General features: G+C 59.6%; 48 protein-coding genes and 1 pseudogene (2 of these 49 running past the window's edge). 18 read left to right on the top strand and 31 right to left on the bottom strand.

The genetic code is table 11. The features are described 5' to 3' along the window. The 10 genes and pseudogenes from CE_RS02055 to CE_RS02030 all read right to left on the bottom strand — a co-directional run. Positions 1-450, bottom strand: partial view of an ATP-binding protein gene (locus CE_RS02055; RefSeq protein WP_011074950.1) — the 5' portion only. The gene continues 333 nt to the left of window position 1, outside the view; 450 of the gene's 783 nt are visible here — the first part of the coding sequence; the start codon lies at positions 448-450; its stop codon lies beyond the left edge, outside the window. After that, entirely contained in the window at positions 447-2,096 is a 1,650-nt protein-coding gene (gene istA / locus CE_RS02050) for an IS21 family transposase (RefSeq protein ID WP_011074949.1), read from the bottom strand. Before istA ends, CE_RS02055 begins: the two co-directional genes overlap by 4 nt. Positions 2,097-2,236: 140 nt before the next feature. Further along, positions 2,237-3,084, bottom strand: a pseudogene (locus CE_RS15495) (IS3 family transposase); the annotation flags it as partial. A 113-nt stretch (positions 3,085-3,197) separates the two neighbouring features. Next, a complete protein-coding gene (locus tag CE_RS14705; RefSeq protein WP_011074945.1) occupies positions 3,198-4,472 on the bottom strand; it encodes a glycosyltransferase family 4 protein in 1,275 nt (424 codons plus the stop codon). Between the two features lie 166 nt (positions 4,473-4,638). Further along, positions 4,639-5,583, bottom strand: a complete 945-nt coding sequence (locus tag CE_RS14700; protein WP_006770156.1) for a UDP-glucose 4-epimerase family protein — start codon at positions 5,581-5,583, stop codon at positions 4,639-4,641. Continuing rightward, positions 5,584-6,594 (bottom strand): MraY family glycosyltransferase, encoded by a 1,011-nt coding sequence (locus CE_RS14695; protein ID WP_006770157.1) that lies wholly within the window; start codon positions 6,592-6,594, stop codon positions 5,584-5,586. A 2-nt stretch (positions 6,595-6,596) separates the two neighbouring features. Next, entirely contained in the window at positions 6,597-8,408 is a 1,812-nt protein-coding gene (locus CE_RS02040; protein WP_006770158.1) for a polysaccharide biosynthesis protein, read from the bottom strand. Further along, complete coding sequence (locus CE_RS15160; protein WP_011074943.1) at positions 8,399-9,406, bottom strand: hypothetical protein; 1,008 nt, start codon at positions 9,404-9,406, stop codon at positions 8,399-8,401. The genes CE_RS02040 and CE_RS15160 overlap by 10 nt, the downstream gene beginning before the upstream one ends. After that, positions 9,406-10,011, bottom strand: coding sequence for a low molecular weight phosphatase family protein (locus CE_RS02035; RefSeq protein WP_006770159.1), 606 nt, complete (start codon positions 10,009-10,011; stop codon positions 9,406-9,408). Before CE_RS02035 ends, CE_RS15160 begins: the two co-directional genes overlap by 1 nt. Continuing rightward, entirely contained in the window at positions 10,004-11,401 is a 1,398-nt protein-coding gene (locus CE_RS02030; protein ID WP_006770160.1) for a polysaccharide biosynthesis tyrosine autokinase, read from the bottom strand. Before CE_RS02030 ends, CE_RS02035 begins: the two co-directional genes overlap by 8 nt. A gap of 566 nt (positions 11,402-11,967) precedes the next feature. Between CE_RS02030 and CE_RS02025 the strand changes: the two genes are divergently transcribed. Beyond that, entirely contained in the window at positions 11,968-13,074 is a 1,107-nt protein-coding gene (locus tag CE_RS02025; RefSeq protein ID WP_006770161.1) for an alpha/beta hydrolase, read from the top strand. Positions 13,075-13,159: 85 nt separating this feature from the next. On the opposite strand, the gene CE_RS02020 is transcribed toward CE_RS02025, so the two are convergent. Further along, the gene (locus CE_RS02020; RefSeq protein ID WP_006770162.1) at positions 13,160-13,468 is read right to left on the bottom strand and encodes a monooxygenase; all 309 of its coding nucleotides are present in this window, start codon (positions 13,466-13,468) and stop codon (positions 13,160-13,162) included. Between the two features lie 31 nt (positions 13,469-13,499). On the opposite strand from CE_RS02020, the gene CE_RS02015 reads away from it, so the two are divergent. The 3 genes from CE_RS02015 to CE_RS02005 are packed head-to-tail and all read left to right on the top strand — an operon-like array spanning position 13,500 to position 18,199. Continuing rightward, positions 13,500-15,521 carry a prolyl oligopeptidase family serine peptidase gene (locus CE_RS02015; protein ID WP_006770163.1) on the top strand — a complete coding sequence of 674 codons (2,022 nt, stop codon included), beginning with the start codon at positions 13,500-13,502 and terminating at the stop codon, positions 15,519-15,521. Positions 15,522-15,533: 12 nt separating this feature from the next. Beyond that, positions 15,534-16,934: a M1 family metallopeptidase gene (locus CE_RS02010; RefSeq protein ID WP_006770164.1), complete on the top strand. Its 1,401-nt coding sequence runs from the start codon at positions 15,534-15,536 to the stop codon at positions 16,932-16,934. Next, the gene (locus CE_RS02005; RefSeq protein WP_006770165.1) at positions 16,931-18,199 is read left to right on the top strand and encodes a hypothetical protein; all 1,269 of its coding nucleotides are present in this window, start codon (positions 16,931-16,933) and stop codon (positions 18,197-18,199) included. The genes CE_RS02010 and CE_RS02005 overlap by 4 nt, the downstream gene beginning before the upstream one ends. A 30-nt stretch (positions 18,200-18,229) precedes the next feature. Here CE_RS02005 and CE_RS02000 read toward each other — a convergent pair whose 3' ends face one another. The 4 genes from CE_RS02000 to CE_RS01985 form a co-directional block, all read right to left on the bottom strand. Further along, the gene (locus tag CE_RS02000; RefSeq protein ID WP_006770166.1) at positions 18,230-18,781 is read right to left on the bottom strand and encodes a hypothetical protein; all 552 of its coding nucleotides are present in this window, start codon (positions 18,779-18,781) and stop codon (positions 18,230-18,232) included. Between the two features lie 5 nt (positions 18,782-18,786). After that, positions 18,787-19,836 carry an AAA family ATPase gene (locus CE_RS01995; RefSeq protein WP_011074938.1) on the bottom strand — a complete coding sequence of 350 codons (1,050 nt, stop codon included), beginning with the start codon at positions 19,834-19,836 and terminating at the stop codon, positions 18,787-18,789. 87 nt (positions 19,837-19,923) lie between these two features. After that, a complete protein-coding gene (locus CE_RS01990) occupies positions 19,924-20,700 on the bottom strand; it encodes a tryptophan-rich sensory protein (RefSeq protein ID WP_006770168.1) in 777 nt (258 codons plus the stop codon). A gap of 335 nt (positions 20,701-21,035) precedes the next feature. After that, the gene (locus CE_RS01985) at positions 21,036-21,881 is read right to left on the bottom strand and encodes an NYN domain-containing protein (RefSeq protein WP_011074936.1); all 846 of its coding nucleotides are present in this window, start codon (positions 21,879-21,881) and stop codon (positions 21,036-21,038) included. Between the two features lie 364 nt (positions 21,882-22,245). Here CE_RS01985 and CE_RS01980 point away from each other — a divergent pair, with 364 nt between their 5' ends. The 9 genes from CE_RS01980 to CE_RS01940 all read left to right on the top strand — a co-directional run bounded on the left by CE_RS01980 (position 22,246) and on the right by CE_RS01940 (position 32,802). Continuing rightward, complete coding sequence (locus CE_RS01980; RefSeq protein ID WP_006770170.1) at positions 22,246-23,067, top strand: DUF6414 family protein; 822 nt, start codon at positions 22,246-22,248, stop codon at positions 23,065-23,067. 121 nt (positions 23,068-23,188) lie between these two features. Next, positions 23,189-24,598 carry an IS1380-like element ISCef6 family transposase gene (locus CE_RS01975; RefSeq protein WP_011074819.1) on the top strand — a complete coding sequence of 470 codons (1,410 nt, stop codon included), beginning with the start codon at positions 23,189-23,191 and terminating at the stop codon, positions 24,596-24,598. 409 nt (positions 24,599-25,007) lie between these two features. After that, positions 25,008-26,027 (top strand): dTDP-glucose 4,6-dehydratase, encoded by a 1,020-nt coding sequence (gene rfbB, locus CE_RS01970; protein WP_006770171.1) that lies wholly within the window; start codon positions 25,008-25,010, stop codon positions 26,025-26,027. Positions 26,028-26,030: 3 nt separating this feature from the next. Then, a complete protein-coding gene (locus CE_RS01965; protein ID WP_006770172.1) occupies positions 26,031-27,410 on the top strand; it encodes a sugar nucleotide-binding protein in 1,380 nt (459 codons plus the stop codon). A 1-nt stretch (position 27,411) separates the two neighbouring features. Beyond that, positions 27,412-28,278, top strand: coding sequence for a glucose-1-phosphate thymidylyltransferase RfbA (gene rfbA / locus CE_RS01960; RefSeq protein WP_006770173.1), 867 nt, complete (start codon positions 27,412-27,414; stop codon positions 28,276-28,278). Positions 28,279-28,293: 15 nt separating this feature from the next. Further along, a complete protein-coding gene (locus tag CE_RS01955; RefSeq protein ID WP_011074933.1) occupies positions 28,294-28,656 on the top strand; it encodes an SdpI family protein in 363 nt (120 codons plus the stop codon). Between the two features lie 343 nt (positions 28,657-28,999). Beyond that, the gene (locus tag CE_RS01950; protein WP_011074932.1) at positions 29,000-30,034 is read left to right on the top strand and encodes an IS630 family transposase; all 1,035 of its coding nucleotides are present in this window, start codon (positions 29,000-29,002) and stop codon (positions 30,032-30,034) included. Positions 30,035-30,094: 60 nt separating this feature from the next. Beyond that, complete coding sequence (locus tag CE_RS01945) at positions 30,095-31,705, top strand: FAD-dependent oxidoreductase (RefSeq protein ID WP_006770174.1); 1,611 nt, start codon at positions 30,095-30,097, stop codon at positions 31,703-31,705. Positions 31,706-31,758: 53 nt separating this feature from the next. Beyond that, positions 31,759-32,802 (top strand): NAD(P)-dependent alcohol dehydrogenase, encoded by a 1,044-nt coding sequence (locus CE_RS01940; protein ID WP_006770175.1) that lies wholly within the window; start codon positions 31,759-31,761, stop codon positions 32,800-32,802. 66 nt (positions 32,803-32,868) lie between these two features. Here the strand turns inward: CE_RS01940 and CE_RS01935 are convergent, their stop codons facing one another. Next, positions 32,869-34,923 (bottom strand): bifunctional metallophosphatase/5'-nucleotidase, encoded by a 2,055-nt coding sequence (locus CE_RS01935; protein ID WP_006770176.1) that lies wholly within the window; start codon positions 34,921-34,923, stop codon positions 32,869-32,871. A gap of 197 nt (positions 34,924-35,120) precedes the next feature. Beyond that, complete coding sequence (locus tag CE_RS01930; protein ID WP_006770177.1) at positions 35,121-36,179, bottom strand: glycosyltransferase family 2 protein; 1,059 nt, start codon at positions 36,177-36,179, stop codon at positions 35,121-35,123. A 178-nt stretch (positions 36,180-36,357) separates the two neighbouring features. Here CE_RS01930 and CE_RS01925 point away from each other — a divergent pair, with 178 nt between their 5' ends. Both CE_RS01925 and CE_RS01920 read left to right on the top strand, forming a co-directional pair. Continuing rightward, positions 36,358-37,092, top strand: a complete 735-nt coding sequence (locus CE_RS01925) for a glycosyltransferase family 2 protein (RefSeq protein WP_035109995.1) — start codon at positions 36,358-36,360, stop codon at positions 37,090-37,092. Beyond that, positions 37,089-37,457 carry a DUF2304 domain-containing protein gene (locus tag CE_RS01920; protein WP_006770179.1) on the top strand — a complete coding sequence of 123 codons (369 nt, stop codon included), beginning with the start codon at positions 37,089-37,091 and terminating at the stop codon, positions 37,455-37,457. Before CE_RS01925 ends, CE_RS01920 begins: the two co-directional genes overlap by 4 nt. 559 nt (positions 37,458-38,016) lie before the next feature. Here CE_RS01920 and CE_RS01915 read toward each other — a convergent pair. The 14 genes from CE_RS01915 to CE_RS01850 form a co-directional block, all read right to left on the bottom strand. Continuing rightward, on the bottom strand, positions 38,017-38,952 hold the full coding sequence (locus tag CE_RS01915; protein ID WP_006770181.1) for an NAD-dependent epimerase/dehydratase family protein: 936 nt from the start codon (positions 38,950-38,952) through the stop codon (positions 38,017-38,019). Between the two features lie 45 nt (positions 38,953-38,997). Then, complete coding sequence (locus CE_RS01910; RefSeq protein WP_143758397.1) at positions 38,998-40,200, bottom strand: MFS transporter; 1,203 nt, start codon at positions 40,198-40,200, stop codon at positions 38,998-39,000. Between the two features lie 112 nt (positions 40,201-40,312). Beyond that, a complete protein-coding gene (locus CE_RS01905) occupies positions 40,313-40,948 on the bottom strand; it encodes an MBL fold metallo-hydrolase (RefSeq protein ID WP_006770183.1) in 636 nt (211 codons plus the stop codon). 2 nt (positions 40,949-40,950) lie between these two features. Then, positions 40,951-42,057, bottom strand: coding sequence for an S-(hydroxymethyl)mycothiol dehydrogenase (locus CE_RS01900; protein ID WP_006770184.1), 1,107 nt, complete (start codon positions 42,055-42,057; stop codon positions 40,951-40,953). Positions 42,058-42,135: 78 nt separating this feature from the next. Further along, the gene (locus tag CE_RS01895) at positions 42,136-43,959 is read right to left on the bottom strand and encodes a glycoside hydrolase family 3 N-terminal domain-containing protein (RefSeq protein ID WP_006770185.1); all 1,824 of its coding nucleotides are present in this window, start codon (positions 43,957-43,959) and stop codon (positions 42,136-42,138) included. Positions 43,960-44,028: 69 nt separating this feature from the next. After that, the gene (locus CE_RS01890; protein ID WP_231295168.1) at positions 44,029-44,937 is read right to left on the bottom strand and encodes an RluA family pseudouridine synthase; all 909 of its coding nucleotides are present in this window, start codon (positions 44,935-44,937) and stop codon (positions 44,029-44,031) included. A 57-nt stretch (positions 44,938-44,994) separates the two neighbouring features. Continuing rightward, positions 44,995-45,819 (bottom strand): endonuclease domain-containing protein, encoded by an 825-nt coding sequence (locus CE_RS01885; protein ID WP_231295169.1) that lies wholly within the window; start codon positions 45,817-45,819, stop codon positions 44,995-44,997. A 388-nt stretch (positions 45,820-46,207) separates the two neighbouring features. Further along, entirely contained in the window at positions 46,208-47,674 is a 1,467-nt protein-coding gene (locus tag CE_RS01880) for a 3-oxoacid CoA-transferase subunit B (RefSeq protein WP_006770189.1), read from the bottom strand. Positions 47,675-47,695: 21 nt separating this feature from the next. After that, complete coding sequence (locus tag CE_RS01875) at positions 47,696-48,889, bottom strand: thiolase family protein (RefSeq protein ID WP_006770190.1); 1,194 nt, start codon at positions 48,887-48,889, stop codon at positions 47,696-47,698. Positions 48,890-48,900: 11 nt separating this feature from the next. Further along, the gene (locus tag CE_RS01870; RefSeq protein WP_006770191.1) at positions 48,901-50,127 is read right to left on the bottom strand and encodes an acyl-CoA dehydrogenase family protein; all 1,227 of its coding nucleotides are present in this window, start codon (positions 50,125-50,127) and stop codon (positions 48,901-48,903) included. A gap of 34 nt (positions 50,128-50,161) precedes the next feature. Continuing rightward, the gene (locus tag CE_RS01865) at positions 50,162-51,040 is read right to left on the bottom strand and encodes a 3-hydroxyacyl-CoA dehydrogenase family protein (RefSeq protein WP_011074927.1); all 879 of its coding nucleotides are present in this window, start codon (positions 51,038-51,040) and stop codon (positions 50,162-50,164) included. 26 nt (positions 51,041-51,066) lie between these two features. Next, complete coding sequence (locus CE_RS01860) at positions 51,067-51,855, bottom strand: enoyl-CoA hydratase/isomerase family protein (RefSeq protein WP_006770193.1); 789 nt, start codon at positions 51,853-51,855, stop codon at positions 51,067-51,069. Between the two features lie 16 nt (positions 51,856-51,871). Continuing rightward, entirely contained in the window at positions 51,872-53,902 is a 2,031-nt protein-coding gene (locus tag CE_RS01855) for a TRAP transporter fused permease subunit (protein ID WP_006770194.1), read from the bottom strand. 15 nt (positions 53,903-53,917) lie between these two features. Beyond that, complete coding sequence (locus CE_RS01850) at positions 53,918-55,081, bottom strand: TAXI family TRAP transporter solute-binding subunit (protein WP_011074926.1); 1,164 nt, start codon at positions 55,079-55,081, stop codon at positions 53,918-53,920. 467 nt (positions 55,082-55,548) lie between these two features. Between CE_RS01850 and CE_RS01845 the strand changes: the two genes are divergently transcribed. The 3 genes in view from CE_RS01845 to CE_RS01835 are tightly spaced (at most 55 nt apart) and all read left to right on the top strand, a layout consistent with a single transcriptional unit that may run on beyond the window. After that, a complete protein-coding gene (locus tag CE_RS01845) occupies positions 55,549-56,943 on the top strand; it encodes an MBL fold metallo-hydrolase (protein WP_035109997.1) in 1,395 nt (464 codons plus the stop codon). 48 nt (positions 56,944-56,991) lie between these two features. Continuing rightward, positions 56,992-57,600: a rhodanese-like domain-containing protein gene (locus CE_RS01840; RefSeq protein ID WP_006770197.1), complete on the top strand. Its 609-nt coding sequence runs from the start codon at positions 56,992-56,994 to the stop codon at positions 57,598-57,600. A gap of 55 nt (positions 57,601-57,655) precedes the next feature. Next, positions 57,656-57,671, top strand: partial view of a sulfite exporter TauE/SafE family protein gene (locus tag CE_RS01835; protein WP_006770198.1) — the 5' portion only. 839 nt of this gene lie beyond the right edge of the window; the window shows 16 of its 855 coding nt (coding positions 1-16); its start codon is at positions 57,656-57,658; its stop codon lies off the right edge, out of view.

Genomic DNA, 57,671 nt, shown 5'->3' with positions numbered 1-57,671 from the left:
CGCCAAACGCCTAGCCAGATCATCCATGCGCCAATACGCCACCGAATAGCCGTTATGGCACGCAGAAATCCCCACCGCACAGGTCAGATACGTCTTCCCGGACCCCGTCGGCGACAAGATCAACAAGTTGGTCGGATCTGCACCCCAATCATGATTACCCAGACGCTTCATCGTCATCGGATTAAGATTTCGACCCTGTTCATAGCGAATTTCCGCGATCGAGGCATCCATAATAGGAAACCTCGCTTTCCTAATCGCCTCGGAAATACGTTTAGCCTCTCGATCCCTGGCCACCTGCTGGCCAGCCAACCGAAACGCCTCCTCCGGGGTTAGCACATCAGGATTATCGTCATCGATGTTGGCGGTGACGATCTCTTCAAAGGCCCTAGCCAAGCTACTGGCCCGCAGACTGCGAAACAACGCGTGATCATCATCATTAAACAGTGTCACTGGTTGCCCTCCTGCTCATCATCAAAAGACAAAGACGGAATATCATCGACCTCATAGGCGCTGGATGAGCGCAGAAACACACCCGTATCCAGATCCTGGACTGGTTGTGGTTTCACCAGATCAGGAGCCGGCGTCGGCGCAGATCCAGCAACGCTGCGTTTGTGGGTATCGCGGTTGGTGATAATCGATGACTGCAGCTTTTTGATCACCGAATACGTCGGGTACAGATCAGCATCAAGAAGCTCTTGGCAGGCCTGTTCCAACCCGCTGCGGCTTTTCCCGCCCAGCGTTTTCAGGATGTTTTGGCAGTCCAACCAGCCATGGGCATGATGGGCGTGCCGATTGATCATCATCTCGATCACCGTGGTGGTCGCGGGACCAACCAGGCGTGCCTGGTTGATAAACCACTGGTCACTCCACAACTCTGCAGTATCCAGGTGTGCTGGTGGGACATGATCGGCGTGGGTGGAATATTGCCCGAAGCGCCCATGGAGTCGACGGTGCGTAGCCACAACCTGATCTCCGGCAAAGACCGTGATGTCGGTGTTGGATAACCGGGCTTTGACGGTGGATCCCACAAGTTTCCAGGGCACCGAGTAGTACTGCTTATCGCAGGAAATATGGTAGTTGCGCTGGACTTTTAGCTCCTTCCACTCATAGGAGGTGTAGTCCTGATCCGGCAGTGGGATCAGCAGGTGGCGTTCTTCAGCCTGGAATTGCTCGTTCCTGCGTGTCCCATCTACCCGGACGATGTCGTAGTTGATCTCATGGACCTGATCAGCAACGATGTCCTCAATCTGGTCGATGCTGTGGAAGGGGCCTTCCATTTCCAGCACCCCCAGGATGCGGCTGTAGGCGATTTGAACGGATCGTTCCACCCCGGCCTTTTGTTTCGGGGCTCGGACATCAGTCGGCATCACGGCAGTGTTGTAGAACTTGGCCAATGCTTCATACTCAGCACTCACGGCACGGGCGGGGTCGTTTTTCTTCGGCCGGTAGATCGCTGCGGTGTCATTGTCAGGGACCAGGACAAACGGGGCCCCGCCGAAGTAGCGCAGTGCAGCGATATGGCAATTCAGCCAGGCCTTGATATCCATGGTGAAACTGGGGTGGACATACATCATCGATGAGTACGGCAAAACCGCGGTGAAGAAATGCACCTTGCGTGCCTGGCCGGTGATCCGGTCGGTGATCTTGATGGTATCGCCTGCCCAATCAACCTGCATCGTGCGTCCTGGCTGGTGATGCAGCGTGCGGTAGAGGTCATGGGCGTCGACATAGGCATGGAAACGCTGGCAGTAATGCGAGTAGGAATAGGGCTGTTTAGCTGCACTGCCTGCTTCGACGAGGTAGTAGCGCCAGTCCAGCAGGAGGGTGTGATGCGGATTGGTTTTCAGCCGGTGCAAGGTGGTGGCAAAGTCTGGTGCCAGGTACTTCGATTCTTGCGGCAGCCCACGGAGGGGATTTTTCCACTCCTCGAGTTCCTCATCGGTGATCTGGCTCAGTGAGTGCAGCGTGATCTGATGGGCGTCGATGAGCTTATGCGCTGCGGAGATGTCTCTGCGCGAGCATTTCAGCCTGGTGCTGATGGTGGTATAGGAATCACCGAATAGGACTGCGGTGATGATGTCCCGGGTAGAAGCCATGGTTCCTCCATGGAAGTAAGGGGGCGTGTCACGGCTATCAGCGGATGTGCTGTAGCCGCCACCTTTATTTCTACCTGCGGTACCACTGGATCAGAATGGGGTACCACGATCCCCGGAATCCCGGTACCCCAAAACCCCATTTGGCACATCAACAGTGCGTCCTGGACCAGGCTGGTCCGCATGTGATCGGCGATCGCAAAGCCCACCAACCTGCGGGAATAGCAGTCGATGACGGTGGCCAGGTACATATTCGACCCATCCGCGATCGGCAGGTAAGTGATGTCCCCGACGTACACCTGATTCGGCTTGTCGGCGGTGAATTTCCGGCCCACCAGGTCAGGGAACACTGGTTTCTTCTGATCGGAGATTGTGGTGGTGACCTTGCGTTTCTTTGTATAGCCGAATAGTTTCAGCGACCGCATGATTCGGGCGACCCGCTTATGATTCACCGGTTCATGACCTGCCTGGTCTTTGAGTTGAAGCGGTAATGCGCTTGGCACCGTAACAGCCGCGTTCTTTCGTGAATACGGTTGTGACCCGGGCACCGAGGAGAGCGTCGGATATGAGGCGTTTTCTACGGGCTGAACAGCTGTTTTTCCATTTATAGTAGAAGGACCTATTGAGGCCCAGGACCTCACATAACCGCTTAACCGAATGGTTTTTCTGGGCGTCATCAACGAACCTTCAAGCGGATCACCAGTTCGTCTCTTCCGCGAAATATTTGGCCGCCTTTCGCAGAATATCGCGTTCCTCCCGGAGCTTGCGGACTTCCCGTTCCAGCTGTCTGATCCGCTCGGCTTCGTTCACCCAGGTTGGCGAGGGTTTTTCAGTGGGAGCTGCGGTGCCGTATTTTTTCACCCAGTTCGCCAATGTGGCGCGGTTGACCCCGAGATCAGTGGCGATGGTCTGGATCGAGGTGCCCGGGGAGTTCTCATACAAGGCGACTTCCGTCGCGCTTGAACTCCTCTGAATAGGTCTTGATCGGCATGGTGTGGAGATTACCTTTCAGTCCCAGAATGTTGGGATGTTAGGTGTCCACCAAACGGGGGTCAGGTCCAATGAACTCAACACTTGTGCTCTGATCGGGGTGGTTATTCATCTTCACATTCGGCTTTCTTTAAGACAGCGTTTTGCAAATCGGGGGCAATCTTGTCCGGTTAAGATTTCATTTAACCCGTTCCAGATTGATTCAGGATTGAAATCAGCTAATACTCGTTCGCGAGCTGCCTGGCCCATTTCCTTCGCGGCCGCGGGATTACTAGCAAAGGTATTAAGAGCATCAACTATCTCTGTTACATCACCAAACTTTACGAGCGCCCCTGTCTGTCCAGGAATAACCGAGTCTATCGCACCCGTGACCTCAGTAGTGAGGGTTGGAATGCCAGCTGCGCCTGCTTCCAAAACTACATTGGGAAAACCCTCTCTTCTCGTCGGAAGACAAAGCACATCCATCGCAGGGAAATAACTCCAAGCGTCGTCTTTCCAACCAACATTCACGATTCTATCGTCGAAAGATCTAATCTTTTCAGCTAACGAATCATCCTCAATGTCACCGAGCATTAAAACACGAATATTCGCTGCTAACTTGGGGTCTTCTAGAGCCTGAAGAATCATATTTACCCCTTTATCGGTATTAATCCTCCCAACAAACCCAACGACGAAATCTTGCGAAGAAAATCCGATTTCCGATCGGAAATTGTCCCGATCAACTTTCTCCACTACTTCCTGAATCCCGATTGCATCCACTCCATTACTACTTCCTTCTCCGATGAGCCAGGATTTAGCAGGAAAATATAGCTTACGCCTTTTACACTCAGACGCGAGGGACTTACTGACATAGAAAACATCCGTTGCAAGCAACATAGTCACCCACTCCATTAACCACAGAATGTAACTTAATGGCTTCTTTGCTCCCTCCAGCCTTAGGCCTCGAACGATATAAAGCCGACGAGGAACGCCAACTATATAAGCTGCCAGAATCCCCAGAAACGATGCTTTCGGAGTTCCGACGCTGAGAGCTCCTGGGCGTTCCCTCGCTAAATACTTCACCCATCGAATTAAAGAAACCATGTCTCTTATCGGGCTAATACCACGGTCCATCGGAATTCCAACCAAAGGTACGCCCTCACGCTCGGCTGCAGCACGGGCTTTCCTGTCGGGAGAAGACACAAGGACGACATCCCAGTTGTGTTCAACGAACCATTTCAGCTGCCCCCTTAGAAAAGAAAAAGCGCTACTTCCTATAGTTACGCCTGCAACTAATTTTGGTTTATTAGGAGGACCAGAAGAAGTGCTAGAAGTCTGGAGAGAACATTTCTTCTTCATGTCTTGTAATTCCCGTTCTTCAAAATAACCTTTGCGAGTACGTTTTAGCAATGGTTTTTCACTTCTTTAAGCCTATATTTCTTCATTGCATCTAAGTACTAACCGGGTTGTGGTTCTTAATTGGTGTCAACAACATTTATCCGGAATTTACCTAGCGCAGTGCGTTAACCACTTCCAGATCATGGTCCCTGCCTCTTTCTTAATTAGTATTTGCCAACTAATTCCTCAAACCGAAAGCTGCACCAGCTTCTTGGATGGATTGATTCTCAGGAGCAAGCTCCGATTCAATGCCTTGAAATGCTTGAAAACTGGGACGTACTTCAAGATCTGAGAAGAGTCTTTGCGTTATTTGCTCTTTCCCAATCAACCGAGCAACTCTCTCCATTAAGGAAACAGGAATTGGCAGGAGAATTGCTCGCTTGCCCATCCCTAGGGCCAATTCTTCTACTAGAACCCTTGTCGAAACTGGAGAGGGATCCCCCATCAATACAGCCCTCTCTGGAGGTGATGCTTCGGAAATCGCCCTACCAACCCATACCCCGAGGTTCTGTAATGACAACATTGTTCGCCGATTATTCACGGCTCCAAATGGAAGAGGAAGTCCAAGCCTTACCAGCTGAGACAGCCTTTTTATGTTTCCTCTGACACCAGGCCCATAAACAACTGGAGCCCGAAGAATCACAATTTCCATTCCGGTTTCATTCCCAACGCTGGTAACCAGTTGTTCTGCCTCCCATTTGGAAACACCATATGGATCAACCGGCGCCGGAACATCAGTATCTGAGTAAGGCGCATGCGAATTGCCTTCCCCATTTGCCTTGATCGAACTCATAAATACGAATCGTTTTACACCTTGCTCAGCAGCAGCCCCTGCAAGTTTGCTAGTTCCTAAAGCGTTCACTTCACGAAACTCCGAAAGGGGATCTTCCGCCGACTCGTTCATCACATGAACCCTAGCTGCTAGGTGCACGACAACGTCTATATCGCTTAATAATCCCACCCAGTCAGACTGCGAGTCTATACTAGGAATAACTCGCACCTCTACCCCCTGTGGAAAAACAGTATCTGTTCTCACGGCGGCAATCACCTCATGAGTCGAGGCAAGCTTGTCGACCAAGTATCTGCCTATAAAACCATTTGCTCCGGTAATCAACACTCGCATTTAACTAAGTGCCTTTCTGCTTTTTAATATAACGGGTAGAGCTATATATGCTCCCCAGATGAAAACCAAAGCTGCAAGAATGGCAATTGTTTCTACATAGCCACTTGATGATAACGATATTAAACCAACAGCTGCTGCAACAGCTGAATAGAGAGCGGCAATCGCAGCCACAGTTAGATGAGAAAGCCTTTTATCAGTGAGCTGTTGGTAAATATGGGACCGGTGCGGTTCGAGAAGAGGTTGACGCGTCAAAGCCCGTCTGAAAAGAGTACTAACCGTATCAACCCAGTAAATGCTAACGGGAGCAAGCATCGCAATTGGATTGATTCCCATTCCAATGCCAGCTATCACGATTGCTGCCGTTAACCCACCTAACAAATAGCTTCCTACGTCACCGAGAAACATTCCCGGAGGGGTTAAATTCCAACCGAGGAAAGGCGCAAAAAGGGCCACTATCAATAAACCGCAAAATATTAACCAATGCTCTTCTTCAGCCCATCCGATAATCCCGTAAACAACTCCTACTACTACAGCGAACATGCCAGATATTCCATTAACGCCATCCATAAAATTAACGAAATTTACGTTAGCAGCGTAGAACAAAGCGATTAATGGAATCCATACCCATCCATTGCTAGCTTGACTTAAAATCGAAATTCCAAGGGCTAACCCAAATGCAAGTTGTAAAAAGGCTCTGATCTTAGTAGGGATGCCCCTTATATCTTCTATCAAACCAACCCAACAAATTAACAGGCTGAAACTAATCACTACGAATGCGGTATAGAGGTCCCTGCCTGAACTAAATATAAGCGGTATGGCAATACCCGCAGTTATCATACCCGTCATAGGAGCAAGCCCACCACCTCTCAAAGTGGGCTTGTTGTGAGACGACCGATGATTAGGCACGTCAAAAATCCCAGCTTTTTTAAGAAGCAACCTCCAACCCAACGGTGAAATTAATGACACGATTGTCGCAGTGAGCAGAACTGCGGACATCAGCTCGACATTCATCTTTAGAGAATCTTTTCCTGTTTTTCCGCTTTTCCGGCTCGCTCCATGAAACGATCCCTATCTAGTTTTTCTGGCGCAAGACTTTCAGCTTGAGCATGAGAAATCTTAGAGTGGAAGGGACGGTCCTCCGATTCACCATCACCAACAAGCTCCTCATGCATCTTTTCGCCTTCACGCAAACCAGTGAACACAATGTCGATGTCTTTGCCGGACATAGCAATCATTCGCTGAGCAATCTCAAGAATGCTCACCGGTTCGCCCATATCCAAAATCAGAACCTCGCCGGTGCGTCCAATGCCACCAGCCTGAAGCACCAGCTGGCATGCTTCCGGGATCGTCATGAAAAACCTGGTCACATCCGGATGCGTCACAGTTAATGGCTTATCTTCCATGATGAGCCTAGTGAAGGTGGGAAGCATAGATCCGCGGCTACCGATCACATTGCCAAAACGAACCGAAAGATACCTTTTGCCGGTGTGTTGCCCATACCAAGCAGTTAATTTTTCTGCCACGCGTTTGGAATGACCAAGCACGCTTGTTGGATTCGCTGCTTTATCTGTGGAGATGTTCACAAAGGTTTCCACGTCGACAGCATCAGCTGCCGCCAGCACATTTAAAGTTCCTAGAACATTCGTCTTCCATCCTTCATCTGGATACTGCTCCAGCATGGGAAGGTGCTTGAGGGCTGCTGCATGGAAAACAACCTCTGGTCGGCGCTCCTGGAATAGTTTCTTCAGCGCATCAGCCTCGCGGATATCGGCAAGCACCACTGCGTCAGTGTCCAGAAGACCGTTGCCCGCAACATTGATCAGAACCTGTTGGAGGCCTGTCTCATCACGGTCAAGCATGATCAGCTCCGCAGGACCATACTTAGAGATCTCGGTACACAGCTGAGAACCAATAGATCCACCGGCGCCAGTAACTAAAACACGCTTGCCGGTCACATAACCAGCAATCTCAGACACGTTTGTGTCTACAGGCTGTCGGCCCAGAAGATCCTCGATGGAAAGGTCTCGCAGATCGTCTCCTCGAACACCTTTGGATACCACTCGATCGATTGCAGGCATCACTTTGACCGCAAGCCCACTTTTATTAGCTACATCTTGGACCCGCCGGAGCAAGGTTGCATCTGCGTCGTTGATGGCTACGATTACCATTTCAGCACCGGTATCGGATGCAACTTTTTCAATGTCCTCGAAGGTCCCTAGTACCTGAACACCACGAATCTTCTGCCATGCTAGGTCCGGATTATCATCAATAACCCCTACCGGACGGAAGGGAGACCTCGGATCAGACATCATCCACTGGATGAGGTTTGTTCCGATGTACCCGCCGCCGAGAATAAGCGCTGGCGTGGAATCAGCAGCAGGCCTCCGCAGCCTCTCCACTCTCATGCGGGCTGCGTAACGGATACCTAGAATCATCACCAGTGCTAGAGGCGTAGCAATCAGCATGACACCGCGCGATACCCCCCACGTATCTCCAAACACCAGGGAGACAATCCAGAGGATAATACCCACGCCGCCTACAGAAATGGAGACATTCAAGGTGTCTTCAAAACTGCCGAACGGGTGGCGTAATCCCTTACGGTAGAGGTGAAGGAAAATACCAAATAATAACTGCAGTAATACTGCGGCCACTGCGAACCCCACAAAGGCATTCCAGTGCACGTTAGTCATATTGAATTCATAGCGGAAGAGCTTCGCCAGAAAAACCGCCATTATCCAAGCAAATGCATCAAGGATAAAAAGGGTCTTTCCAACCGGCACGCCTGGCGTGGTTTTAGTGACGCCCCCATTGTTTTTTACAGCCATGTTTGTCCCCCATTCATCGAAATATATTGATTCTCGCCAGCCCACAAGATGAGGCTGCTATTTGATTCTGCTAATGCCACTTCCCCGGCGGTCACTGTTCCGGGATCTATCTCAACACAGGATATTTCTTCTACACCAGTATCTGTCCCCAGCTTCACAAGCTTCAATCCGGAACAGATTTCATCCCCATTCGCAACACCCAGTAGGTTCTGCTTTGAATAAGCTAACGCCGCAATGCCGTTTACAGACACTGGATCAGACCAGGTTGTGCCACCATCAATGGTGATAAGGACGGAACCATCAGAGCACAAGACTCCTACGTCGCGATCTGTCACCGGAGAAATCCCCAGCGCCTCACATGCAATTGTTTTGGCTCCACCCGGTGCACCTAAGAAGGAGGGCGTCTCGGGATCTAAAAACCAGGTTCCCACTGCAGAAAGGGGCCCATTCCAGGTGCTTCCATTATCTGGGGTGGAGTAAATCTGTGGTGTGCACGCCTCATTTAACGCCACTATAAAGGTGGCTCCACCGTTTCCAGGCAAGATACGCAGGATCTGGGTTGCGTTGGTTTCTTCAAATGCCGTTGATGGAATCCAGGTTTGCCCAGCATCCGTGGAAAATTCAATGTTCCCCGGGTCGGTGCATTCTCCTACTTCTGCGCGCACACCTAAGGATCCATCCAGGGCCATGAGACGAGACTGCGCAACCAACTCGATTTGTTCTACGGTGCTTTGGTTTTCCTGAGCTTCCTGAGTCTCTTCACCCACAGATGTACTGGGAACTTCTTCTTGTTCCACGGAGTCGGTTGGCTGCGTGACGGTAGAGGATTCGGATGTATCGCTGTTCCTCGTCGCAAAGCCCTGGGGGTTTGGATCATTTAAGTTCTGAAAAGCGAGGTAGGACAGAGCAACAGCACCAAGTGCAAGAACCACGATAATGGCTATGTTTGCCCCCAGGGACAATCCCTGTCTCTGTGCTTTTCGCTGTCTTTTCGCCATTACCCAATCTCCATTGCACGCCTGAGGTATGAGGCCACTACCTCCACCACAGGGATCAACTGCTGTGCAGAAGCGTCATACACGGCTTCAAACTTTCCATAAGGATCAATAACATCATCATCATCCGGGTTGTCCAGTGGGCTTAAGTCACTTCGGCCCAACCGCGCGGCCTCAACAGCTGCTCGAAGCTTCCCAACGGGTGTGCCATCGGAGGCTATGACCTCAGCCCGGAGATCCTCATCCCTGGTTACATCAATCAGCCTTTTGAACTCCCGGATGGTAAAGACCTTACGTGTAGCACGCGGGCTGAGTTCTACAATTTGTCTGCGGTGCCCCCGATCCATGGCCAGAATCAGATCAGCTGCATCAAGGTGTGCCTCCGTCAATTGCTTTCCACGATGCAGTTCAGAGTCAAGAATCTCAAGGCCACGTGCGATTCTTAAGGAGTGCTCAGGCATAGGATCATCGACCATCGCCTGGGTTCCGGCTGAATCAAACTCAATTTGATCAACCCCCTGAAACCTGGACTTCAGCAACTGCTCAGCCAGCGGTGACCTACAGATATTGCCGGTACAGACGGTAAGAATCCGAAAGCTATCACTCATGGGAGCTTCCCAGGGAGGCTTCGATCTTTTTTGGATTACCATAACCGTAATTGCCGTAGCCATAACCGGCAGCAGCCTTGGCCGGCAGCATGGTTACAACAACACCGAGCATATTGGAACCCGCATGATCAAGAGTCTGAATCGCAGCTTCCAGTTCAGGCCTCTTGGTTGCTCCTGAGGCAACAGCCACCAGAACTCCAGCTTTACCATGTCCGATCACGGCAGCATCAGTGACAGCAAGGATCGGAGGCGCGTCAATGATCACATAGTCAAAGCCTTCATCCACTTCATCAATAATCTGAGTCATGGCACTAGAACCCAGGAGTTCACTGGGGTTCGGGGGGATACGGCCTGCGGGAAGAACATAGAGTTGGGTCCTGCCCCATCGCTGGAGAACATCATTCAGCTCCGCTTTGCCAATGAGCACGTCGGTGAGGCCGGCACCTCCCTCCATATTCAGGTACTTGCTTATCTTCGGTAGGCGGAGGTCCGCTTCTATCAGAGCCACGCGGGAACCTGATTCAGCCAGCGCAAGAGCAAGATTGATAGAGGTGGTGGACTTTCCCTCACCCGGGTTGGGGGAGGTGATCACAAATATGGAAGAGCTTTCATCAACGTTGAGGAACTGCAGGTTGGTGCGGAATGCTCGATACGCCTCTGCATTTGGGCTATGCGGTTTGGTCTGCATCACCAGAGGGTTCTTCTTTACCTCTGGATCCTCCAGGACACCGCCAAGCAACGGCTTGTCAGTGATAGCTTCAACATCCTTTAGTGAATGAATGCGCGTATCCAGAACCGTACGCAGAACTGCGATACCCACACCAATAGCCAAGCCCACTAACAGTCCGAGGACAATATTCATGGGAATGTTAGGACTCACAGGAGAAGAGGGTGGGAGCGCATTTTGCGTGGTGGTGAGGTTGATGAGACTATTTTCAGCATCCGCGTCTGGCTCGAGTTGGGTTTGAACCACATTCTTGAAGCTTTCACCCACCGCGTTGGCAATCTCAGCGGCCTGCTCCGGCGAGGGACTGCTAGCAGTGATGTTGATTAGCGCCGTATCGGTTGGCGACGCAACCGTGAGATGGGAGGCGAGTTGATTCGCCGACATCTCGAGACCGAGCTCATCAATTACCGGTTCTAGCACCAGACCAGTTTTGGCTACATCAACATAAGAGTTGACGATCTGCCGGGAGAAGTTTGCACCCTGGACCAAATCACCGGTGGTTCCAGCCGCAGATCGGACCGAAACATAGATTTGCGTCCGCGATTGATATTCGGGGGTTGCAAGGAGGGAAAATCCGGCTCCCGCAGCAACTCCGAGAATGGATGTTATGACAATCAACACCCAGTTCTTCATCAAGATTGTCGCGTACTCGCGTAATTCCATGTTTGCGGAGCCTTCTTACTTGGGGATTTATTAGTTAGGACGGTAGCAATACCTAACCATTCACGCTATCTCCAGGGAAAATCCAGCTATACTTCACATTTGCCTAAGCCATCAAACTGTGAATCACCACCACCGGAGTCCTCGGAGACTCGAATTAATAAATGTAGCCTGTCAGCACCGTCAAGGCAGGACATTTACAAGAAGCACCTCCCCCGTTCTCCCCCTCTATGGGGAGAGAGGACTGCTCAACCATCAAGAAATGCCATTTCAGACGGGAAATGAGCACACTTAGCCCAAGCTCCCACGCAAAACTGCTCCGAGGAATTTAAATACACCATTCCAGATTTCCCAGGCCTCTGTTAACGTCCATTGTCCCATTCCCGATGTAACCAAAAGATGCTCTCCTCACCGGAAGCTCAACTGGCCTTTAGAGGTCTCGTAAATGAGCCCTGTGCTCACTTTTGGTTTATATTATGGATCAGTGGGTTTAATCGCCCGGACGTCCCGATCGGGTTGCTCTTAAGCTTTTGGGAGCAATCCACCACAATTTCACGAGGGAAAGACTTATGAAGCTTCTTCGCCGCATTGCCGCGCCTGTCGCCGCGCTGGGCATTGCCCTGTCCACTGTGGTGGCTCCCACCGCCGTCTCCGCAGCCGAGCTGACCCCAGCAGCAGTCGCTGGTGACACCCCGCAATCCACCATCACCGTCGGGGCGAAGTACCCAGAGCAGCCGGCTCCGCGTTGGCGCGCACGCGTCAATGCCTCCGGCGAGCGTGTGAAGGAGATGTGGGCCTACTCGCCATCCATGGATCGCGATGTCCCCCTCGTGGTTATCACCGCCGATGAGTCCGCCGGCCCACGCCCCGTGATCTACCTGCTCAACGGTGGTGACGGTGGCGAGGGCAATGCCAACTGGATCATGCAGACCGACGTGATCGACTTCTACCTGGAGAAGAACGTCAACGTGGTCATCCCTATGGAGGGCAAGTTCTCCTACTACACCGACTGGGTGCAGGAGAACGCAGCACTCGGCGGTAAGCAGATGTGGGAGACCTTCCTGGTCAAGGAACTCCCCGGCCCGCTCGAGGAGGAGCTCAACGCTGACGGTCAGCGTGCCATTGCCGGCATGTCCATGTCCGCCACCACCTCTCTGCTATTCCCCCAGCACTACCCCGGTTTCTACGACGCAGCAGCATCCTTCTCCGGTTGTGCCTCCACCTCCCAGCCACTGCCCTGGGAGTACATCCGTCTGACCCTGGACCGCGGCAACGCCACCCCCGAGCAGATGTGGGGCCCACGCGGTGGAGAAGTCAACATCTACAACGATGCCCTGATCAACTCCGACAAGCTGCGCGGCACTGACCTCTACATCTCCAACGCCTCCGGCCTGGCCGGTCACTGGGAGTCAGCCAACAGCCCACGCTTCAACGGCCTGGACCAGGCATACCTGTCCCTGGCCATGACCGAGACCATCGTCACCGGTGGCCTCATCGAGGCAGCCACTAACAAGTGCACCCATGATCTCAAGGCCAAGCTCGACCACGCCGGCATCCCAGCCGACTGGAACCTGCGCCCTACCGGAACCCACTCCTGGGGCTGGTGGCAGGATGACCTCCGCGGCTCCTGGGACACCTTTGCCCGCTCCTTCGGACTGGAGAACGAGAACGCCTAAAGGCTTTTCTCTCTAATCCTCAACAGCACCCCGCCTGTCATCAGGTGGGGTGCTGTTTTTGGCTTTCAACCCTGCCCGCAGAAACTCAACGCCCCAACACCGCGTGATCGATACGCGATAGTACCTCATTGACCTCATAGGACGTTGCAGTGATATCGGTGATGCCGAAACCAGCCAGCCGGGCGGTGTGTTTCTCCACATAGGCCTGCGTGCTCGCCTCATCGGCAAAGAGATAGACACCGCCAGCAACCTCACGCTGCGGGTCTTCCGTCCAAACCTTCCAGATCAGGCCGGCCTCACCGGCGATGTCGTGGGCCAGGTCGGCGTAGGCGGTCTCGGCGTCTGCGCCGAAGGGGCCGGTGGAGGGGAATTCGAAAACCAGGAGTGTAGTCATGGTCCCCAGGATACGCAGCTACCCTTGTCCCATGACCGACAATTACTCCTTCCTCGAACCCATCGATTCCCCCGAGGCCCTCAAATGGGCTGAAAAGTGGTCAGAGGTGACCGTCGACAAGCTCCCCGAGGCGCCACGCACCGCACTACGGGACCGCCTCCTGGAGGCGCTGAACACCGACGACCGGATCCCGTATGTGAGCAGGCGCGGGGAGACACTGTACAACTTCTGGCGCGACGCCGCCCATCCGCGGGGGTTGTGGCGCACGACCACGCTGGAGTCCTACCTCACCGGCGAGCCGACCTGGAAGGTGCTCATTGATGTTGATGCCCTGGCCGAGGCCGAGGATGAGAACTGGGTGTGGAAGGGTGCGCATGTCCGCGCCCCGGAATATGACCGCGCGCTGGTGAAGCTGTCGCGTGGGGGTGCCGATGCCACTGTCATCCGGGAATTCGACCTCGCCACCGCCACGTTCGTGGACACCGATCCCTTCATCGTCGAAGAGGCCAAGACCGATGTGTCCTGGCTGGACCGGGATACGCTGCTGATCGGCACGGACACCGGCGAGGGCTCGCTGACCACCTCCGGCTACCCGGCGCGCGTGCGCACCTGGAAGCGCGGGACGGAGCTTGTCGACGCCCCACTGTTCTTCACCGGCGAGCGCGAGGATGTCGCCGTCGGCGCATGGGTGGATCCGACCCCCGGCTGGGAGCGCACCTTCGTCTCCCGCGCGGTGGATTTCTACAACTCCCGCGAGTTCGTGGAGGTCGACGGCGAGCTCACCTTCATCGACGTCCCCGATGACTGTGATGTGGTGGTGCGCAGGCAGTGGATCTTCATCAATCCCCGCACCGAGTTCGCCGGCATCCCCGCCGGTGGGCTGGGCGTGATGGAATTCGAGGCCTTCCTCGCCGGCCAGCGTGAGTTCCAGCCCGTGTTCACCCCCACCGCCTCGACCTCCCTGCAGGGCCTATCCACCACGGAAAACCACCTGCTGCTGACGCTGCTGGATGATGTGTCCACCTCGATCGTGGTGGTGGATATCCATGATCCAACCGGCCCACAGCGCACCCTGGCCGTACCGGAGCACACCACCGCGCACATCGTGGCCACTGCTGCACTGGATGGGGATGAGATCTGGGTGCAGGCCGCCACCTTCACCCAGCCGGGCACACTGCTGCGCGGGGATCTCTCCGACTCCCTCGAGCTGACCGAGGTGCGCCGCTCGCCCCTGCAGTGGAACAACGCCGGCCTGGACACGCGCCAGCACTGGGCCACCTCCGCCGATGGCACGAAGATCCCGTATTTCATCTCCGGGCGTTTCGGCGAGGAGCCCAAGCCAACGCTGGTGCATGCCTATGGAGGTTTCGAGGTCTCACTCACCCCGGGCCACTCCCCCACCCGCGGTATCGCCTGGTTGGAGAAGGGCTACCTGTTCGTGGAGGCCAACCTGCGCGGCGGCGGCGAGTTCGGGCCGCAGTGGCATTCCCAGGCGGTGAAGAAGAACCGCCGCAAGGTGTGGGAGGACCACCAGGCGGTGCTCGAGGACATTGTGGCGCGCGGGTATGCCACCCCGGAGCTCATCGCCATCCGCGGTGGGTCCAACGGCGGGCTGCTCACCAGTGGTGCGCTCACCCAGTACCCCGAGGCCTTCGGCGCCGCGGTGGTGCAGGTGCCACTGACCGACATGCTGCGCTATCACACCTGGTCAGCGGGTGCGTCCTGGATGGCGGAGTACGGAAACCCGGAGGATCCGGAGGAACGGGCGGTCATTGAAACGTATTCACCGTTGCATAATGTGGAAAGCGCAAACAAGCGCCCCTACCCACCGGCGCTGGTGACCACCTCGACGCGGGACGACCGCGTGCACCCCGCGCACGCCCGCCTGTTTGCGCAGGCGCTTCTCGACGCCGGACAGCCCGTGGATTATTACGAGAACACCGAAGGCGGTCACGCCGGAGCCGCCGATAATGAGCAGGTGGCACATATGGAATCCCTGATCTACACGTGGATCGAGAAGTCCCTTGGGCTGATTTCCACTGATGAGGGGTAATATCTCCTAGCGATGACTATGCGACGGATGCGATCCACCCCAGTTCCCGGTACCCGTGATTCCTACACCGGTATTGATTTCAACCTCGGTTTCCATATCCGGAACTACGAGCTCGACCTCACCTACCGCGTGGCGCCGAATCTGCTGATGGGTACCGCGACCCTGCACATGGATAACTACCATCCGCTCAAGTCGCTGACCCTGGATTTGAGCAACAACCTCCGGGTGGAGAAGGTCACCGCCCAGGGCACCGCCGGCACCCAGGTGCAGGTGGCGCGCTTCCGGCATAGCAACAAGAAGCTGCACATCACCTTCCGCGAGGAGATCCCGGTGGACCAGGAGTTCTCCCTGACCATCCGCTACCGCGGCAACCCACGCCCCACCCGCACGCCCTGGGGTGGGATCGGCTGGGAGGAGCTGGACAACGGCGCGCTGGTGGCCTCGCAGCCGTGTGGCGCGCCGAGCTGGCTGCCCAGCGATGACACGCCCGATGAGAAGGCGCGTTTCGACATCAAGATCACCGCCGACAATGGCTACATGGTGATCTCCAACGGCGACCTGGTCGGCCGCATCACGCGCGGCAGCGCCACCACCTGGCACTACCGCACCCGCGAACCCATGGCCACCTACCTGGCCACCATCCAGGTGGGTTCGTATGAGGAGGTCTCGCTGGGGTCGTCTAAATCCGGCGTGCCCGTGCTGGCGTATATCCCCACCGGCGATGCGAAGCTGCGTGAACGGGTACTGCAGGACTTCCGCGCGCAGGCGCAGATGGTGGACGTGTACGAGGAGCTGTTCGGCCCCTACCCCTTCGCCAACTACCGCGTGGTGATCGTCGAGGATGACCTGGAGATCCCCATCGAGGCCCAGGGCCTGTCCACCTTCGGCTCCAACTTCGCCACCGGCGACGGCGAATGGGAACGACTCATCGCCCACGAACTCTCCCACCAGTGGTTCGGCAACTCGCTCGGCCTGGCGCAGTGGAATGACATCTGGCTCAACGAGGGCTTCGCCTGCTACGCGGAGTGGTTGTGGTTTGAGAAGTCCGCCGGGGTGCCCGCCGCGGAGAGCGCCCGCCGACACTACGCCAAGATCGCTGAGCTGGACCAGGACATCGTGTTGGCCGACCCCGGGCCTAAGGACATGTTCGACGACCGCGTGTACAAGCGCGGTGCGCTCACCGTCCACGCCTTCCGCGTGCTGCTTGGCGACGACCACTTCTTCCCCGCCATTCGCGCCTACGTAGCCGAGGGCAAGCACGGACTGGTCGAACCGCGGGATCTGTGGCGGCACCTTGCTGCTGCGTGTGCGTCCGCGGGTGTGGCGGAGTCCGAGCTGGCTGCGGTGTGGAATGCGTGGTTGAAGAACCCGGCGCTGCCGGCATTTCCTGAGGTTGTTACCGGTCAGGCATGAGATACCTGACCCTGGCCACCATCATCGCCGGCATCTCCGGTTTTGTGGTCATCATCATCGCCGCCTGGGCGCTCGGCTCCTCCGGCACACTGACCGAGGAGTTCACCGCCTACTGGGGGCTGTTCTTCGCGGGCACCGGTGTGCTGACGGGGCTGACCCAGGAGACGACGAGGGCGGTGTCGGCGGCGCGGGGTGCTGGTTCTGGTTCTGGTGTTGCTGTCCGGCCGATTGTGTTTTCGCTGGGGGCCGCCGCGGTGACCGCGGTGGTGCTCGGGCTGACCGCTCCCTTATGGATCGGACGGCTGCTGAGCGAGCACCAGGGCATCGGCGTCGGCATGCTTGCCGTGGGCTTAGGCAGCTACGCGGTGCAGGCGACCGTGGCCGGTATCCTGTCCGGGTGCCAGCTGTGGAAGCAGTACGCCGCACTGATCTCCCTGGACACCGGCGTACGCATGATTCTGGCCGTGGTGGCGTGGCTGCTGGGATTCCAGCTGCTGGCGTTCCTGTTCATCACCGTGGTGGGTGCGGTGTCGTGGATGGTGATCGTGGGGCTGTCACGCTCGGCGCGTTCGGCGTTAGGGGCCGTGACGGATGTGTCGGGGCGGGTGTTTCTGCGCCAGGCACTCACCGCGATGGCGGCATCCGGCTCGACGGCCGTGCTGATCACAGGCTTTCCGACGCTCGTGAAACTCACCAACCCGGATACTACCGGGCAAGCTGTGACGGCTGCGGCCGTGATCTATGCAGTGACGCTGACGCGCGCTCCACTGTTGGTGCCGCTGCAGCAGTTCCAGTCGGCGATCATTGTGCGGTTTGTGCGCTTTGTTCAGGAGGGTCGCTCGCCGTGGGCAGCGCTTGCGGGACCGCTGGCGATCGTGTGGGCTGTGGGTCTGGTCGGCTCCGGGCTGGCGCGGCTGATCGGGCCGTGGCTGTTTGAGTTGATCCTGCGCCAGGAGATCTTCGCCGTGCCGGGCAGTCTGCTGGCGGCGCTGACGCTGGGCGCGACCACGACCGCGACCCTGATGGTGACCGGCTGCGCGACGATCGCCTACGATCGGCACGGCCTGTACCTGGCCGGCTGGGTCGTGGCGACGGTCGTTGCCGTGGGCATTCTCATGGGGCCGTGGGAGCTGGCGACGGCCGCTGCGCTGGCGTTGATTGTTGGCCCGCTGGTGGGCCTGGTTGTGCACTTGGTGGCGCTGTTCGGGAAGAACGCGCCGGTGGTGGGGGTGGGGGGTTTGAGCGCCCCAGAATCGTTAATTTGAGCGTCGGTTGAGGCTCTTCATCGGATCTGATTAACGTCGATCTGAATGGAGACCTCGCGTTTGTGGGTCTCTACGGGCATCCCATGGGATGTTCGAGGAAGATACAGCACTGGAGGAAATCAGGGATTTAGCCAAACCCAGGCTCCTGCCCACGCTGCTCAGCTTGTTCTTGAAGGGAGCGAGAAGAGTGGGAACGTGTTCTTTCCGTCCGCCGTCTTTAACCTCGATATGAAGAACGAGGTTGATTCGTGTTGTCTGGGAGCATGCCCTGGCAAATTCAACCGCGTGGCTCTCGGCTTCCCGGCGTTCAAGAGCATACAACAGCGCCATTGTTCCGGCCGCTTTCTGCCCCACAATCTGAGTCAGGTCTTTCGGAATCGATGCATCAAGGTAGGTGTAGTCCTTGACTTCAATCAGCCACAAGGTCTCGCCATCAAAAGCAACGATGTCACATCCTTTGAGATGCAGCTCGCTTGCTGGTCTCTTGAATTGCTCCCACTCGTCGAATATCGAAACACGCCAGTGTTTCGGGAATTCAAAAATGGTACCGTCCACGTTCAGGATATTTTTCGGTTGAGACATTAGATCTACCACCCCAGGTACCGATTGGCCTGCTCAACCTCAGCCTCCAAAGCAGCGACGTAATCCAAATCGTCGAGATCGTCGCTCGTCTGGGCCACCACTTGCGCTGCAGCCATCGGTTGTTCGCTATCCTGCTGCCGGTTCAAGCCGATGAACCGTGGGCTGATCTTCTCACTGCTCATCTGAATCTCACGAAGTAGGAACATACTGTGGGTCGCCACCACAATCTGTGTTCCATGGTTGGCAAGATGCACCAGGGCGTGCGCTATGGCTCGCTGGGATGCAGGATTCAAATTGGCCTCCGGTTCGTCCCAGAATAGGTAGCCCCCCTCAAGGAGGACGCCATTGGAGATGAGGCGCACAAGCATCGCCAGTTTTCGGTGCCCCTCGGCAAGAAGCGGGGCTTCGATAGTGCCGACTCCTGGTTGTTTCAAGTAGAACTCCCCCCCTTCCTCAACCACGGTTCCCCCTTGGAGGAGATTGGAGAAAGGCTCAAGCATCGCATTCGCCTGATTTCCACGTGGCCCGAGAAGCGCGGGACGCAGTAAGAGCTCCGTGGTGTCCTTCCAGGTTTCTTCAAATCCGGTGTCGTAGGTGCTGTACAAACCCAGGAAACTACTGGCGAGGGTCAGAAGCTCGTGGGTGGGAAGCAGAACCGGCTCATCCGTCAGAGGACGGTCTGGCATTTTTCCGATCGTCACTTCACGGGAAGATGGGGATGAGAAGGAAAACTCAAGAGGATCAGCAATACCCGCATACTTGAGGGATACTTCTGCCTTTGCTCTTCCTTGGGTACGACGGGTAAGACGGCCCAAACGTTGGGGACGAAAGACACCAATAAGTTTCGACGCTATACCCCCGCTTAGATCACGCTTAGTGAGGGTCTCCGAATCCTTTACGGCCTTTGTGCAGGAATACATCAACTTGAGAAGTTGGGATTTCCCTGTTGCATTATCACCGACAATTACATTGAGGCCATCAGTCAACTCAACGTCTATGTCTTTGAACGGGCCAAAAGACTTCGCTCGGATCCGCGAGATTGGATAGGTAGGCATGGTGTCATCCTACGGATAGTGAGAAAACGAAACAGGGTATACCACCCGCTAACCGAAGGGATCCTTCCACTCCGCTGAGCACGGCACTCACTGCGTCATCACCGCGGGTGTGCTCGCAGAGCGCCTAAGTGACCAGGCGATAATGGCGGTCAGCAGGACAACTGCAGAGGCTGCGGCAGCCGTGATCACAAGTGCCTGGGATTCATAGGCACCGGTGGTGCGCGCCACCGCAATCCAGGCCAGGCCCCAGGAGGTGGCGAGGGCCGGGGCGATGCGGCCGCCGTCGATAATGGCTGCGACAACGCCGATCAGTCCGGCCAGGACGATTCCGCCAACGCCGACCGGGATGGTGGTAAAAGCGTCGAGTCCCTCGGCGGAGAAATAAGCGAAGAGGTTGGCGAAAGTAGCCACCAACACCCAACCGAAGTACAAGCCGAAAGTTGCCTCGGTGAAAATCAGGTCAGGCCAGCCCCCCGTGCGCGGCCCACCCAGGATGTACATGATGCGGATGAGGACCACGAGCAAGGCTGTGATCACCAGCACGGACGCCCAGACTTGGTCGAATTGCACGGTCCAGATCCAGACAGAGTTGAGCACGACAGAAACAATCGCCCAGGGGCGTAGGTGTTTCTGCCTGGGCGAACGCCGGGCTGCGGGGAATAGTTGCCAGATGGCATAACCTGCAAGACCTGCGTAGATCACACTCCAAATGCTGAAGGCGGTGCTGGCTGGTGCCAATGGTGTGGCATCTGCTGACAGTGCCCCGCCGGCAGCCTCTGCGATCGGAGTGCCACCGATCGCGCCACTGCCGAAGAATGCGGTGAAGATGGCGAAAGCGGTGACGATGACCGTAAGAATAGGCATCGCCCAGCCAACATCGGTGGTGTCAGCTGGGCGGGTGTGATCAGCGCGGTCATCCTGGGTGTCTGTGGAATTCGCTCCACCATGGCGGTTTTGATTCGCGGTCTGATGAGTCGTGCCAGCCGCGGTGGAACCTGAGTTTGGTGTGGTTTCGCTCGGTTGCATGTTCATTGTGGACCTCCTTGGCCCCACAATATGGACGGGGCCAGGTAAGGACAATGTATTTCATGCTAGAGGGTGGAATCGACATGGAATTGTGATTCATAGACTGACAACTCCCCCACGGCATACGGAGCATCCAGCTCTTATACTTCTACTCGCTAGGGTATGAATTTTCATTAAAGCTCTTCGTCATCCTCAGGGCGGGGTTGATTGGAAGGTGCCTCTGACAACCGGTTTATATGCAGGGGATCCTTTTCATTCTCGGGCTTCTTGAATACACACTGCCGAATGCCGTCAACATGTTCGCTCAGACTTTTGGCAATGGGTGCCCACATCGGGTCAAGAATGAAATCTATGCCCTCGCGACGCGCATGTTTAGCGGCGGGCACGAAATCGCTGTCACCTGTGATCATCACGATCTGGTTCACCGTTTGCCTCTCGGCTAGGGAAGCAATATCTAACCCAATCCGCATGTCCACACCCTTTTGAGTGATCTCAAGTTGGAAATCCCTCTCGGTTAATTCATCCAGGGTGAGAGTATTGTTGAGAAGCTTCTTTAATGGATCCGGCTTCAAGATGTAGCCCTGCTGGGTTTCGAGCTCCTCACCTCTACGCAATGCAACTTTTCGCTTATGGGTCAGCGCTTCGAAGAAAGCATTCGTCCATTCGAATTGCTCTGATTTGGCGAGGTTGACTTGTGTCCGTGTCAGGGGATGAAAAAGAACTTTTTCCGAGGGCGGACAATCGTAATAGAAAATTCGATAGAGACTGCTGCGAGACTGAGCGATGTGACGCCTGGCGTATTTGACCAGCTCGGTAGCCCTGTCCTCCGGCCCCTTTTTTCCGAACAGTGTGTTGGCCCGCCTACGATAAAAACCGCCATCAACCAGAATCGCGGTGACTACAGGGCGTAACTGCACTTGACGTTCTGATTCCGAACCACGCACCCGTTGCTGAGACGAGCGAGATCCATGAGAGTTCTTCTTTGCGCGCGATTTATCTACGCTTTTACCCGACATCATTTACCCCTAAATGATAGAACCCCTTGTCATCGGCAGCTCTCCTGATAGGTGGAGGGTCAACGGCAAGGGGTGATGAAATTATTCTACATAGTCTCCCACGAAAAGCAATTTGCGCAGACAATTTTGCCCTTCTTCATTTCACCCCAGAAATTCTGAGAATAGCTACAGCTTAAGACGGTAATACAGGAAGGTAGCGAACTGCATTTCCGTACCGAATGCAGACAAAAGTTTTTCAATAGCACCGTCTTCCTGCTGACGGTAACCATCGGCTATCAGCTTCTTTAATAGAGAAAAGGCCTATTTTCCGCTCCTTCTCTCTCGTCTCAGACCGGCTTCCCTACGAATTCGCCTCTAGAATGAGAGCGTGACAATCTATCGAGATCCCGTTTACATCGATAAAGCTATCCTCACCCCCATTGCTAATCGGTGGGGAATAGAAGTTGATACAGAAGTAGAAGTCACTGCCCGTGACTTCACCGATAAAAAGGGCGGACTTGAAGGCAGGGCATCAATCGCCGGAATCGGTTCCGCAGGGATAAACATCGGAGGCGGTGCTGAAGCCGAGATTTTCCAGAAGCGAACAATCAAGGCGCACCCAGGATCAGCCCTCAATGAACTAATCGACCGTCTTTACCAAGAGAATGAGCTTACTAATCTAGGGGATGGAGCAATACGGAAATCATCTTTGGTGGAGATCGAAGGTGATTGGGAGATCTCACCGGTAACTGAGATTGGTTCCACGGTGGGATCCCTCATCCAGCTGATGGTTAAGGATCCCAACATCATGCACGCCTCAGAAATGCCTCCTCAAGTGATCGCCAGTTTCATTTCCCCAGATTCGACTTCAAACCGGAAGATCGTTTTGTCAAAGCTGGAGGAACCGGGTGATGAGTACAAAATAATTGCCCTCTTAGATTCTGACCTACTTGTGAGAAATTACTCTGAAGATGACCTGGAAGATGATAAAACGATTCTCGGTCTGATTGAGACTTTTAAACCCGAGGGTGGAAGCTATTCTCTTGAACGATTCTTTTCGGGCGGAATGACTCGTGCAATGAGGCGACAAATGAAACCTGAGAAGTTATATGGGTCGCTGGGTGCCCTATACGGGGGCGATTTCTCTGAGGAAGATTTCAAAATTCCAGGTCCTCTCGTAGTGGTTAGGGTCGTAGCCGTTTATCCCTAAGCCTGGATACACCGATGTGATTTAGGGGTAGCGGCGTGGGAAAAAGAGAAACGCCCTTCTGAACTGGGATAATACGACTTGTCGAAGGTCTGTATTCCCCATCCAGGAGGGCATCTCTCAGGTGCAACTATCTCACACCCCCGCAGCCATATCCATTTCCTTTGATGACCCCACCCTCGTGTCGTCTGCAGGCCTGGTCCCGACCATGCGCCTGGCTGATGCCGCAGGGCTGTCAGCCCTGGCGCAGCACCGGATGACTGTGCCAGGCGACAAGGGCGCCAATGCCGGGGCGAAGATCACCTCCCTGATCGCCGGGATGGTCGCCGGTGCCGACTCGATTGACGACATGGATCTGCTGCGCCACGGCGGCATGAACCGACTGTTTAGCCGGATCTACGCACCCTCGACCCTGGGTTCCTTCCTCCGGGCCTTCACCTTCGGGCATGTCCGCCAACTCGACGCCGTCGCCTCCCGGTTCCTGATCAACCTGGCGGACCAGGCACCTACCCTGGTACCCGACCCGGCTACCACCAGCGGGTACGTCTTCGTCGATGTCGACGACACCATCATCGAAGTCCACGGACACCAGAAACAAGGCGCCGGCTTCGGCTACTCCGGTATCCGCGGACTCAACGCCCTGCTGGCGACTGTCACCACAAGGGAGTCCGCCCCGGTGATCGTGGCCCAACGCCTGCGCCGCGGGGCCTGTGGCTCCCCGCGTGGTGCCGGCCGGTTGATCGCCGATGCCATCACCACCACCCGACGCCTACCGGCCATGGCAGGGCAGAAGATCCTGATGCGCGCTGACTCCGCGTTCTACAGCCGTTCCAGCATCCACGCAGCACGCACCGCAGGTGCGGATGTGTCGGTCACCGCGCGGATGACGCGCAACATCCGCCAGGCGATCACCACGATCCCGGACACCTCCTGGGAAACAATTGAGTACACCGACGCACTCTTCGACGAGGACACCCAGGCCTGGATCTCCTCAGCAGAAGTCGCAGAAATCCCCTTCGTTGCTTTTGCATCGAAGCCGGAGGCAGATCAGGTCCCCGGACGTCTGGTGGTCCGCCGGATACCGGAGTTGAACAAGAAGGACGTGGATCAGCCCGGCCTGTTTGATCTGCACCGTTTCCACGCGGTGTTCACCACCGCCGACCCAGACATCCTCGATACCGTGGCCGCGGATAAAACCCACCGGCAGCACGCGATCATTGAGCAGGTCAACGCCGATCTGAAGAATAGCGCCCTGGCGCATATGCCATCAGGGAAATTCACCGCGAATGCGGCGTGGTTGGTATGCGCGGTCATGGCCTTCAACCTCACCCGCGCGGCCGGGGTCATTGCTGGTACCAGCCTGGCCAGGGCCACGACTGCGACGATCCGGCGTCGGATCGTCATCGTGGCGGCCCGGGTGGCGCGTCGGTCCCGGCGATTGGTGCTGCACCTGCCGGAGGGCTGGAAATGGGAAGCCCAGTGGCGGAAGCTGTTCACCCACGGTCACTCGCCTCCGGTGGCTGTCCCCGCCTGACCACCTGCGCCGAAGTCCTTCGGCCCGAGCTGACCTACCAATTCGTGGAACAACCAGACGACGACGTGATCTGGGGATCACTCCTGCCCGAAAATCTTGGTGGTTCCCTCAGCTGAGATCAACCGATCACCGAAGGACCATCGGCGGATCCAGGCTAAGAATCCTCGGGGTAAGTCGCAGAAGCCTCTCTCGTTATTCCTGTCTACTGGACGTGGTCAGTGGGCCGACTCGAGAATTCACAAGAAACCTACTTTTGAAAATCTCGTCTAAGCCCTCTCCCGGCAACCACGTTCCTCCTGCTAACGTCCGACCCCTTGGCAAATCAGGCAACCCGATGAACAAGGCATTTGTTTCGTCTTGTACACATTCTCGCGTGTACAAACGCGAACTGCTCCGTACTATTACACCCATGACTTCTTTGCTTGTGACCGGTGGTGCCGGGTTTATCGGTGCGAATTTCGTCCGTCAGACAGTTGAGCAGCACCCGGAGTATGACAAGATCACGGTGCTGGACAAACTGACCTACGCCGGCAATGCCGATAACCTCGCAGGTCTCCCGGAAGACCGAGTCACCCTGGTCGTGGGTGATATCTGCGAGGGGGAGCTCGTCGACAAGCTCGTGGCCGACCACGATATCACGGTGCACTTCGCCGCCGAGTCGCACAATGACAACTCCCTCAATGACCCTTCCCCGTTCGTGCAGACCAACGTGGTGGGCACGTTCACCATCCTGGAGGCGATCCGCAGGCACGGCAAGCGTCTGCACCATGTCTCCACCGATGAGGTCTTCGGCGATCTGGCCCTCGATGATCCCAACCGTTTCACCGAGACCACCGCGTACAAGCCGTCCTCGCCGTATTCGGCCACCAAGGCCGGCTCCGATCACCTGGTGCACGCGTGGATCCGTTCCTTCGGCATCGAGGCGACCATCTCCAACTGCTCGAATAACTATGGGCCGTATCAGCACATCGAGAAGTTCATCCCGCGCCAGATCACCAATATCCTCTCCGGGCTCACCCCGAAGCTGTACGGCACCGGCGAGCAGGTGCGCGACTGGATCCACGTCGATGACCACAACGATGCCGTGCACCTCATCCTCAAGGAGGGCACGCTCGGCGACACCTACATCATCGGCGCCGATAATGACCACGTGAACAACAAACAGGTCATCTCCATGATCTGCGAGCTCATGGGCCTGGGCCCTGATGCCTATGAACATGTCGCCGACCGCCCCGGCCACGACCTGCGCTACGCCATGGATTCCACCAAGCTGCGCACGGAGCTCGGCTGGGCGCCGAAGTACACCGACACTGACACCGGTATGCGCGCCGGCCTCGAGCAGACCATCAAGTGGTACACCGAGAATCAGGACTGGTGGAAGCCCGCCAAGGACCAGGTCGAAGCCACCTACGCCAAGCAGGGACAGTAACCCATGACCTCATTCAATAAGGAGTTAACCGTCCGCGACACCGCGATCGACGGCCTGCTCATTGTCGATTTCCCCGTCCACGGCGACAACCGCGGCTGGTTCAAGGAGAACTGGCAGCGGCAGAAAATGCTAGCTGTGGGCCTGCCCGATTTCGGCCCCGTGCAGAACAACATGAGTTTCAACGCCACCGCTGGCACCACCCGTGGCCTGCATGCCGAGCCGTGGGACAAGTTCGTCTCCGTCGGCACCGGCCGCGTGTTCGGTGCGTGGTGCGATCTGCGGGAGGGGTCTGCCACCTACGGCGCGGTGGTCACGCAGGAGATTACCCCGGATATCGGCGTCTACGTCCCGCGCGGGGTGGCCAACGGTTTCCAGGCGCTGGAGGATGAGACCCTCTACACCTACCTGGTCAACGATCACTGGTCGCCCGACGCGCAGTACTCCAACGTCAACCTCGCCGACCCGGCGCTCGGCATCGAGTGGCCGCTCCCCCTGACTGAGATGTCCGAGAAGGACAAAAACCACCCCATGCTTGTCGACGCTACCGGCGTCCCAGCCCGCAAGGTTCTGGTGACGGGCGCGGGTGGCCAGTTGGGCACCGCCCTGCGGGCGGTGTTCCCGGATGCGGAGTTCGTCAGCCGGCAGGATCTGGACATCACCTCCGACCTGAGTTCGGCGCGCCCGTGGAAGCAGTACTCCGCGATCATCAACGCTGCCGCCTACACCGCGGTGGACAAGGCCGAGGGTGAGGGCCGCGCGGATGCCTGGGCCGTCAACGCCACCGCCGTGGCGAACCTCGCTGCGGTGGCACGGGAGAACAACCTCACCCTGGTGCATGTGTCCTCGGATTATGTCTTCGACGGCACCGCACCTGGTGAGTACACCGAAGATGCACCGTTGTCCCCACTCGGGGTCTACGGCCAGACCAAAGCAGCCGGTGACCTGGCTGCCACCGGCGCACCGCAGCACTATGTGGTGCGCACCTCCTGGGTGATCGGCGATGGTGGCAACTTCGTGCGCACCATGAAATCCCTGGATGCCCGCGGTATCACCCCATCTGTGGTGGATGATCAGATCGGTCGCCTGAGCTTCACCCAGGACATCGCCGCCGGCATCAAGCACCTGCTGGACACCCGTGCCGCGTATGGCACATACAACCTCACCAACTCCGGGGAGCCGGCATCGTGGGCGGATGTGGCGCGGATGATCTTCCGTGACCCTGCTGCGGTGACGGGAGTGAGTACGGCGGAGTATTTCGTCGATAAGCAGGGCGCCGCCCCGCGCCCGCTGAACTCGCGGCTGGACCTTGGCAAACTGACCGCGACGGGGTTCACCGCGCCGGATTGGCGCGCACGGCTGGCCGACTACCTGGAGGAGTTATAACGTGAAGGGCATTATTCTCGCCGGTGGATCCGGCACGCGGCTGTATCCGATCACCAAGGGCATCTCGAAGCAGCTGATGCCGATCTATGACAAACCGATGGTCTACTACCCCCTGACCACGCTCATCCAGGCCGGCATCCGCGAGATCCTCATCATCACCACACCCGAGGACCGCAGCGCGTTCGAGCGACTGCTCGGTGATGGTTCCGGCTGGGGTATCTCGCTGTCCTACGCCGTCCAGCCGTCGCCGGATGGCCTGGCGCAGGCGTTCATCATCGGCGAGGATTTCATCGGCGATGACGATGTGGCGCTGGTGCTTGGCGACAACATCTTCGACGGCGCCCAGCTCGGCCGCGCACTCAAGGCCTGCTCCGATCCCGATGGCGGCATCGTCTTCGCCTATGAGGTCTCCGACCCGGAGCGCTACGGCGTGGTGGAATTCGACGCCAATAACCGTGCTGTGTCCATCGAGGAGAAACCCGCGCAGCCGAAGTCGAATTTCGCGGTGGTGGGACTGTACTTCTATGACAACCGGGTGGTGGAGATCGCCAAGTCGATTGAGCCCTCCGAGCGTGGCGAGCTGGAGATCACCTCCGTCAACGAGGCCTACCTGCAGGCCGGTGCCCTGACCGTGCAGCGACTAGACCGTGGTGATGTGTGGCTGGATACCGGCACCATCGACTCCATGAGTGAGGCATCTGCCTATGTGGAGGTGCTGCAGAAACGTACCGGCCTCATCATCGGCTCGCCTGAGGTCGCAGCGCACCGGGCCGGGTTCATCAGCACCGAGCAGCTGGTGGAACTGGGTGGGAGCCTGAAGAAATCCGGGTACGGCAACTACCTACTGCGCGCCGCGGGCGAGCGGTAGGGCAAGTTCGGGCTCATGAGCGAGGAGGCCGTCGGACTGGCGGCGCTGCTGTTCTCCGTGGTGCTGCTCACCGGGCTGTGCGTGTGGATCACCCGCGCCGCGGCGGAGGGCCGCCTCCCGGTGGACGGCTCGGTGGGGATCCGGACGCGCCGGACCATGCGCTCGGCTGCCGCCTGGGAGGCGGGGCATGCGGCGGCGTTACCCATTCTGAGCCGGTTATGGTGGGTGGCTGGCGTGACCGTGGTGGGGGCCGTGGTGCTGCAGTGGCAGCTCGGCGGCGCCTGGGGCATCGTGGCTGGTCTGACAGGTCTCGCGGTGGAGGTAGTGATCCTGATGTATGCCACCTACCTGGCGGGTAGGGCTGCCGACAGGACTTGAGCTACCGGCGTAAAGTGGGTGACTGCATGTGGGTGAATCTACTCACAACAGCTTGGACGAACATACCCCAGGGGGTATACTGAAGGGCAAAATAATCCTTCCCCCTGCTTTAAGGAGACCCCCATGTGTTACCCCGTTAAATGTCCCACCTGCGGAAAGACCACCTGGGATGGCTGCGGCCAGCATATTGATCAGGTCAAGGCCAGTGTGGCACCGAACCAGTGGTGCACCTGCGCGCATAATCAACCTGCAGCCAGAAAATATAGCTCTCTCAAAACAAAAGCTTCCGGATAAGCGTGTTTGAGCGCTGATCTGCTTCACCGGGGTTGTTGACTTTTGAACCATGGTCGCCTCCCCGAAGATTGCCCTCACCGACGAGGAAATCACCATCCTCAAAAGCTACAAACGCTCCCGATTTAGCCTTGTCCAACACAAAGCCGAAGCACTTCTACTTCTCGATGACGGTGTCGCCCCAGACATCATCGCCAGGTTCGTGGAGCGACGACCCTCAACGGTCACCACCTGGATCCTAGAGTTCAACCGACTACGGATCGCCAGCCTCTACACCGGCCACGCAGCTAACACCAACGCATCCAAACTCACCCCCGCACAACGCGCAGAGATAGCCACAGTCCTATCCACACCGCCGTCTGCACATGACATCCCAGCCCAGTTCTGGACCGTGCCACAGTTAAAAGACTGGATAGCCAGTAACTTCGAGGTCGTCTACGACTCTGACACCACCTACCACCTGCTGTTACGCCACGCGGGCCTGAGCTTTAAATACCCACAGGTCTTTGATAAACGCCGCGGCAGTGACGCCGAGATTGCTGCCCGGATGGCTACGATCCGCAACGAGATCGCTGGCGCACTTAATGACCCCGAGCAGGTGGTTTTTGCCGCTGACGAAGTCCGTGTTGAGCATGAATCAGAGGTGCGTAAAGCCTGGATCCATAAAGGTCATCCCACAACGTTGAGTGTCGATCGTGTCCGTCAGGCCCAGTCCTACATCGGTTTCCTGTCCCAGAGCAGCGGTGAGGTGGATCTGTTGCGGTTGGCGTGGCAAAACACTGACACCATCATCGAGGCACTGACCACGCTGATGGACAGGCATCCAGGTAAAAAGATCACCGTGGTGTGGGATAACGCGAGGTGGCACAGGTCCAAGAAGCTTCGCGAGCACCTTGGCCAAGGCAACGTCTTGGCTAATGTGCGCCTGGTATGGTTGCCACCTTATGCCCCGGACCATAATCCGATTGAAAAGGTATGGAACGAGGCGAAAGCAGCGATCAGTAACCGTCAGCGACTAGTCTTCGAGGACACCTGTATCGGGTTTGAGACGTTTGTCGGTTCATCGACTTTTTCCTATCGAATCTGACCTTGTGGGTGTAGCTTTTGTTTTGGGAGAGCTATAACAACCAGCAAAGGAAACCACCCCATGACCACCACTGTGATCGTCGGCGGCGTCGCCGGCGGAATGTCCACCGCTGCCCGCCTCCGTCGTCGTGACGAGGAGATGGAGATCATCGTCCTCGAGGCCTCGGGTTATGTTTCCTTCGCCAACTGCGGCCTGCCGTACCACGTCTCCGGGGTCATCCCGGAGCGTGACTCCCTGCTGCTGCAGACCCCGGAATCACTCGCCCAGCGGTTCAACCTGGATGTGCGCGTGAATACCCGCGCCACCTCCATCGACCGGGAAAACAAGACCGTGACCACCGAAAACGGTGAGGTCATCTCCTATGACTACCTGGTCCTCTCCCCCGGCGCGGCCCCGATCATGCCGCCCATCCCCGGCATCGAGCGCGCCCTCACCCTGCGCACCGTGGAGGATGTGGACACCGTCATTGCGGCCCTGAGCGAGGATGTGAAGACCGCCGCCATCATCGGTGGTGGTTTCATCGGCCTGGAGATGGCGGAGAACCTGCGCCACCGTGGGTTGGAGGTCACCGTTATTGAGCGGGCGCCGCAGATCATGACGCCGCTGGATGAGGAGATGGCGTTGATCGTCGAGAAGCATCTCGTCGACAACGGCGTCACCGTGATCACCGGTGGCGACACCACCGACATCGCCGCCGACCACCTCACCCTGTCTGATGGCCGCACGGTGCCGGCGGATGTGGTCATCGCGTCCATCGGCGTGAAGCCGGCCAGCGATCTGGCCGCCGATGCCGGGCTCGAGGTGGGTGAGCGCGGCGGCATCAAGGTGGATGATCAGCAGCGCACCAGCGACCCGTCGATCTTCGCGCTTGGCGACGCCGCCGAGAAACTCGATGCGGTCTCCGGCGAGGACACCCTCGTCCCCCTCGCCCAGACGGCCAACCGCCACGGCCGCCTGGTCGCCGACATCATCACCGGCCGCGACGTGCGCCGCACCCCGACCCTGGGCACCGCGATCGTCGGGCTCTTCGATATGGCCGCCGGTTCCGTTGGCTGGAATGAGCGCCGCGCGCGTGCCGCCGGCAAGAACATCCGCGTCATCCACACCCACCCCTCCGACCACGCCGGTTACTACCCCGGCGCGGAGATGCTCCACCTCAAGCTGGTCGTGGATGCCGACACCGACGCGATCCTCGGCGCGCAGGCCGTCGGTGGTGCGGGCGTGGATAAGCGTATCGACGTCATCGCCACCGCCATGCGCGGCGGCCTCACCGCCACCGACCTCGCCGATCTGGAACTGGCCTACGCCCCGCAGTTCGGCTCCGCCAAGGACCCCGTCAACCTGCTCGGGTACGTCAATGACAACATGGTCAGCGGCGAGAAGACCGTGCAGTGGCACGAGCTCAACGACGCGCTGTCCGACGGCTGGACGCTTGTCGACGTCCGCACCCCCGGCGAATTCAACGCCGGCACCATCCCCGGTGCGGTGAACATCCCCGTCGACGACATCCGCGACCGCATCGATGAACTCGAAGGCCGCAAGGCCTTGGCCTTCTGCCGCGTCGGCCAGCGTGGCCATGTCGCCGCCAGCCTGCTCACCCACCTCGGTGTGGAATCCGCCAACCTCGACGGAGGCTTCATCACCTGGGAGCTGTCCCCGGCGAATAAGTAGGCGGTGGAATGTGCGCGTGGCCTACACTGCGCCGCGCCACTATCCTGGCTCGCATGACAATTCCAGTGAAGGCACTGCAGAAGACCGGGCCGGACGCACCATTCCAGATCACGACGATCCAGCGCCGCAGCCCGCGGGCGGATGACGTGGTGATCGACATCAAGGCCGCCGGTATCTGCCACAGCGATATCCACACTGTCCGCAACGAATGGGGCGAGGCGAATTTCCCACTGACCGTCGGCCATGAGATCGCCGGTGTGGTCTCCGCCGTGGGTTCCGAGGTCACCGACTGGAAGGTCGGTGACCGCGTCGGCGTGGGCTGCCTGGTGGATTCCTGTGGCACCTGCGAGATGTGCCAGCAGGGCTTTGAGAACCACTGCCTCAACGGCGCGGTGGGCACCTACAACTCGGTGGACGTGGACGGCACCATAACCCAGGGCGGTTATGCCGAGAAGATCGTCGTGTCCGAGCGGTTTGTCTGCCGGATCCCCGACGCACTGGATTTCGATGTCGCCGCTCCCCTGCTGTGCGCCGGCATCACCACCTTCTCCCCCATCGTCCAGTGGAATGTGAAGGAAGGCGACAAGGTCGCGGTCATGGGCCTGGGCGGCCTGGGGCACATGGGCGTGCAGATCGCTGCCGCCAAGGGCGCTGAGGTGACCGTGCTGTCGCGCTCGCTGAAGAAGGCGGAGGTGGCGAAGTCCCTCGGCGCCGTGCGGACCCTGGCGACCTCCGATGAGAGCTTCTTCAACGACTACCGCGGGGAATTCGACTTCATCCTCAACACCATCAGCGCCAACATCAACCTCGGCGCCTACCTGGGCCTGCTCAAGCCCCGCGGGGTGATGGCCGTGGTGGGTCTGCCACCGGAGAAGCAGCCCCTGAGCTTCGGTTCCCTCATCGGCGGCAGCAAGGTGCTCACCGGCTCCAATATCGGCGGCATCCCGGAGACCCAGGAGATGCTGGATTTCTGCGCCGAGCACGGCCTGGGGGCGCGGATCGAGAAGATCAGTGTTCATGAGGTGGATGAGGCCTATGACCGCGTGGTGGCCGGTGATGTGCAGTTCCGTTTTGTGATTGACACCAGCACGTTCTAGCGCCGTTCAGCAAAAAATCCCTATCTCCGGCGGTGGAGATAGGGACTTTCTTGGTTGGGGGGAGAATTACATGAACTGACCTGCGAGTGCCTGGATCTGAGCCAGGGTGGCCGGGAGGGCGCCACCCATCACAGCGTTGAAGATGAACCCGGCGATACCGGCGACAGCAGCGATGATGCCTGCGATACCGACGAGCTCCAGGGTGGAGGAGCCGGTGCTGGGCTGGTCGTCGACAAGCTCTCCGGCAACGGTGACCGGCAGGGTGAAGGTGGTGCCGGCGTCGGTGGCCAGGGAGATCTCGGTTGCGCCGGCGGGGACGGTGAGGGTGACCGTGGCGGTGCCGGTGTTGTCGTACTGCGGGAGCAGGGTGTTGTCGACATCAGCGTCTGCCTCCTGGTCGCCGAGGGTGACGGTGACGGTGGTGGGCTTGGCCTCGCCACCGGTGTAGGACAGGGAGGACAGGTTGATGGTGAGGTCCTCACCGGCGATGAGGGAGCCATCCTCGGCGACGGCCCCACCCTCGAGGGAGATGCCCACGGAGGAGTGGTTGTTGCGGATCTCCGCGCCCGGGTGTGCCGCGAGGTAACGGTTGAACAGGTCGATGTCGACCATGCCGGAATCAAGCATGTCGCTGCCGGCAGCCAGGGCGGTGAAGCCGTCGCCACCGGAGAGCAGGAAGCTGGCGCCGGCGACACGGTAGGTGGCGCTCAGGTCGATCGGCTCGCCGTTGACGGTGATGTGGGTGACGCGGTCACCGGCCGGGCGGGTCTCATCGTAGGAGTACTGGACATTGTTGGACAGGCCCAGGGCCAGGCGTGGGCGCTCGCCGGTGGGCTGCTTCCACTGCTGCTCGAGGGCCTCCTTGAACTGGGCACCGGTGATGTCGACGACGCCGTAGGTGTTGCCGAAAGGCTGGACCGCGTACGCATCAGCGAAGGTGACCGGGCCAGCTGCGAGATCGGCGCGGACGCCACCGGCGTTCATGACACCGATGTCCGCGGACAGGGCGGTGAGCTCATTCATGCCCCACAGTCCGGCCTCGGCCAGCAGGTTGTTGAGGGAGGATTCCACACCACGGTTGCCACCGTAGCCGCCCTCTTCGTTCGCGCCGCGGTAGAAGCTGTTCTCGATGGTGGTGACGACCTCGTTGCCGGCCTCGGCGGACGCGTCGACCGCTGCAGTGACGATGTTCTGAACAGCGGCCACGACGGCGTTGCCGGGCACGGAATCGCAGGCGGCCAGGATCTCATCCGCCAGGACGTTGCGTGCCTCGATGTTGGTGATCTCACCGGCTGCACGGTCGAAGGTGATCTCCACATCGGAGACAGCCTTGCCGTACTCCCAGCCCTGGATGACCACGAGGGGCTGCTTGCCCTCGCGGGCCGGGCCGGTCTCGACGCGGTTCTGGTGGGTGTGGCCAGCGAACACGACATCGATGTCGTTGGAGAAGGCGTCATTCGCGGAGGCACCGGAGTGGACCAGGGCGATGACGACATCGACGTCACCGGCGATGCGGGCTGCCTCTGCGTTGAGGGAGGCGATGTCATCGGTGAAGGTGATGCCCGGGATGCCCGCCGGGGAGACCAGGGTGGCGGTCTCCTCGGTGACAGCGCCGACGTAACCGACCTTGACCCCATCGAGGTCCATGATCTCACTGCCGGCGGGTGCCGGGACACCACCGACGACGTTGGCGCCCAGGTACGGGAACTGGGCCTCGCCGGTGCCGTCCACGGAGACACGACCGGTCAGATCGCTGTAGCCCCGGTCAAATTCGTGGTTACCCAGTGCAGAGGCATCCACACCGATGGCGTTCAGCGCGCTCAGGGTGGGGGTGTCCTTGAGGATCGAAGACACGAAGGGGGAACCACCGATATTGTCACCGACGGTGACGAAGCTGGTCAGCGGGTTCTCCGCGCGCTCGGCTTCCGCGTAGCAGGCGATCCCGGCGATGCCCGCCTCCTGATCACGATCATTCTGCGCAAGGTGACCGTGGAAATCGGTGATGCCGAGGATGTTCAGCTCAACGGTGTTCTCCTGCGCGTAGGCGGGAACGGTGAGCGCACCCAGTCCGAGTCCGGTGGCGGTGACGACAGCAAGTGCCGTGCGGGAAAGCCTCTTCATTTTTTAAGTTCTCCTGTGGGAAGGCATGCGTTCTTTAACAAGAGCATTCAAACCCATGGGAAAATGCATGAGCAGGGACTTTAGGTTCCATAAAAGTGTTATTAAGGATAAATTCATTCCCGCTGCCCCGCAGGTTCACCCACCCCGCCCCGTTCAGGGGTGGCTGGGGCGTGCGGGAGGAGATGCGCGGGGCGTCGTCAAGCAACAAGGTGCAGGATCGCGCGGCATACCTGATAGTAGGCTCCATACACCCTGTTGACGGCCTTATTACTGCCCAGCGCGCCGAGGTTGGGGTTGTCGAAACGCCACTCCATCTTCTCCAGGTATTCCGCGCCACTGAGCTGCGCCAGCTGCTGGGTCTTCCGGCGCAGGGCGATGATCTTCGGCAGATCACGGATGAGCAGGCGCAGGGACTTCACCTTCAGACCCAGGCGGTTCTCCTTCGCGGCGATCGCCCACAGGCCCAGATTCGCGCCCAGAATCTGCGGGATGAGCACCACCAGCGTGGACAGCGGCAACACACTGAGCAGCAGCACATGGCGGTTGCGCTCGATGTAGATCCACTTGTAATCACCCTTGGCGTAGTCATAGTGGTGGGTGACATACCCGGAATGAACCAGACCAATACGGCCACCGGTGAGCAGCAGACGCGCCGAGAAATCCGTGTCCTCGTGGTACATGAAGTACAACTCCTCCATGCCGCCAAGCTTCTGCCACCACTCGGTGCGCACCACCAGACACGCACCCGACGCGATGGAGATATCCGTAACCTCCGGGGTGTGATCGGCACTGTCCGGATGCAGACCGACAGGCCTCTCATCCAGCCCCGTCACCCACGACAGCCCCGAGATGTGCAGCGCGTTGCCCGCGGAGTTGATGGTGCCGTCCGGGAGCAGGAGGTACGGCATGAACGCCGCCCACTGCTTGTCGACGCGTCGCAGAGTATCAAACAACGTAGGATCCTCAATCACCGTGTCCGGGTTGAGGAAGAACAGCAGATCCACCTCATCCTGGATGCGCGCGGCCCCCACATTGCAGCCCGCGGCGAAACCACCGTTGTCGTGGTTGATGATCATGACGCCGTGTTGCTGGAGCCGCTCCCCCACCACCGACTCCAACAACCACGGCTTGCGGTTATCCACCACCACCACACGGTCATCGGGGCGCAGCTGCCCGGCAAACGAATCCACCAGATCGGCCACATCCTGCTCGTGCCCATAGGAAACAATGACCACACCGATGCTGTTGCTACCCATCGATATCCTGGCTCCTTCATGCTGATGTCAAGCTGCTGCGGTATCCGGCGGGGTCTGTGCGCTGCCCCCTGATCCCGGTTAGCTTACCCGCCCGGGGTGTGGGTGCGGGGTGCAGGAGGTGTGGATAGGCCGGGCCTACCGGCACACGCCGGAAAATGCACTAGGCTATTTCAACATCATGGATGCGACACAGACAAGCGACACCGGCGCGCACGCATCGCCGGATTTCAGCGACACATGGCTGGTCGTGCCCTGCTACAACGAGGGCACCATCATCAGAGACGTTCTGATCAACGCCCGTCAGACCTTCCCCAACATCGTGGCAGTCAACGACGGCTCGCCCGACAACTCCGCCGAGGAAATCCACGCCAGCGGAGCCCACCTGGTCAACCACCCCGTCAACCTCGGCCAGGGCGCCGCGATCCAGACCGGTGTGGAATACGCCCGGGCACAACCCGGTGCCAGGTACTTTGTGACATTCGACGCCGACGGCCAACACCAGGTCAAAGACGTCATCCGCATGGTCGAACGCCTCCGCCGGGAAAACCTCGACATCATCGTGGGCACCCGCTTCGGACGCCCCCGCGAAGAGGACGACCAGGTGCCCTGGATCAAACGCCTGGTACTGCGCACCGTGGTGCTGCTCTCCCCGAAAACCCGCAAACTGGGGCTCACCGACGCCCACAACGGCCTCCGCGTGTTCAACCAGAAAGTGGCCCAGGAACTCAACATCCGAATGAACGGCATGTCGCATGCCTCCGAATTCATCGACCAGATCGTCGACCGCGGCTGGCGCATCGCCGAGGAACCCGTGGATATCCTCTACACCGAATACTCAATGAGCAAGGGCCAGTCCCTGCTCAACGGCGTAAACATCCTCGCCGACGGATTCCTTGCCAGGAGGCTGCCATGACCGATTCCACCACCCAGATCATCATCCAGGTGCTTCTCCTGCTCGCCACCGCGGGCCTGGCCCTGTACTTCCTGAGCAACCGCCGCAAAGCCCGCGCCAAGGCATGGGTGAAGATCGGCTTCCTCATGTTCATCGTGGCCGCCGTGTGGGCCGTGCTCCGCCCGGAGGACCTCACCGCTGTGGCCAACCTCGTCGGCGTGGGCCGCGGCACCGATCTGCTGCTCTATGTGCTGGTGGTGGCCTTCATCTTCACCACCCTGTCCAGTTATGTGCGTTTCCGTGAGCTGGAACTGCGTTATGCCAAGCTTGCGCGCGCCGTGGCGCTGCAGAATCCGGTGCTGCCGGAGGAGTCAGTGCAGAAATAGCTGATAGAGGCCGTTTTAAGGCGTTGATGCTGGCTGGATGCACTCAGGGGTGGGTGCGCGGTTGTTGGGCGCTTAAACGGCGTTGTGGAGAGGCCGGTTTTCGGGGACCTGGTGGGTGGAAGTTGACGATTTCGACACATGGGCTGGCCAGCGGGGTGGTTGTGTCGAAAAAATCGAAACCGAATGGGCTGTGGGGTTGAAAAAATCGACACACCCCGGGCTGCCGGCGCAGGGTGTGTCGAAAAAATCGAAGGGTGCTGGGTGACTTGGCAGCGGATGATTGTCGGCTGCTGGATGGTGCCGTTTTAAGGGGTTGACGCTGGCTGGATGCACTCAGGGGTGGGTGCGCGGTTGTTGGGCGCTTAAACGGCGTTGTGGAGAGGCCGGTTTTCGGGGACCTGGTGGGTGGAAGTTGACGATTTCGACACATGGGCTGGTTAACGGGGCTGCTGTGTCGAAAAAATCGAAACCGAATGGCCTCCGGGGTTGAAAAAATCGACACACCCCGGGCTGCTGGCGCAGGGTGTGTCGAAAAAATCGAAGGGTGCGGCGGGGCGCGCTAATTGTGGCGGAAGTACTCCACGGTGTTGGCCACGCCCTGCTTGATGTCCACCTCAGGTTCCCAGCCCAGGACCTCCTTGGCGCGGGCGAAGGACAGGGCGCTGCGGGGCACATCGCCGAGGCGGGCCGGCGCGTATTCCGGATCGTCCTGTGCGCCGGCGGCTTCCGCGACCAGGGTGTGCAGCTGGCGGTCGGAGGTCTCCACGGAGGTGCCGATGTTGAAACGCATGCCGCCGCCGATCTCGCCGGAAGCCAGGTAGAAGGCGCGGACCACATCGCCGACGTAGACATAGTCGCGGGTGTTGCCGCCGTCGCCAAACACGCGGGTGGGTTCACCGGCCAGCAGACGCTGGGAGAAGATGGCCACCACACCGGCCTCGCCGTGGGGATCCTGGCGTGGGCCGTAGACATTGGCCGGGGCGATGTGGGAGCAGTCCAGGCCGTAGAGGTGGCGGTAGGTGTTGAGGTAGATCTCACCGGAGACCTTGGAGGCGGCATACGGGGAATGGGGATCGACGGGGACATCCTCGCTGACGGGGAACTCGGAGGGCTCGCCGTAGATGGAGCCGCCGGAGGAGGTGAACACCACCTTGCGCACACCATGGCTTCGGGCTGCGTCAGCGATGCGGATGGTGGAGAGGATGTTGGTTTCGGCGTCGTGAAGCGGGTCGGCGACGGAGGCGCGGACGTCGATCTGCGCGGCGAGGTGGAAGATGACCTCGGGGGTGTGCTCGGCGAGGAACTCATTGAAGTCCACGTCCAGCAGATCCGCCTCGACGAAGGTGAGTTTTCCGGTGGCCTCGGCGTCACGGAGGTTCTCCACGCGACCGCGGGAGAGGTTGTCGATCACCACCACCTCATGACCATGGGCGATCAGGAGGTCGACGAGATGGGATCCGATGAAGCCGGCGCCGCCGGTAACTACAGTACGCATGGGGAATACTCTAACCCCACTCCCGGCTGGGTGTCAGAGTTACCGTCAGAGTTTGCGGGAGGTGACACCCACAATGATCAGGCAGAGGACCGCCACGACAGTGCCGAAGCCCAGCATCTGCGGGTAGGTGAAGAATTCGCTGAGGCGGGTGAGCACCGCGGGGAAGATCATGCCGGTATACGTCAGGGCGTAGAAGATGCCGGTCAGGCCCGCGAGGTCGGTGGGGGTGGCGATGCGTTGGGTGTCGGCAAGCCCCATGAACATGCCCAGACCGTAGGCCAGACCCAGGATCACGCAAACAACCAACGCCCACCACGGATGCGGATTCATCGCGACCCACACCGAACCGGCCATGCCCAGCACCGTCACCGACATCGCCAGGATCGGGCCCCGGGTTCTGCTCTCCCCCATGATCTGCGGGCCGAACTGCTGGATGGTGAAACCGGATCCCAGGGTGACCAGTGCGATCAGGGCGGAATAGGCCACCGAGTACTCCACCATGTCGCGCAGCAGCGTGGGCAGGATGGCATAGGAGACGAAGGCCGCGCCGAACACCCACGGCGCCATGGGCACCACCACCAGCAAGAAGCGTTTATTCCTCACCGAGGGCACCAGGATGTCCGCCCAGAAGGACCCCTTGACCTTCAGGTGCGCGGACTGCCGGGTCTCCGGGGCGGTGAGAATCAGGGGCAGCAGAACCAGCGACAACACGATGTGCAGCAGGTAGGGCAACTGACCGGGCAGGGGCAGCCACTGTGCCATGACACCGGCCACGGCGGGGCCCAGCGCGAAACCACCGGTCAGGGACATTGATGCCCGGCGGGCGCCCTCGCTGGGTTTCACGCCGGGCTCGAAACGCGGGTGGGCCAGTTCCTTGATCCAGGACCCACCCACCGTCATGGCCATGCCCACCGAAATACCCGAGAGGGTGCGGCCGATCGCCATGAGTACACCCAGTTCCTCACCGGAGGCGATGAATGCCGAGCCCAGGGCTGCGATCAGCGGTGCGGGCAGCATGAGGGCACGCCGGCCGAAACGGTCGGACAGCGGCCCCGCGCCCAGCAGACCCACGGCCACGCCGATGGCGTAGCAGACCAGCATCATGTCGATGAACAGATCACTGAAGATGCCCTGTTCCCGGTAGAGCACCAGCAGCGGGGTGAACTCGTTTCCACCCCAGGCCACGGTGAACACCGACAATGCCACCGCCAGCCAGACCTGCCGTTGCCCACGCTTGTTCGCATTCATGATCGCTATGTTATGGATCACACCGCGTTTGTGAACAGGAAAGGCGGAACAACCGACAAACAGTACGGTCGTTCCGCCCTAAATAGGGGGTAATTTACTTAATCACCTGGCGTCAGTAGCCCCTCTTGATCCACTCCTCCAGGTGTGGAGCCTCGGCACCGACCGTGGTGTGGTCACCGTGGCCGGTGCGCACCGTGGTCTCGGCGGGAAGGTCCAGGATGGAGGTCTTCAGGGATTCGATGATGGTGTCGAAGGAGCTGTACTTGCGCCCCGTCGCACCGGGTCCGCCCTGGAAGAGGGTGTCTCCGGAGAACAGTTCAGCGGCCTCGGGGACGTAGAAGCTGCAGGAGCCCGGGGAGTGGCCGGGGGTGTTGAGCACGATGAGTTCGGTGCCGGCGATGTCGAAGCGTTGGCCGTCGACAAGCTCCTCGTGCTTGAGGTCCCCGTGGGTCTCCTCCCACAGCATCCGGTCGCCCGGGTGGACGAAGATGGGTGCGTCGAATTCGCGCGACAGCTCCGGGGCGACGGTGATGTGGTCATTGTGTGCGTGGGTGCACAGAATGCCCTTCACCTTGCGGCCACCCACCGCGTTCATGATGGGGGTGGCGTTGTGGGCGGCGTCGATGATGTACACCTCCTCGTTGTTGCCCACGATCCAGATGTTGTTGTCAACCTCCCACTCCCCGCCGTCGAGGGCGAAGATTCCGGAGGTAACGATGTTCTCTACTTTCAGACCGTCATGTGCCATGTCTACAACTCCACCACCGATCGCAGGACGTCGCCGGCCTTCATGGTGTTGAAGGCCTCCTCGACGTCATCGAGACCGATGCGCTCAGAAACGAACTTGTCCAATGGGAAACGGCCCTGCAGATGCAGTTCCACATAGGCCGGGAAATCACGTTCCGGCAGGCAGTCGCCGTACCAGGCCGGACGTAGGGAACCGCCACGACCGTAGAAGTCGATTGCGGGGATATCGATGTGGGAGGTCAGGTTCGGGACACCGACCATGACCATTCGACCGGCGTGGTCGCGGGAGTAGAAGGCCTGCTGCCAGGTCGGCATGATGCCCACGGCGTCGATGGTGACATCGGTGCCGAAACCGCCGGTCAACTCGCGGATCTTGGCCACCACCTCCGATTCCTCGCCCTCACCGGAGAGCCCGGAGGAGTTGATGACATCGGTGGCGCCGAATTCCCTGGCCCACTCGAGCTTGCGCTCGTCGATGTCCACGGCGATGATCTTCGACGCACCGGCCAGCTTCGCGCCGGCCACCGCAGCCATGCCCACGCCACCCAGGCCGAACACAGCCACGGACTCGCCGAGCTGGATGTCAGCGGTGTTGACGGCCGCGCCGAGACCGGCCATGATGCCACAGCCCAGCAGGCCGGCGGCGGCCGGATCCTCATCCGGGTTGACCTTGGTGCACTGGCCCTCATGCACCAGGGTCTTCTCAATAAACGCACCGATGCCCAGGGCCGGGCTCAGTTCGGTGCCATCCTCCAGGGTCATCTTCTTGGAGGCGTTGTGGGTGTTGAAGCAGTACTTCGGCTCACCCTTCTTACACGCACGACACTCGCCGCACACCGCACGCCAGTTGAGCACCACGAAATCACCGACCTCCACGTGGGTGACATTCTCACCCACCACGGAGACCACACCCGCGGCCTCATGGCCGAGCAGGTAGGGGAACTCGTCGGAGATATCACCGTCGCGGTAGGCCAGGTCGGTGTGGCAGACACCGCACGCCTGGATATCCACGATGACATCGTTGGCGCCGGGATCAGGAACAACAACGTTGACCTTCTCCACCGGCGCGCCCTTGGACCGGGCGATGATGCCGGGAACAGTAAAACTCATAGTCACTCCTCTGTAGTTTGCAGATGCTGTCACCACGAGGTTACCGATTCCCGGCGGCCGGGTCGCGGGCGAGAGCTGCTAGAAGGTCAGCCCATGCCCATAGGCGTACGCGACCCCGGTGGAATCGACATACACATAATCATCGCCCAGGAACTTACCCGGCACATCCCGCGGCGACTGGGCGATCACCTCAGCAGAGACCGGCACGGTCAGTGGCAGTTTGCCCTTCGGCCCGCCGCCCTCACCGGCAAGCGACGCCAGCATTAGCTCGGGCTTGATCTCGAAGGTGCCCACCACGGCAGCAGCCCCCGGTTCCAGTTCGGACAGGATCCACGGGTTGGTGAAGTTGACCGCCAGGATGGTCGGGGTGGCGGTCTGGATCTCGCGGACGTGGTCCACATCCACACCGTTGTCGCGGGGATCCACCGACAGGGACACACCCTCCAGGTCATCCTCGAACAGGGCGATCTCCGGGCGGGCCCAGACAAACGCCAGATCGGCCTCGGCCTCGTCAGCTACCAGCTCCACCTGCGGGAACACCTCCCCGAAGGCCTCCTCCAGCTGACGCTGCACCTGGTCGATCTTGGTGCGACCAGTCACCCAGGCGTACACCTTCAGGGCCTTGTCGCGGTCGAGGGGGAGCAGGGATGCGTCGTTACGCAAAAGGGTGACCGACTCGAGCTGCGCCTTACGGCCCATCGCCGCCACCTCCTCCGCGCCGATCGCGGCACCGTCGGTGACGTACGGGTTCTCGAACAGGCCGAGCTGGAAGATCTCGGTGACGGCCTCCAGCAGGCGCGCCGGGTTGGCCATGTCGGAGAAGATGGCGGTGCCGGCCCGCACGGCCGCCGCGAAGCGCTCGGGTTCAGAGAGCTTCTCGACGCCCCACATCATCGCATCAATCACCCCCGAATCGGAGTTGATGTAGCCCTCAAAGCCCATCTTCTCCCGCAGCAGATCCTGGAGGAAGGTGCGGTTGTAGGCGAACGCGACCTCCTCGAACTGCGTGGTCGGGTTGATCCACAGCTGCTCCTCCAGCTGCGGCGCGGAGTTGTTCATCGGGCGCGCGTAGTACGGCATGATCGAGGAACAACCCGCATCCACCGCAGCCTGGAATGGGGGCAGATGGTACTGGTAGAGCGCGTTTTCAGTGGGGTATTCATTGGTCTGACCCCAGGCGAAGTGCGGATCATGGCCATCCAGGCGCACGCCACCGCCGGGGAAGTGCTTGATGGTGGTGGCCACGGAGGTGCTGCTCAGCTCGGGACCCTGCATGCCGCGGACCACGGCGCCGATGTAGTCGGCGATGAGCTCCGGATCCCGCAGTGCCGCCAGCCCCAGCTCGCCCGGCCATTCGGAAAACACACCCGCGGATTCATTGACACCGAACTGCGCCACCAGTGCCACATGGTTGCGCGGGTTGGAGGTGAATACCACCGGGATACCCAGGCGGGAACGCTCAGCGACCTCCTGCACGGCATTGGTCCAGGTGGTCAGATCCTCAGGGCTGAGGTTGTCGCGGACGATGAGGTAACGCTGGTGTCGCTGGTTGATGGCCGCATCGGTGGCGGAGGTGACCAGCACCGGCTCGAGGAAGGGCACGCCCGTGATGGGGTTCTCGGTACGCCAGACATCCTCGTCATTAAGCAGCTGGCCCTCCTTCGGGTTGGGCAGGAACTTCGAATAGCCCGGGTGGTGGGAGCCGATGATCATCAGGCCCGCCTTCTCCTCCACGGTCATCCGGCCGACCAGATCGCGGGCGCGCTCTGAGGGGGTGAGTCGCCAATCTTCATAGGGTGAGAGCTGGCCGTCGCCGTCGAGGTCCTTGAATTTAAGGCCATCCACCTCGATGATTGTGGCGGCGCGGGTGCCCAGCTGGGACTGTGTGACATGCCGCGACATAATGGTAATCCCTTTCGACGTCTTCTCTCGAGGTTAACCGATTTTCCAACCCCCGGTAGGTGGGAAGTGTCACAAATGCTGCAGGTCCCAGTTGGTGGGCAGCGGTGCCGAGAATTCCCTGGTCATGCCATCCGGCATGGGCACCGTGAGCTCGGCGGCATGCAGGAACAGGTGGGTGGCGCGGGCGCGTGGATCCCCATATTTCCGATCGCCGATGATCGGATGGCCGGCGTGCCGGGCATGCACCCGGATCTGATGTTTACGCCCGGTGGTCAACCGCGCCTTCACCAACGTGGCCCGGTTGCCGAACCTCCGCTCCACCTCAAAGAAAGTCAGCGCGGACTGCCCGTCGGGATGGACCCGCACGGTGGTGTCGGTACGCTGCAGCGGGGCGTCGACCGCGGTGAGGTGGTCAGGCCAGCGCCCGCGCACCAACAGCGCGTATCGACGCGATAACGCCCGGTCATCCTCCCGTAGGAGCTGCTGGATATGCCGCAGCATGGCCGGGGTCTTGGCCACCATGAGCAACCCCGAGGTCTCATGGTCCAGACGGTGGGCCAGCTCCAGATCGGCTTCGCCCGGCCGGAGCTGTCTCAGTGCCTCGATGACTCCCCCGGCAACCCCCGTGCCGGTGTGCACCGCGATATCCGCAGGTTTATTCAGAACGATCAGGTCCGCATCCTCATGGATGATGCCGTTGTCGATCTGGTTCAGCAATTTTGTGGGCAGGGATGCCGGCGGTGGCAGGTTCTCCGGCAGGTCCATCTGCAGCATCTTCAACATATCCCCAGGCTGCGTGCGGTAATCAGGCTTGGCCTTGCGGCCATTCACCTTGATCTTCCCCGTGCGCAGCTGCCGGAAAATCAGGGAAGCGGGCACCCCCTTCAGGTGTGCCCGCAGATACTTATCCAGCCGTCGTCCCGCATGCGCCTCCGGGATCTCCACCTCCACGAAGGTGGGCTTAAGTTTCGTCTCCATGGCCATAGCACCTTACCAGGAATAAAATCCCAGCTGAAAAAGGAAAAATTCAGATGACTACGCAATGCGGCTGGTGCGCTGTTGACGAGCGAGGCTCACCTCCTCCCCCACCCTTGCCAGGACTTTCCGCCACTCCGCCTCACTGTTCAGGATGGTTGACGTGACCTCCAGAATGCTCCACCCCGCCCAACGCAGATCATTGGCCCGTTGCGCATCCCTGGCGCGTGCCTCCCGGTCGAAATGGTGCGCGCCCTGATATTCGATCCCCACCTTCAGGATCGGATCACCCAGATCCACAAAATAGAACCCCTCCCTCCCCCGCACCCTGATCTGGGGTTTCCACTCCTTGAAACCAGCGCGGTGGAGCCTCACCCTGACTATCGATTCCGGCCTCGACTCCGCCAACGGATTCACCAGGGCGGATATCCCCGCCGTGCGCGGATCCTTCCGAAGCCTGCCGAAGAGATCCAACTTCTGTCGCACCAGATGATCCAGGACTGCCACCTGCTCCTCGATTCTGGCCCCGTCACGGTAGCGACCCCAACTGTCGGGCCTGGCGAGGATATCCACCACCGCCTGAACCGCCGTTACGGTGCGCCTTCCGTTGATCATGTGGACATCTTCTTCCACCAGCCGCAGGATGGCGCCCCGATGGGCACGGATTGCCGGGGACGTCCGCGGAATCGAGATGATCGGCCTCCACCCGTCCAGGTTGAGGGTGAAGCCCATGTTGCTCAGAGCCGCAAAACCACGGAGCATCCCGTGGGGACACCGCATCAGGAGCGCCTCGGCGACCAGATCGGGATCATCGGCCTGGTCCCGGTGCAGGTAGATGGTGCCCGCCACCTTCCGGTAATACTTGGCGAAAGTCGGCCTGGACATCAATCCCGCGACCTCGCTGTATCGGACCGGACGGTGAATCACTGCTTTTTCCATACTCTGTAGGACTGCTCAAACCCCGCGCGGGTTCCCGGCGTTTTAAGGCGTTGAGGGTGGCCAGATGGCCTGGGACCTGGGTAGATGCCGTTCGATCGCTTACACGGCGATCTGGAGGCGCGACTTTTCCGGCGCCTGATTGCCGGGATTGCACAATTTCGACACACCGGGCCGCCGGCGCGGGGTCGGTGTCGAAAAAGTCGAACCGGCCACCCGCCAGAACACGAAAAATTCGACACAGCCGGCCCCGATTCGGCCAGCTGTGTCGAAAAAATCAAACTTTGCAGACGCCCACGCCGCGATTCTCCCTGGCTCCCGCGGGGATAGGTGTCCGTCAGACTGTCTGGAGCGCCATCCGGAAGTGGACGGGGGTTCTTTCCTCAATCATCTCCAGCGTGACGCCGGGAGCAGTTTCGATGAGAACCAAGCCCTCATCATCAACGTCGAAGACACCCAGATTGGTGATGATGCGGTCGACAACACCCCGTCCGGTCAGGGGGTAGGTGCATTCAGGTAGCACGCGGGGTGCTCCTTCGGGATCAAGATGCTCCATGAGGACGATCACCGTCTTGGCGCCCTCGACAAGGTCCATCGCCCCGCCCATGCCCCGGATCTTCTTACCCGGGATCGCCCAGTTCGCCAGATCACCGTTCTCACTGACCTGCAGGGACCCCAGAATCGCCTTGTCGATATGGCCACCACGGATCATGGCGAAACTCGCGGAGGAACCGAAGGTGGATCCGCCGGGCAGGATGGTGACGGAGTCTTTACCTGCGTTGATGATGTCCGGGTCAAGCTCATAGTAGTTCGGTGCCGGGCCCATCTTCATGATTCCGTTTTCACTCTGGAGGGTGACCCTGGTTCCAGCGGGGACGAAATCCGCGACCCGGGTGGGAAGACCGATGCCGAGGTTGACGTATTCACCGTCGTTAAGCTCCTGCGCGGCACGCACCGCCATCTCGTCTCGGTTCCACCCCATCTGGTTATGCGGATGTGTGGGTTGCACGACCTGCTCCCCGGATGCAGGTGGCAGGGCGCCGAACGGCTTGAAACTGCGCTGCTCAGGGGTCAGGGGCAGGACCCTGTCCACGTAGATTCCAGGCAGGTGGATCTCATCGTTTTTGAGTGATCCGGTGGGGACGATGTATTCGGCCTCCACGACAGTGACCGTGCCGCACATGGCTGCATCGGGATTGAAGTTCTGTCCGGAAGCCCGGAACACCAGGTTCCCCTCTGGATCAGCCTTGTACGCATGGATGAGGGAGAAATCCGCGGTGATGGCCTCTTCCAGAACATAATCCCTGGTGTCCCCGTTGCGGGTGAAGGTGCGGGTTTCTTTAGGGGATGACACCACGGTCACGTTGCCGTTCTCATCGTATTTGATGGGGATCCCACCCTGTGCCACCAGGGAGTTTGCCCCGGTTGGAGTGTAGAACGCGGGGATGCCCGCTCCCCCGGCGCGCATCCGTTCCGAGAGGCTGCCCTGGGGGATCAGCTCCAGTTCGATCTCCCCGGACAGGTACTGTGCCTCGAAGTTCTTGTTGTATCCGATGTGGGAACCGGCGAAACGGCGGATCCGTCGGCCCTGGATGAGTTTGGCGAGCCCGGAGATGCTGCCGTCGTCCCCTGTGCCACCCGGGTTGTTTGAGTACACGCTGAGGTTATGGGTACCGGAGTGATAGACGCCGTCGATAAGCGTAAAGGGAACACCGGCCGGGCCAAACCCGCCGACAGCGAGCACCATGCCGTCTTCGATGCCGGCGATGGCCTCGTCAACACTCTCAACAATTTTATTGACCATTGTCTGTTCAGAACCTTTCTTCTAGACCGTCTCGATGGCCAGGGCCATACCCTGGCCATAACCGACACACATGGTGGCGATACCGCGCCGCGCGGAGGATTTCTCCAGGCGGTTGAGCAGGGTGATGGAGATTCGCGCGCCACTGGACCCCAGGGGATGACCCAACGCGATCGCACCACCCCAGGAATTCACCTTGGCACTGTCCAGATCCAGCTCACGGATGCAGGCCAGGGACTGGGTGGCAAAGGCCTCGTTGAGTTCGATGGCATCCACGTCATCGAGCTTCCAGCCGGTCCGGTCCAGGAGTTTGTGGGTGGCCGGCACCGGGCCCATACCCATGATCTCCGGGGCCAGGCCGACAACAGTGGCTCCGGCAACCCGGGCACGGGGAGTGAGATTATGTTCCCTGATGGCCCATTCACTGGCGATGATGACAGCGGAGGCCCCGTCATTGAGTGAGGAGGAGTTACCGGCTGTGACCACCGAACCACCCTGGACAATTGGTTTGAGCCTCGCGAGCCCCTCCCGGGTGACCCCAGCGCGTGGCCCCTCATCGGTATCAACGATGGTGACCTTGCCTTTTCTATCAGTCACCTCGACGGCAGTGATCTCGGAGTTGAAGCATCCCGCCTGTAGGGCGGTCTGTGCACGCGACTGGGATTCGACGGCGAAGGCATCCGCATCCTCACGCGAGACATTCTTGACGCGCGCAACCTCCTCCGCGGTTTCCAGCATGGAGTAATTGACCCTCGGTGGGAACGCGGGGTTGACGAAGCGTGGGCCGATGGCGGTGTCCCAGATCGCGGTGGGTTTGGCGAAGGCACTTTCCGGTTTGGGCATGACCCAGGGGGCACGTGACATTGATTCCACACCACCGGCCACGATCAGATCCGCTTGGCCGGAGGCCACCAGGGCGGTGGCCATGGAAATGGAGGTCATGCCCGAGGCACACAGTCGGTTGACGGTCACACCGGCGACGGTATCCGGGTACCCTGCCCGCAACCACGCCAGGCGGGCGACATTACGACTGTCCTCACCTGCGCCGTTGGCGTTGCCAATGACTACATCATCGAAGGCTGCCGGATCAATTCCGGATCCCTCCACCACCGAACGGATGGTGTGCGCCATCAGATCATCGGGGCGGATGGAGGATAGTGCCCCACCATATCGGCCAACGGGGGTGCGGAGCGCGGAGATGATAAATGCATCAGACATTGAGGGTATTCCTACTTTCGTGAATGGGTGAACGCGGAGATGCCGGTGATGTCACGGCCGACGATGAGTGCCTGGATGGAGTCGGTTCCCTCGTAGGTGTACGAGACCTCCATGTCGGTCATGTGGCGCGCGATGTGGTTATTCAGGAGGAGACCGTTGCCGCCCATCATGTCGCGCGCCTCCCGGCAGATGGACAACGCATTCTTGGCGGTGGTCATCTTGGTCAGTGATGCCATCGGGGTGGAGAACTCACCACGTTCCTGTAGTTCCGCCATGCGGACGCACAGCAGTTGGTTCTCCACCACGTCGGCGAGCATGTGCGCCAATTTGGTCTGGACAAGCTGGTAGCTGGCGATGGGGGAACCGAACTGGTGACGCTGCAGGGCGTATTGAGCTGCCAGTTCGAAACCGGCCATGGCGTGCCCGGTTGATTCCCAGGCCACGCCCCCGCGGGTGGCGGCGAGGACGCGGTTGACGTCCTTGAATGAGTGGCAGTTGGTGAGCCTGTTCTCCTCCGGGATTCTCAGGTTGTCGATGACGATGTCGCCCTGCAGAATCGCCCGTTTGCCGGTCTTGCCGGTGATGACCTCGGCGCGGTACCCGGGTGGGTACTCGCCGTTACGCTGCTTTTCGACGACGAATGCCTTCACCTGCTGATCCGCCTCATCGCGTGCATACACAACGATGATGTCACCTGCATGCCCATTGCCGATCCACCGCTTGTGACCATTGAGCACCCAGGAATCGCCCTCTCGGCGCGCGGAGGTCTCCAAGGAGACCGAGTCGGAGCCATGGTTGGGTTCGGTGAGGGCGAAGGCACCGGTTTTCCTGAATTTCGCCATGTCCGGCAGCCACCGCCGGCGTTGTTCCTCGGAGCCGAGGATGTTGATCGAGCCCATGCTGAGCCCTGAGTGGACGCCGAAGAAGGTGCAGATGGAACCGTCGATACGCCCCAGTTCCCGACTGACGATTCCGTTTTCCAGGCGGCTCAACCCCGGGCAGCCGTATCCCTTGATCACGGTGCCGGCCAGTCCGAGACCGGCAAGCGGTTCGAGGATCTCATAGGGGAATTCCGCGCGCTCCCAGTAATCGTTGATGATCGGGAGGATATGTTCCTTTCCGAACGCCCGGACCTGGTCGCGGAGGACACGCTCCCCCTGCGTGAAATCGGCATCGAGCAGCAGGTAGTCGGCGTGTTCGACAACATCGGCGCTGAGTTGGCCAGTAGGCATGGGCATCTCCGTGTGGATGGTGGTTGAGGAGGGAAGAGATCTAGGTTGCGGAGGCGTAGGTGTACCAACCCTGGCCACTTTTACGGCCGAACCTTCCGGCGTCGTAGAGCTTTTTCAGCTCCGGGTTGGGCAGTGACTCCGGGTCCCCGGTCTGCTCGTACTCGGCCAGGCGGATCATGTAGGCGACGTCGATGCCGACCAGATCCATCAGCTCGAAGGGCCCCATTGGATGGCCGAGAGCTGATTTCGCCGCGATATCAATGTCCTCGAAGGAGACCACCCCGTCGGAGTAGAGCTGCAGGGCCTCCTTACGCAGTGCCGCCAGAAGACGGTTGGCCACGAAACCCGGTATTTCCTTGTGCACGTGGATGACCTGCTTACCCATGGCCTCGGCCAGTGCCGCGGTGATAGCCACGGTGTCCTGGGACGTGCCTGGATGAGCCACGACCTCCACGGCCTTCATGACCAGCACTGGATTGAAGAAGTGCATGTTGCACACCTTCTCCGGGCGGGAAGTGGCATCGGCGATCCTGGAGGAGACGATATTCGAGGAGTTCGTCGCCAGGATCGCATGGGGCGGGGCGATCTGATCGAGCGCTGCGAACAGTTTTCTTTTGATGCTCAGATCCTCCACGGCCGCCTCGATCACGAAATCGGTCCCGGCGACGACAGCATCCCGGTCGGTGGAGAAATCGAGGCGAGTGAAGGCTTCATCCACCTCGGACTGGGTGCGACGACCCTTCTCAACATCGCGCGCCATCCGCGATTCAAGCTGTTCCCGGGCCCGCTGCAGGGCATCCTCGGCGATGTCGATGATGGTGGTTTCGAACCCCGACAAGGCTGCCACCATACCGATCTGGGACCCCATGGTTCCCGAACCGATAACGGTGATGTGGTTGACAGATGTGAGTGCTGACATGGGTTGTCCTCTTTTCTGGTGGTGTGTTAACGGTCGTGGCGAACAGACTGGAAATCAGCAGGGCGCTTTTCGACGAAAGCCTCAGTCCCCTCCTGTTTCTCCGGGGAGGCAAAGAGCACCGACTGGGCCAGGCGCTCAAGCAGGATGCCCGTCTCGTGGTCGACCCGGCCGCCACGGATGAGCAGCTGGCGGATGAGTGACACTGCTAGCGGCCCTTTACGGCGGATACGCTGAGCGACCTTGTGCGCCGTGGGGAGCAGATCCTCCGGTTCGACGAGGTAGGTAATGAGGTTGGAGGCACGGGCTTCCTCCGCCTCGATACGCCGGCCGGTGATGATCATGTCGGCGGCCAGGCCCCGCCCGACGATGTTCGGGAGCCGCTGGGTTCCCCCTGCTGAGGGAAGAATCCCGAGGCCCGCCTCAGGCAGTGCAAACTGGGCATTGGTTGACCCCACCCGGATATCACATGCGAGGGCGAGTTCATTGCCGCCGCCGAAGGCGTAACCGTTGACCGCGGCGACCAGCGGTTTGGAGAAGGAACCCAGACGGTCATAGGTGCGCTGCATATAGGCCTCAAGCCCATCCAGGGGACCCCGCTTCGCCAGCTCCTTGATGTCGGCACCGGCCACGAAGGCCTTATCCCCTGCGCCGGTGATGATGACAACATCAATGGACTCATCGATGTCAATGACGTCGAGGTGCTCGTTGAGACGATCGATCACCGAGCGGTTCATGGCATTCATCGCCTCTGGACGGTTGATCGTCAACTGCGCCACGCCATCGGTATCGTCGCGGATAATCAGGTCAGTGGTCATGGTGGTGGTTCCTTTCCTAGACTGTCTGGGGTTGTGGTTGTAGCTGGGTATCAGCGGGGGCTTTCGCGGTGGCCGGTGCTTTCCTGCCGGCGATGAACTTCTCCACGACCATGACCGCCACGACAATGCTGACACCCGCGAGGGTGATGGGAAGCTGCGGGAGGAAGATCATGGAACCACCGACCGCGAGCAGGGCCCGCGAGATGAGGGTTGGTTTGACCTCCACGAACTGGATCCATCCGGAGAAGGCTGCCGCGATGGCAAACACCGCGACGATGGAGAATGCACCGGCAATCAGGACTTCGGTGAGCGGTGCCTGGGCGACCAACGCCGGGTTGAGTGCAAAGCCGAAGGGGACAATGTATTTCACTGCCCCCAGCCTCATGGCCTCCACCGATGTCCCCATCGGTGAGGCCTTTGAGATGCCGGCGGCGGCGAATGCCGCCAGGCCGACCGGCGGGGTGATGTAGGAGACGGATGCCCAGTAGATGATGAACAGGTGGGCCGCATATACATTGACATCCAGGGCGATCAGCGCGGGGACCATGACGATGGCCAGGAAGACATAGGCCGCCGAGATGGTCAGCCCCATACCCAGGATGAAGCAGGCGATCGCGCCGGTGATGAGGATCAGGATGACGTTGTCTCCGACCAGGGCGATCAGGTCGCGGGAGATCGACAATGCCACGCCGGTGGCGGTCAGGCCGCCGAGGATGAGGCCGACGCCGGCGATCGTGGCGAAGAGCTTGCCCAGCGTGACACCCAGGTCGACCATGACCTCGTAGATCTCCTGGATGCCGAACTTCTGTCGGGGGCTCACCACACCGATGAGGATGAGGGCGAGGACAACCCAGAATGGGACCTGGGCCTCAGAGGGGGTGGTCAGAAGCAACACGGTGAGCAGGCCGAATGCCAGGATGTACGGCCATCCGTTGATCAGGGTGGTGACGAAACGAGGCAGCTCTGATCGGGGGGTGCCGGCCAGACCCTTCAGTGCGGCGTAACCATCGATCTGGAGGAAGATGCCGAGGAAGTAGAGGATGGCGGGAATCGTCGCCGCGATGATGACCTGGGTGTAGGGAACGCCCGCGAAGGACACCATGAGGAAGGCTGCAGCACCCATGATCGGCGGGGTGATGGAACCGCCGGAGGAGGCGGTGGCCTCCACTGCACCTGCGGTTTTGGGGGTGAAACCGTTCTTGATCATGGCGGGAATCGTCATGGGCCCGGTGGTCAGGACATTCGACACCGCAGAACCGGACATCATGCCCATGGCCGCGGAACTGCCGATAGAGACCTTGGCTGTGCCACCGCGGTAGCGGCCGAAGATCGACATCGATAGATCATTGAAGAACGTCGCCCCGCCCGTGTGTTGGAGGACAACACCAAAGGCCAGGAAACCGACGAGAATGGTCGCTGCGGTCTGGAGCGGGAGCCCGAGGATGGAATCCGATCCCATGGCGTGCATCTGGGCGAGCGTGTTCAGGTCATAGTTGATCCCCTGCAGCACGGTAACCGGGATATCACCCGCAACCAATGGGTAGAGGGAAACAAGGAGTGCCAGGCCAGCGACAATGAGACCAGCTGCACGGCGGAGCGCTTCTAGAATCAGAATCCAGTAGAAGTAGCTCATGATGGTTGCGTAGCCGGGTGCCACCATCGCCCATCCGAAGACGGTGATGTCATGGGAGTGTAGGGCAAACCAGATTGAGACACCGATGAAGGCGGCCACTAGGGCGACGTCGTAGAGCGGGATACCCTCTTTCTGGTTGGTGATCCGCTTGGAGATCGGGACGGTGACGAAGACGACGGGAACGAAGCAGGCCGCGATCAGATACAGAAACGCGTTTGTCTGCAGAGCAATACCAAATGCATTCAGGTAGAAGACCTGGTTGATCGTTCCCCCGATCCCGATGGCGGCGAGAATGGCAACCATCGCCCGCCAGAAGGGCGTGAGGCGTGGGTTCTTCTCAACGGGAATGGGGGGCGCTCCGGGCAGTATCTTTTCACAAGACTTCTGGTCGTGGTCAACGATGGTGGATGACATATGTTCACTCGTTTCCTATCCTGTGGTGCTCATGGCGGGCAGCTGGGGAAGGTTCTCCTGTTTCCAGTTCCGCCAGGCGGTGGAGGGGTCCTCGGATTTCTTATTCTGAGCCCAGAAATTGGGCCATTCATTCTGCATGCGGGATTCCCGTTCAATCAGCGCGTTCTGACGACGATCAAGAGCCGGGGTCCACAGGTTGTTCTCCTCGAGAAGTCGAACCACTCCGGGATGGAAGGGGACCATCAGTGGTTCCAGGATGATCTTGTCCATGGCGAAGTACTGGGCATCCGGGGTGGCGTCCTTGTAATCGTCGAAATGTTTATGCATCAGGCTGGTGATCGCATAGACCTCCTCCGGTGGGACATCGGATCGGGTCAGCATCGCCAGGGACAGTTCCATGACATCGACCGACTCCCCCGGTTCCAGACCAACCGCCCCTGTTGTCGATCCGACGCGGGCGAGAGGAACCAGCTCGTCCCAGGTGCGTTGCTGCTCGGGTGTGTCGATGGACAATTCCAGCCACCGGATCGGGTCGCGGGTCTGTAACTCCTCGATGCTGGCACCGACGGTGTTGGAGTAGATCCCGTCGAGGTGCCCGGTTTTCAATGCCTCCGTCTGCTCGGAGTAGGCGATGGGAACCAGGGTGACATCATCGAGTGTCAGGTCGCCCATCTGCACAATGGCATCGATCTTCCGGTTGGTGGGTTCCATACCCAGGAGATAGGGAAGACGCTTGCCTCGCAGGTCCTTGACGGTGTTGATGCCGGAGTCCTTAAGCACGGCCATGCCATAGCTTCCCGGTGGGGTCCACAGCTGTCGGACCGGTTGTGGTCCCCATGCCTCGGAGGTGAACTCGTAATCCCCCTCGAAGGAGTAATAGGACTCGTCGCCGACGCGCGCATAGTTGGCGATACCGGAGACCAGCGGGGCCATGCGACCGATGCCCGTGTCACCGGTCATCAGTCGAACCTGGGCCCCAGAGCGGGTGGTGATTGTCGAGGCCAGCGCAGCGACGTCATTATAGGTACCGGTACCAACCGGATAGGTGGTCCACACCATGCGATGAGGGAGGCCGGGGACGCGGGACTGCGCTGGCTGTCCGCATGCTGCGAGAACACCGGCCGCGCCCGCCAGGGTTAATCCCTGCAAGAATTGACGCCGGTTGATAGTAAAAGCCATATCGCTTCCTTCAATTGTGAGGTTCAGTCGACCAAAAGGTGATGCGGCTTATTGTGGGCCAAAAGTGTGGCGCAGGACATATTCAGGGACAATTATTACTGAACGGGGATCAATAAAAATCGGGCCGAGCATAAATTCACCAAACACCCAGTTCGGCATGTTGATTACTTTCACCGCCACTACCGGAATGGGGGTGCACGACGCTGCCCAGACGGGAAATTAGGAAGAAATTCCCCACCTGAAGCCAACGTGGTCCGACCAGGAACCCCTAACGTCCCCCCCCAGGCACGGAATCCCCCACTTCGCCCATGGGGTAAAACTCCAAGCCCGCCACACCCCAAAAGTCAACACCGCCTCCCACCAGCACTTTTACATACCCCCAACCGTATAACTTGATACCCCGGGGGGTATATGTCATGATGGTTCTCACACACCCCACCAACAAGAAATTCTGGAGTGATCCCCTCATGCTGCTGCACCGTTTCTATGACGAAGACCTCGCCCAGGCCAGCTACTTCATCGGCTGCCAGGCACAGAACACCGCTGTTGTCGTCGACCCCCGTCGCGATATCACCGACTACCTCGAACTGGCCGAGCATCACGGCATGACCATCACCGGTATCACCGAGACCCACATCCACGCCGACTACCTCTCCGGCACCCGGGAACTGGCCGCCGCCACCGGCGCTGACATCTACGTTTCCGGCGAGGGCGATGAGGACTGGCAGTACGGTTTCGATGGCACCCGCCTCTACGACGGTGACACCATCAAGATCGGCAACATCACCATCGAGGCCAAGCACACCCCGGGCCATACCCCTGAGCACCTGTCCTTCCTCATCACCGACGGCGCCTTCGCCCATACCCCGGGTTACCTGCTCTCCGGCGATTTCGTGTTCTCCGGTGACCTCGGTCGCCCGGATCTGCTGGATGAGGCGGCCGGTGGCGTCGATACGCGCTTCGGTGGCGCCAAGCAGCTGTTCGCCAGCCTGAAGAACGTCTTCCTGACGCTGCCGGACCATGTCCAGGTCTACCCCGCCCACGGTGCAGGATCCGCCTGCGGCAAGGCACTCGGCGCACTGCCGTCGACCACCGTCGGGTACGAGCGCACCTACGCCTGGTGGGCCCCCTACCTGGAGAACGACGATGAGCAGGGCTTCATCGACGAGTTGCTCGCCGGTCAGCCCGATGCCCATGCCTACTTCGCCCGGATGAAGCGTCAGAACAAGTCCGGCCCGGCCATCCTCGGCTACCCGCTGGCACCACTGCCGGAGTTCACCGGCTCAGCTATCGCCACTGAGGTTGAGGCCGGCGAGAAGATTGTCGTCGACACGCGTCACCACAGTGAGGTCCACGAGGGCACCGTCAACGGCGCCGTCAACGTCCCCGGCCTCAACAAGGCCGCCACCTACTCGGCGTGGGTCTTCGACCCGGAGACCGACACCGGTCGCCTGGTTGTGCTCGCCGCCGATGAGGAGGAGGCCGCGGCCTACCGCGATCACTTCATGCGCGTCGGCATCGATGAGGTCGATGGGTTCATCACCTCCCTCGACGGCCTGCCGATGAGCACCCCGGAGGTCCTGCCGCAGGACAAGCTCGAGGGCTTCGACCGCGCCATGCTGCTGGATCTGCGCAACAAGACCGAGCACGCCGACGGCCACATCCCCGGATCCACCCAGCTCTCCGGTGGCCGCGTCCTGTGGAACCTGGACCAGCTGCCCGCCAAGGACGACACGATCGTCACCTACTGCCAGTCAGGTGTCCGTAACTCCGTCGCGGCCTCCGCCCTCCGACGCAAGGGTTACACCATCGTCGAGCTCGAGGGGTCCTACCTCGGCTGGCTGGCCCACAACAACAAGTAACCACCCTCGAACCCGGAAACCCCCACACAGATAGGAATCCCCACACCCATGACGGCTCCAACGACCACCATCACCTCTCTCGAAGCAGAGGACCTCAAGGCACGACTCGCCCGCAATGAACAGCTGATCATCATCGATGTACGCACCCCGGCGGAGTTCGAATCACTGCATATCCGCGGCGCCTACAATGTCCCGCTGTCCATGCTCGCCGAGCACACCGCGGAGTTCGCCTCCCGTTTCCAGGACGGTGTGGTCCTGGTCTGCCAGTCCGGCATCCGTGCGGAGGAGGCCCGCGAGCGGCTCGCATCCGCAGGTCTGGAATCCGCCAGTGTGCTCGCCGGTGGTACCGCAGCCTTCGCCGATGCCGGTGGTGATGTCGTGCGTGGGAAGAAGCGGTGGGCGATGGACCGTCAGGTCCGCATGGTCGCAGGGTCCCTGGTCCTGGCCGGGTTCGTCGGTTCCCGCACGCTTGCCCGGCCGGTTGGTTTCCTCTCCGCCGCCGTCGGTGCCGGCCTGACCTATTCCGCGCTGAGCGATTCCTGCATGATGGCCAACGCCCTGTCGAAGATGCCGTGGAACAAGACATCGGTCACCCCGACTCTCGAAACCACCGTCAACAACATTCCGGTGGCCACCGGCGCGGTCACCCGTTCCTAGATCCATATCCGTGGGCTGAGACCCGGCCCCCGTCCCCCAAGAAAGGGCAGGAAGAATGAGTATCCTCCTCG

The sequence above is a fragment of the Corynebacterium efficiens YS-314 genome, from assembly GCF_000011305.1.
Classification (GTDB): domain Bacteria; phylum Actinomycetota; class Actinomycetes; order Mycobacteriales; family Mycobacteriaceae; genus Corynebacterium; species Corynebacterium efficiens.
The sequence above is the reverse complement of the archived record's forward strand: the minus strand, read 5'-3'. Positions and strand labels throughout refer to the sequence as shown.

What these genes read in the sequence shown, in the direction of transcription:
- istA (WP_011074949.1), bottom strand. Translation starts at nt 2,096, where the DNA reads ATGGCTTCTACCCGGGACATCATCACCGCAGTCCTATTCGGTGATTCC.
- CE_RS14700 (WP_006770156.1), bottom strand. Translation starts at nt 5,583, where the DNA reads ATGCGAGTGTTGATTACCGGAGCAAATGGTTTTATAGGCAGATACTTG.
- CE_RS14695 (WP_006770157.1), bottom strand. Translation starts at nt 6,594, where the DNA reads ATGAATGTCGAGCTGATGTCCGCAGTTCTGCTCACTGCGACAATCGTG.
- CE_RS02040 (WP_006770158.1), bottom strand. Translation starts at nt 8,408, where the DNA reads ATGGCTGTAAAAAACAATGGGGGCGTCACTAAAACCACGCCAGGCGTG.
- CE_RS15160 (WP_011074943.1), bottom strand. Translation starts at nt 9,406, where the DNA reads ATGGCGAAAAGACAGCGAAAAGCACAGAGACAGGGATTGTCCCTGGGG.
- CE_RS02035 (WP_006770159.1), bottom strand. Translation starts at nt 10,011, where the DNA reads ATGAGTGATAGCTTTCGGATTCTTACCGTCTGTACCGGCAATATCTGT.
- CE_RS02030 (WP_006770160.1), bottom strand. Translation starts at nt 11,401, where the DNA reads ATGGAATTACGCGAGTACGCGACAATCTTGATGAAGAACTGGGTGTTG.
- CE_RS02025 (WP_006770161.1), top strand. Translation starts at nt 11,968, where the DNA reads ATGAAGCTTCTTCGCCGCATTGCCGCGCCTGTCGCCGCGCTGGGCATT.
- CE_RS02020 (WP_006770162.1), bottom strand. Translation starts at nt 13,468, where the DNA reads ATGACTACACTCCTGGTTTTCGAATTCCCCTCCACCGGCCCCTTCGGC.
- CE_RS02015 (WP_006770163.1), top strand. Translation starts at nt 13,500, where the DNA reads ATGACCGACAATTACTCCTTCCTCGAACCCATCGATTCCCCCGAGGCC.
- CE_RS02010 (WP_006770164.1), top strand. Translation starts at nt 15,534, where the DNA reads ATGACTATGCGACGGATGCGATCCACCCCAGTTCCCGGTACCCGTGAT.
- CE_RS02005 (WP_006770165.1), top strand. Translation starts at nt 16,931, where the DNA reads ATGAGATACCTGACCCTGGCCACCATCATCGCCGGCATCTCCGGTTTT.
- CE_RS02000 (WP_006770166.1), bottom strand. Translation starts at nt 18,781, where the DNA reads ATGTCTCAACCGAAAAATATCCTGAACGTGGACGGTACCATTTTTGAA.
- CE_RS01995 (WP_011074938.1), bottom strand. Translation starts at nt 19,836, where the DNA reads ATGCCTACCTATCCAATCTCGCGGATCCGAGCGAAGTCTTTTGGCCCG.
- CE_RS01990 (WP_006770168.1), bottom strand. Translation starts at nt 20,700, where the DNA reads ATGCCTATTCTTACGGTCATCGTCACCGCTTTCGCCATCTTCACCGCA.
- CE_RS01985 (WP_011074936.1), bottom strand. Translation starts at nt 21,881, where the DNA reads ATGATGTCGGGTAAAAGCGTAGATAAATCGCGCGCAAAGAAGAACTCT.
- rfbB (WP_006770171.1), top strand. Translation starts at nt 25,008, where the DNA reads ATGACTTCTTTGCTTGTGACCGGTGGTGCCGGGTTTATCGGTGCGAAT.
- CE_RS01965 (WP_006770172.1), top strand. Translation starts at nt 26,031, where the DNA reads ATGACCTCATTCAATAAGGAGTTAACCGTCCGCGACACCGCGATCGAC.
- CE_RS01955 (WP_011074933.1), top strand. Translation starts at nt 28,294, where the DNA reads ATGAGCGAGGAGGCCGTCGGACTGGCGGCGCTGCTGTTCTCCGTGGTG.
- CE_RS01950 (WP_011074932.1), top strand. Translation starts at nt 29,000, where the DNA reads ATGGTCGCCTCCCCGAAGATTGCCCTCACCGACGAGGAAATCACCATC.
- CE_RS01945 (WP_006770174.1), top strand. Translation starts at nt 30,095, where the DNA reads ATGACCACCACTGTGATCGTCGGCGGCGTCGCCGGCGGAATGTCCACC.
- CE_RS01940 (WP_006770175.1), top strand. Translation starts at nt 31,759, where the DNA reads ATGACAATTCCAGTGAAGGCACTGCAGAAGACCGGGCCGGACGCACCA.
- CE_RS01935 (WP_006770176.1), bottom strand. Translation starts at nt 34,923, where the DNA reads ATGAAGAGGCTTTCCCGCACGGCACTTGCTGTCGTCACCGCCACCGGA.
- CE_RS01930 (WP_006770177.1), bottom strand. Translation starts at nt 36,179, where the DNA reads ATGGGTAGCAACAGCATCGGTGTGGTCATTGTTTCCTATGGGCACGAG.
- CE_RS01925 (WP_035109995.1), top strand. Translation starts at nt 36,358, where the DNA reads ATGGATGCGACACAGACAAGCGACACCGGCGCGCACGCATCGCCGGAT.
- CE_RS01920 (WP_006770179.1), top strand. Translation starts at nt 37,089, where the DNA reads ATGACCGATTCCACCACCCAGATCATCATCCAGGTGCTTCTCCTGCTC.
- CE_RS01915 (WP_006770181.1), bottom strand. Translation starts at nt 38,952, where the DNA reads ATGCGTACTGTAGTTACCGGCGGCGCCGGCTTCATCGGATCCCATCTC.
- CE_RS01910 (WP_143758397.1), bottom strand. Translation starts at nt 40,200, where the DNA reads ATGAATGCGAACAAGCGTGGGCAACGGCAGGTCTGGCTGGCGGTGGCA.
- CE_RS01905 (WP_006770183.1), bottom strand. Translation starts at nt 40,948, where the DNA reads ATGGCACATGACGGTCTGAAAGTAGAGAACATCGTTACCTCCGGAATC.
- CE_RS01900 (WP_006770184.1), bottom strand. Translation starts at nt 42,057, where the DNA reads ATGAGTTTTACTGTTCCCGGCATCATCGCCCGGTCCAAGGGCGCGCCG.
- CE_RS01895 (WP_006770185.1), bottom strand. Translation starts at nt 43,959, where the DNA reads ATGTCGCGGCATGTCACACAGTCCCAGCTGGGCACCCGCGCCGCCACA.
- CE_RS01890 (WP_231295168.1), bottom strand. Translation starts at nt 44,937, where the DNA reads ATGGAGACGAAACTTAAGCCCACCTTCGTGGAGGTGGAGATCCCGGAG.
- CE_RS01885 (WP_231295169.1), bottom strand. Translation starts at nt 45,819, where the DNA reads ATGTCCAGGCCGACTTTCGCCAAGTATTACCGGAAGGTGGCGGGCACC.
- CE_RS01880 (WP_006770189.1), bottom strand. Translation starts at nt 47,674, where the DNA reads ATGGTCAATAAAATTGTTGAGAGTGTTGACGAGGCCATCGCCGGCATC.
- CE_RS01875 (WP_006770190.1), bottom strand. Translation starts at nt 48,889, where the DNA reads ATGTCTGATGCATTTATCATCTCCGCGCTCCGCACCCCCGTTGGCCGA.
- CE_RS01870 (WP_006770191.1), bottom strand. Translation starts at nt 50,127, where the DNA reads ATGCCCATGCCTACTGGCCAACTCAGCGCCGATGTTGTCGAACACGCC.
- CE_RS01865 (WP_011074927.1), bottom strand. Translation starts at nt 51,040, where the DNA reads ATGTCAGCACTCACATCTGTCAACCACATCACCGTTATCGGTTCGGGA.
- CE_RS01860 (WP_006770193.1), bottom strand. Translation starts at nt 51,855, where the DNA reads ATGACCACTGACCTGATTATCCGCGACGATACCGATGGCGTGGCGCAG.
- CE_RS01855 (WP_006770194.1), bottom strand. Translation starts at nt 53,902, where the DNA reads ATGTCATCCACCATCGTTGACCACGACCAGAAGTCTTGTGAAAAGATA.
- CE_RS01850 (WP_011074926.1), bottom strand. Translation starts at nt 55,081, where the DNA reads ATGGCTTTTACTATCAACCGGCGTCAATTCTTGCAGGGATTAACCCTG.
- CE_RS01845 (WP_035109997.1), top strand. Translation starts at nt 55,549, where the DNA reads ATGCTGCTGCACCGTTTCTATGACGAAGACCTCGCCCAGGCCAGCTAC.
- CE_RS01840 (WP_006770197.1), top strand. Translation starts at nt 56,992, where the DNA reads ATGACGGCTCCAACGACCACCATCACCTCTCTCGAAGCAGAGGACCTC.